This is a genomic window from Actinomadura rugatobispora (genome assembly GCF_055379765.1).
The window spans coordinates 10,399,388-10,455,747 of record NZ_AP029191.1 but is presented as its reverse complement, the minus strand read 5'-3'; the positions used below and the strand labels follow the sequence as shown (position 1 = coordinate 10,455,747).

Genomic DNA, 56,360 nt, shown 5'->3' with positions numbered 1-56,360 from the left:
GCAGGCCGTGTGCGCCCTCCCCGGACTCGCGGAGTTCGACCTCTCCCGGCTGCGGCGGCTCTCCTGGGGCGCCGCGCCGGCCTCCACGAGCCTGCTCCGGAAGATGATCGACACCTTCCCCGCGGCGGACGTGTGCAGTGCGTTCGGCCAGACTGAGTGCAGCCCGGTCACGACGCTGCTGCGCGGGGAGGACTCCGTCCGCAAGATCGGCTCGGTCGGCACCCCCATCCTCAACGTGGAGGCCCGGGTGGTGGACGACGACATGAACGACGTGCCGCGCGGCGAGGTCGGCGAGATCGTCTACCGCGGCCCCATGATCATGAAGGAGTACTGGAACCGGCCCGCCGAGACGGCCGAGGCCTTCCGGGGCGGCTGGTTCCACTCCGGCGACCTGGTCCGCCAGGACGAGGACGGCTACTTCTACGTCGTGGACCGCAAGAAGGACATGATCATCTCAGGGGGCGAGAACATCTACTGCGCCGAGGTCGAGAACGCCCTCTCCGCCCATCCCAAGATCGCCGAGGTGGCCGTCGTCGGCGTCCCCGACCCCACGTGGGGCGAGACCCCCCTCGCGGTGATCGTCGCCGCCGACCCCTCCGACCCGCCCACCGAGGCCGAGGTCGAGGACTTCAGCAGGACCCACCTGGCGGCCTACAAACGGCCGCGCCGCATGAGGATCGTGGAGTCCCTCCCCCGCAATCCCAGCGGAAAGGTCCTCAAGACCAGGCTCCGCGATGAGGCCGCCACCTGAGGGCCCTGGCCGTGCGGTGGAGCTGAGGCTGATCGAGTACTTCGTCGCCGTCGTCGACCACGGCGGGGTGACCCGGGCGGCGCAGGCGCTCTACATCGCGCAGCCGTCCCTGTCCCAGGCGATCCGGACGCTCGAACGGCGACTCGGCGTCGAGCTGTTCGAGCGGACGGGACGCGGCCTGGTGCTCACCCGGGACGGTGAGGCGTTCACCGTCCCGGCCCGGCGCGTGCTGGCCGACCTCGCGCACGCCCGCGCCGAGGTCCGCGACGTCGCCCGTCTCGGCGCGGGACGGCTGGAGATCGCGGCGCTCGCCGCCCTCGCCCTCGACCCCCTGCCCGCGCTGACCGCCGGACTGCGCGGACGGCACCCGGGCCTGCTGGTCACCGTCCTGGACTGCGGTGGCGGACCGGACGTCACCTCGAAGGTCCGGTCCGGGGAGGCCGAGATCGGTCTCCTCGAGCTGCCCGCGGCCACCGGCGCCCTGCGGACCGTCGAACTGTGGGCGCAGGAGACCGTCCTCGTGCTGCCGCCGGAGCTGGCCGCCGGGCTGCCCGATCCCGTCCCGCTGCACGCCGTGGAGGATCTCCCGGTCGTCGTGGAGTCCGGCGCGCCGCCCGCCGGGCGGGTCGTGGTGGAGTGCGTGCACCGGCAGGCCGTCTGGGAACTGGTCCGTCACGGCGCGGGCGCCGCGTTCCTGCCCCGCGGGTTCGCCGAGGCGTGCCTCGACGACGTCGCCGTCCGCGCAACCCTGCCGGCCATCCGGCGCCGGATCGGGCTGGTGCACCGCCCGGGGCCGCTCTCCCCTGCCGCGAGGGCCTTCCTGGACGTCGCCGCTCAGGCGATCGCCGCTCAGGAGCCCGCCAGCGACACGAACGCCCGGCCCGCCGGGGACAGCGCGGCCTCGTCGTAGACGAGACCGTACGCGCGGCTGATCCGGGGTTCCACCGCCCGGACCACCGCACCACGCGCCCTGGCCGCCTCCGCCTGCGACCGCTCCAGGAACGTCCCGCCGACCCCGGCAAGGACGAACGGCAGCCGCGCTTCCCTGCCCCGGACCACGGCCGCCACCCGCGCCGCGCGTCCCGCCGCCGCGATGGCCTGCTCGATCTCCCCGGCCTGCGACCCGCCGCGCGGGACGATCACCAGCGGCACGTCCGGCAGCGCGGCCAGCGGCAGCGGATCGTCCGGCGGCACCGCGGAGCCGGGCGGGAACGCCAGCCACCATTCCTGGACACCCAGCTCCAGTACCCGCAGGGTGGCGCCCTCCGGGTATGGGAGATGGCAGACGACGATCTCGCAGTGCCCGTCCCGGAGCAGCGACGCGACCGCCGTCTCGTCGCTCAGGTCCCCGATCCGGACGGACACCATCGGGTACTCGCGGCGGAACGCGCCGACCAGCCGCGGCAGGGGGCCGGCGGAGAACGCGGGGATCGCGATGATGTCCAGCCGCCCCCGGGGCCGGCCCCCCGTGTCCGCGAGCGCGCCCTCCGCCGTGACGACGTCCCGCAGGACGCGCCGTGCCGGGCCGACCAGCGCGTGCCCGGCGGACGTCGGCACCAGCCCCCGGCCGATCCGGTGGAACAGCTCCGCGCCGAGTTCGCGTTCCAGCTTGCGCAGGGCCTGGGAGATCGTCGGCTGCGCGACGCCGAGCGACGCGGCGGCCGCGTTCACGCCCCGGTGGTCGACCACGGCGAGGAAGTACTCGAGCTGCTGCAGGTCCACGGCTTCACGCTAGCGGGGCGCCATCCGCAGGGCCCCGTCCAGCCGGATCGTCTCGCCGTTGAGGTAGCCGTTCTCCAGCACGTGCAGGGCCAGCCCCGCGAACTCCTCGGGGCGCCCCAGCCGCGAGGGCTGCGGGACGCCGGCGTGCAGCGCGGCCCGCACGTCCTCGCGCATCCGGGCGAGGAGGCGGGTGTCCATGATCCCCGGGGCGATCGTGCAGACGCGGATGGACCGGCTCGCCAGATCCCGCGCGGCGGTGAGCGTCATGCCGACGACGCCCGCCTTCCCGGCCGTGTAGGCGATCTGCCCGATCTGGCCCTCGTGGGCGGCGACCGACGCGGTCAGCACGATCGCGCCGCGTTCGCCGTCGCTCTCGTCCCGCCGGGCGATGCGCTCCGCGCCGAGCCGCAGCGCGTTGAAGGAGCCGAACAGATTGAGCCGGACGGTCCACTCGAAGTCCTCCGGCGAACCGGGCGCGCCGTCGCGATCCAGCAGCCGGATCTTCCGCCCCGCCCCCGCGCAGTGCACCAGGCCGCGCAGGCCGCCGCGCTCCTCAGCCACGTCCAGCGCGGCGGCGAACTCGCCGGCGTCGGTCACGTCCGCGGGCGCGAACCGGGCCGCGTCGCCCATCTCGGCGGCCGCGGCCTCGCCGCCCGAGTCCGGCAGGTCGATGATCGTCACCTTCGCTCCCGCGGCCACCAGCGACCGCGCCGTGGCCAGCCCGAGTCCGCGGGCCCCTCCGGTGACCGCGGTGGAAACGCCTTCCAAGCGCATGGCTCGCCCTTCGTCAGGGATCGTCGTCAGGAACCGCTCAGAGACCGAGCGACTTCGCGATGATCGTTTTCAGGACCTCGGTGGTGCCGCCGTAGATGCGGCTGACGCGCGCGTCCGCGTACAGCCGGGCGATCGGGTACTCGCGCATGTAGCCGTAGCCGCCGTGCAGCTGCAGGCAGCGGTCCACGACCTCGCCCTGCAGCTCGGTGCAGAACACCTTGACCTTGGCGGCGTCGGCCGCCGACAGCTCGCCCGCCTCGTGCGCGGCGAGCGCGCGGTCCGCCAGTGCCCGGCCCGCCTCCAGGCGGGTTGCGCAGGCGGCCAGCTCGAACTTGGTGTTCTGGAACGAGGCGACGCTCGTGCCGAACACGCGGCGGTCCCGCACGTACTCCAGCGTCGCGTCGAGCGCCGCCTCCGCCGCGGCCTGCGCGCCGACCGCGATGGCCAGGCGCTCCTGCGGCAGGTTCCCGGTCAGGTACTCGAAGGCCCTGCCCTCCTCGCCGAGAAGGTTCCCGGCCGGGACGCGGACGTCCTCGAAGAACAGCTCGGCGGTGTCCTGGGTGCGCAGGCCCAGCTTGTCCAGGTTGCGGCCGCGGGTGAAGCCGGGCATTCCCCGCTCGACGACGAGCAGCGACAGGCCCTGCCTGCGGTCGCCGCCGCGCCCGGTGCGGGCGACCACGACGACCAGGTCCGCGTTGACGCCGCCGGTGATGAACGTCTTGGCGCCGTTCAGCACCCAGTGGCCGCCGTCCCGGACGGCCGTGGTCGACATGCCGGCGAGGTCGGAGCCGGTGCCGGGCTCGGTCATCGCGATCGACGCCATCAGCTCGCCGGTGCCGAGCCCCGGCAGCCACCGTTCGCCCTGCTCCTCGGTGCAGTACGCGGCGAAGTAGGGGACGACGACGTTCACATGGACGCCGAGGCCGCCGAGATTGACATGCGCACGCGCCGTCTCCTCCATCCAGATGGCCGGATACAGGAAACCGCCGGAGCCGGCGCCACCGAACCGCTCGGGGATCTGGACACCGAGCACGCCCAGTTCACCGACACGGGTGAATATCTCCTTGGGGACGAGCCCGGCCTCCTCCCATTCCGGGAAGTGCGGCACGACGTTCTTGGCGAGGAAGTCCCGTGCGACGGCGCGGAAGTCGTCGTGCTCGGCGGTGAAGATCGTGCGTCTCATCGGGCCGCCTCCGCGGTGTCGAGCAGTTCGAGAACGGTCGCGTTGGCCATGCCGCCGCCTTCGCACATGGTCTGGAGCCCGTACCGGATTCCCTGGTCGCGCATGTGGTGCACCAGCCGGGTCATCAAGGCGGCACCGGTGCCGCCGAGGGGGTGGCCGGTCGCGATGGCGCCGCCCAGGGGGTTGAGCCGGTCGCCGTGCGCGCCTGTCTCGGCCTGCCAGGCCAGCGGGACCGGCGCGAACGCCTCGTTCACCTCGTAGACGCCGATGTCGTCGATGCCCAGGCCCGCCTGCTTGAGCGCCTTGGCGGTCGCGGCGATGGGGGCGGTGAGCATCATGACCGGGTCGTCGCCCGTGACCGCGACGGTGTGCACCCGGGCGATGGGCCTCATGCCGCGCGCCCTGGCGAGGTCGCTCGAGGTGATGAGCAGGGCGGCGGCACCGTCGGAGATCTGCGAGGCGTTGCCGGCGGTGATGACGCCGTCGGGCCGGAACGCGGTCTTCAAGGCCGCCAGGGTCTCGGGGGTGGAGTCGCGGCGGACGCCCTCGTCGGCCTCCAGCCCGCCGATGGGGGCGAGCTGGCCGTCGAGCGCGCCGCGGTCGGCGGCCTCGGCCGCGCGGGCGTGCGACCGTGCCGCGTACTCGTCCAGGACCTGCCGGGACAGGCCCCAGCGCGCGGCCATCAGCTCGGCGCCGGTGCCCTGGCCGAAGCCGTCGACGCCGAAGCGTTCGAGGACGCTGCCGGGGTGCGGGGCGCCGTCCCGTGCCGCCGACCCCATCGGCACGCGGCTCATCGACTCGACGCCTCCGGCGACCACGAGGTCGTAGTGGCCGGCCGCCACGCCCGCGGCGGCGAAGTGCACGGCCTGCTGGCTGGATCCGCAGCGGCGGTCCACCGTGGTCCCCGGGACGGAGACCGGCCAGCCCGCCGCGAGCACGGCGGTCCGCGCGATGTCGCCGCTCTGGTCGCCGACCTGCCCGACACAGCCCCAGATCACGTCGTCGACGTCACCGGGATCGAGCCGCGTGCGTCCGGCGAGCGTCCGCAGCACGTGGGCGGACAGGTCGGCCGGATGGATTCCGGCGAGCGCGCCGTTCCGTTTCCCGATCGGCGTGCGCACCGCGTCCACGATGACGGCGTCCCTCATCGATTCCTCCTCGTTTCCGCACCAGTGAACGTGCGCGCCCGGCACCGGTCAAAGCCCGTATGGCGAACACTCGAATAGGCGGTTCCTATGGGAGCGGCCGCATAGGAACCGCCTATCGGTGACATCGGCCGCGCGTCTTGGCGCGGGCGCGGTCATCGTGATGAATTGGACGGTGTCGGTTTGGCGATGGAGGGTGCTGTGCTGGGACCGGTACTGGTCGGGCGTTCCGTCATCAGGAGGCGCGGCTGATGGATGATCTGCGCTCGTCCGTCCGCGCGTTCCTGCGGTCGCGCGCGTTCGCCCCCGCCGTCGACGCCTGGCATGCGGGCTGGGACGAGGAGTTCACCCGTGCCCTGGCCGGCCGCGGCTGGGTCGGCATGACCATTCCGAAGGAGTACGGCGGCGCGGGGCGCACTTTCCTCGAGCGTTTCACCGTCACCGAGGAACTGCTCGCCGCCGGGGCTCCCGTCGCCGCGCACTGGATCGCGGATCGGCAGATCGCACCGTCCCTGCTGGCCCACGGAACCGAGGAACAGAAACAGGCGTACCTGCCCGCGATCGCGCGCGGCGAGTGCTACTTCGCCATCGGCATGAGCGAGCCGGAGTCCGGTTCGGACCTGGCCGGCGTCCGTACCCGCGCGCAGCGCACGGACGGCGGCTGGCTCCTGACCGGCACCAAGGTGTGGACGACCGGGGCGCACCGGGCCCACGCGATCCTCGTCCTGGCCCGTACGGCGCCGCCGGACTCCGCCGCGCGGCACGACGGCCTCGCCCAGTTCATCGTCGACCTGCGCTCGCCCGGCGTCACGATCTCACCGATCGTCACGATGGGCGGCGAGCAGCACTTCAACGAGGTGGCCCTCGTGGAGGTGTTCGTCGCCGACGACCGGGTGCTCGGCCGTGTCGGGGACGGGTGGCGCCAGGTGACCTCCGAACTCGGCTACGAACGCAGCGGCCCGGAACGGTTCATGTCGACACTGCCGCTGCTCACCGAGACCGTCGCGCGAACGCGACGCGGCGCGCTCCCCCGCCATCCCGACCTCGGACGCCACATCGCACGCCTGGCCGCCCTCCGGCACCTGTCCCGGGGCGTGGCGGCCTCGCTCCAGGCGGGCGAGCGCGCCGACGTCGAGGCCGCGCTGGTCAAGGTGCTCGGAACGAGCCTGGAGGGCGACATCGTCGACTACACCGAAAGCCTGGGCGCGGCGTCGCCGCTGCTGACCACGGCCCTGCTGCGACGCGCCGGATTCACGCTGCGCGGCGGCACCAGCGAGATCCTGCGCGGCGTGATCGCCCGGGACCTGGGGCTGCGCCGATGACCGTCGATCCGGCGCTCGCGGACATGATGGCGTCGGTCTTCTCCGACCACGATCCGGCGTCTCCCACCCGTCCGCTGTGGGACACGCTCGAATCGCTGGGCCTCACCAGGCTCACCACGCCGGCGGAACGCGGGGGCAGCGGCGCCGGATGGCCCGAGGCCGCCGCGCTGCTGCGCGCGGCGGCGTCCCACGGGGTGTCCCTCCCGCTCGCCGAGAACGACCTGCTGGCGAACTGGCTGCTGACGAAGGCGGGCCTGCCGTCGGACGGAAGCCTCCGCACGGCCTGCGTCCTGGACGGCGACGGCATCGCGCGTGCGGTGCCCTGGGCCCGCGACGCCGACCGGATCGCGGTGCTCTGGGACGCCGGGGGCGGCTGGCGGGCGGCCGACGTGCCCGCGAGCTCGGTGCGGGTCGACCAGGCGACCAACCTGGCGGGCGAAGCACGCGATGACGTCCACGTTTCCCTGGAGGACCGCCCGGGTGTCCCGGTCGGCGGGCACCTGGCGGAGGAGTTCACGCTGCGCGGCGCCCTGGCCCGCTCTCTGCAGATGACCGGCGCGATGGACGGCGTTCTCCGGCTCACCATCGAACACGCCACCACACGCACGCAGTTCGGACGTCCGCTGGCCCGCTTCCAGGCCGTCCAGCACCTGATCGCCGATATGGCCGCCGAGACGTCCCTGGCGAGGGCCGCCACGGACGCGGCCGTCCACGGCGGCCCCGCACCGTTCACCATCGCCGTGGCGACCTCCTGCGCCCGCCACGCCGCGGCAACGGTCGTCCGGAACGCCCACCAGGTCCACGGGGCCATCGGAACGACGATCGAGCACCCCCTGCACGCCTACACCCTCCGGGCCCTGGCATGGCGCTCGGAGTTCGGCTCCGTCCATGACTGGGACGAGCGCGTCGCGGCGGCGGCCCTGACGACGGACAAGGACCTCTGGGACCTCGTCAGCAGCCCGTCCTGAGGCCCGTCCTGAGGCCCGTCCCGTCACGGCTTGCGCGCCACCGCCGCGGCCGTGGCGGGGCATGGTCGTGAGATCGTGTCCGGGCGCCAGCGGCTGACCTGGACCACACCGGGAGAGAGCACCTGCAGCCCGTCCAGGAAGCGGACGATCTGCTCCCGGGGGCGTGTCACGAACGCCACCGTCGCGCTCGCGTAGGCATGCTGCGCCTGGTGGATGACGTCCCGGTACCGCGCGTCGTCGACGCTGTGCGTGATCACCAGGTAGGACCCCGACGGCAGGGCGGCCAGGAGGGTCGCCACCGCGCGGCGGGCCTGCTCGCAGTCCGCGATGAACTCCAGCAGGCCCACCATGAGCAGGGCGACCGGTTCGCGCGGTTCGAGCAGCAGCCGCACCGCCGGGGCGTTCAGGATCCGGTCGGGGGCGCGGACGTCGCCTTCGGCGACCTCCACCCCGGTGTCGCAGGCCAGCAGAGCGCGTGCGTGCACCAGCACCATCGGGTCGTTGTCGACGTACACGATCCGGGAGTCGGGCGCGTGCTCCTGCGCGACCTGGTGCACGTTGTTCTGGGTGGGAAGGCCCGCGCCGATGTCGAGGAACCGTCGTATTCCCGCCTCGCACGCCAGGTACCGAACGGCGCGGATGAGAAAGCCCCGGGACTGCGCGACCGTTTCCCGCGATCGCGGATACAGCGTCAGCAGCCGTGCGGCGACATCCCGGTCGGCCTGGAAGTTGTCCTTGCCGCCGAGCAGGTAGTCGTGCACACGCGCCGAGCTGGCCGCGGCGGCGTCGTTCACGGGAGGCAGGCCGACCCGGTCGTCTTCCTTGCTCCTCATTGGTCCACGCCCGCCCGGCGCGTCCGCTCGAACCGCATGCGCCAAGCCAAGCAGCGGGCGACCGGCCTGGCAACAGAAACGATCAGATACTTCGCCCGGATCCGCCGAATCACGGCCCGCCGAGCAAGCCGTCAAGATCACGATGAGGCCGGACAAAGGAAAAAGTGAATACCCTTCATCTGAAAAAGGTTCATTTCCCGATATTCCCGGCGACGCGGAGTAGATCGAGCCTGCTCGCGTCCTCGCTGTGCGGGCGAGCGGTGTAGACGACGATGCGGAGATCGCCGTCCAGGGTCGCCAGGACGTCGCAGTCCAGGGTGAGGAGACCGACGGCCGGGCTGTCGATCGTCTTGCGTTCCGCCACCCGCGGCTGGACCGCGAAATCGTCCCATCGCTCGGCGAACGCGGGGCTGGTCTCGCGCAGCTCGGCCACCAGGACGGCGAGCCCGCGGTCGTCGGGATAGGTCGCGACCGCGTGCCGCAGGTCGCCGACGAGATGCCGGCCGAACCGGTCGTGCTCCTCCGCGGTGTGCACGATGGGACTCGGGACGCCGGTGAAGTGACGCCACACGAGATTGCCGGCCCGGGGCGGAACGGCTTCGCCGACTCCTAGAAGGGCGTTCCAGAGCGGGTTGGCGGTGATGAGGTCCCAGCTCGCGGTGAACACCGCGACGGGGGTGTCGACGAGCCGGTCGAGGACGCGGGCGGTCCCCGGGCCGATGTGCCGCGGCACGACGCCCGCGGCGGGCGGCCGGGCGCCGGCGGCGCGGTAGAGCAGGTCGCGTTCGGTGGACGAGAGGCGCAGCGCGCGGGCGAGCGCGGCCAGCACCTGCGTCGACGGGTTCCGTGCGCGGCCTTGTTCGAGCCGGACGAGGTAGTCGACCGAAATGCCCGCCAGGGCGGCCAGTTCCTCGCGGCGCAGTCCGGCGGTGCGCCGCAGCCCGACATCGGGAAGCCCGGCGTCGGCCGGGCTCACACGGTCGCGCCACGAGCGCAGCGCCCGGGCGAGCTCACCGGAGTTCATGCCGCCAGGATCCCACCCCGTGCCCCGGACCGGGTGGTACTGCGGGTACCTGGGACCCTCGGCCGACGTGCACGATCGTGAAGGCATGCCGATGCCGAACCTCGTGATCGCACCCGTCGATCTCCGTCTCGCCCTCCGGCCGAGCAGCCCGCCCTCCACCGCGCGAGTCAGCGGCGAGGTGGTCCGATGAGCAGGGAACTCGCCGTCGTCACGGGCGCCAGCGGCGGGATCGGTGAGCAGATCGCCGCCGGGCTCGCCCGCACCGGGGCGACCGTCGTCCTCGTCGCCCGCGACCGCGGCCGCCTGAACGCGGCACGAGAGCGCATCGCCGGCGCCGTGCCGGGAGCCGACCTCGAGACCGAACCGGTCGATCTCGCGGACCTCGCGGCCGTGGGCGCGCTCGCGGATCGGCTCGGCGAGCGCGTGCCGTCCATCGTCGTGAGCAACGCCGCGGTCATCGCCCCGCTCGACGACCGCACTCCCGACGGGCTTCACCGGACGCTCGTGACCAACCACCTCGCCCCCTACCTGCTGCTGCGACGCCTTGCCGAACGTCCGACGACGGCGCCCCGCCGGTTCGTGGTCGTCGGCGGCTCGCCCCGGGGGCTCGCGCGCGTCCCGATCGATCCCGGCGACCTCGATCCGGGCAACGGCCGCGGACTCGGCTGGCCGCCGAGCTTCCGGCCGTTCACCGCCTACGCGCACACCAAGAACATGAACGCGATGTTCGTGTACGGGCTGGCGTCCAAGCTCGCGGGCACGCGCACGACCGTGAACGGCGCGCATCCGGGCATCATCAAGGGCGGCCGCCTCAACCGGCACGATCGCGGCGCGCTGAAGGTGTTCGGCTCGCTCTGCGGCCTGTTCGCGGCCGGGACCGCCACCGGCGCCGACACCCCGCTGTGGCTGGCGACGGCCGACGAGGTCGAGGACGTGACGGGCAGGTTCTTCGTCAAGCGCCGGGCCGTCGAGACCGCGCCGCACACCACCGCCCCGGAGCGCGTGGAACGTCTGTGGCGCGAGAGTGCGCGCCTCGTCGGCCTCCCCGCCTGACACTTGAGGGCGGAAACAGTTCGCGGAAACGGTTGTCGCGTCGGGCGCGGCCGCTTGGACGCCCCGTCCGTTATCCCACCGTGATAAACATCGGGGTCGAGGTGAATGTCGGAGGCCGGTGTTAGCCTCCTCCGAATGAAAGTCGCGGCCCTTGAACGAACACTGCGGGATCAACCCGAGAATCACGCCTCGTGGCTCGCCTACGGTGAGCTGCTTCTGGAGCGGGGCGACGCCCGGGGCACGCTGATCCGGCTCGAACAGCGACGCACGCGCGTCGGCCCCGCCGATCGCGATGCCGTGGAGCGTGAGATCGCCGCGCTGGTGCGGGAGCACGAGCGGAGCTGGGACGCGGAGCTGCCGCCGGGAGTCACCGTCCTGGCGCGCCGGTACGGATTCCCCGTGAAGGTCGCCGTCGAATGGTCCGACGGCGCGCCCGTGGTGATCGAGCAGGCCCTGCGGGCCCCCTTCGTGACGGCGCTGGGGATCCGACCGGTCGCCGACGACGGGGAGTACGGCTGGGACGAGGACCTCCGCGACGCCGCCGAGCCGAAGCCGGCCGCGTCGGTCGAGACCGGCGCGCTCGCGACGCTCGGCCTCGGCCGCCTCGTCGAGCTCGATCTCTCCTACCTGCGCATCGGCGCCCTCGGTGCGCAGGCCCTCGCCGTCTCGGCGTACCTGCGCGGCGAGGCGTCCGACGCCGGCGCCCTGGCCGCCTCGAACGCGACGGGGCGGATCGAGACGCTCGACCTGCGGTACTGCCGCATCGGCGACACTGGTCTGGCGGCCCTCACGGCGTCCCCGTGCTTCCGCGGCGTCCGCCGCCTGCGCCTCCAGAGAAACGCGCTCACCGCCGAGGGTGTGCGCTCGCTCCATCAGCTCGAAGGGCTCACCGAGCTCGACCTTCGCTACAACCAGATCGGCGAGGAGGGGGCGCAGGCCCTGCTCGACGCGCCGTTCATCGGCTCGCTCCGGCGGCTGCTGCTGTACGGCGCCGACGTCGGAGACGTCGGCGCGAAGATCCTCGCGTCCGCACCCCGGCTCACGCCCGCCCTGCGCAGCTATTGGAGGACTGTGTGAGCGTCGAGCTCCGCGACCGCTTCTTCGCCCTGTCGGAGGGGGGCGCCCCCGCCGCCGAGGTCGCCCGCTACCGCGCCGAGGTCGACGCGACCGACGCCGAGCCCGCCGCGACGCTCGACGGACTGGCGATCAGCTGGCATCCGACCGCGCGCTTCAAGGAGGTGCGGTTCGTCGACGCCGAGCGCATCGACGCCGGCGTGCGCGAGGTGTTCGCCCGGCCCAGCGAGGCCGCGCCGTACCTGGCGGCCGTCTTCGTCGATCCGCGCGAGCTGTCGTTCCGCACGTTCGAGAACATCCTTCCGCTGGACGACCTGTTCGCGGGCGCCGGGCTGGAGTTCGAGCTCACGGAGCGGCAGGAGTTCACGAAGGACGCGCACTCGTTCTCGCTGCGGCTCCCGGCCTCCGCCCGCGCGTGCCTGGAGGGCCTTGACGCGCTGGACCTCTACGTTCCGCCGCTCAACGCCGCCTCGCGCGGCGGCGACCGCTTCATCTTCCACTCCGCCCTGCTCGCCGAGGCGCTCGGCGCAGCGGTCGCCAAGGCGATGCCCGAGCCGCTGCTCGACGGCTTCTCGCACGTGAACCCCGTGTTCCGGTGCAACCGCTTCGAGCCCGGCGACGCCAACTTCCACCGCCACCGCGACACGCCCTACTACGACGCCGCGCGGCGGCACGTCTCGCGCTACACGATGCTGCTCTATCTCACCGGCGGCTCGGGCTCACCCGTCCTCGACCTCACCGGCGGCGCGGCGCTGGCGGAGATCGGGCCCTTCACCTGCGTGATCTTCGATCAGCGGTACGAGCACGAGGGCGCACCCTACCGCGACGGCCGCAAGGTCTTCCTGCGCACCGAACTCGTCTTCACCGACCCCGAGGTCACGCACGATCCCGAGATCGGCGCGCTGTTCAGCAAGGCGTGCTACCTCACCGGCGAGAGCGTCTTCGCCCCTGAACTCGCCCGCCACGCCGACGCCTATTACAACCAGGTCGCAGCGGCGCACTGGAACGGCGGCCTCTCCCCCGGAACCGCCGCCGAGCCGTTCGTCCACAAGCGGTTCCGCGGCGTCGATTTCGTCGCGAACGGCTACGACTTCTGGTTCCCGAAGGGCGGCGGGCTCTCGCTCGCCGAATGCGCCGCGATCACGCTTCTGGACTACTTCAACTGCAAGGTCGGCGACACCGCGTTCCGCGCCCAGTGCGACTCGACGGTGATCGAGGCCGACGGCGTCGACTGGATCCCCGAATTCCTCAGGGACAAACGCGCGGAGTCACCGCTCGCACCGTTCGACAAGTCCATGCTGTTCCCCGAGCCGGAGAAGCCCTCCACCGACGCGCTGCCCGACTGTGCCTGCGGTATCTGCGACGGGGGCTTGCTCGGACCCAATTTCGACACCACGCGCAACGCCGACGTCATCGAGCACTACACGCGCGCGCAGGACTCCGCGAAGGCGGACATCTTGCCGGCGCCCGTCCTGATGCTCGGCGAGGACCTGCACCTCGACCCGGACATGTTCGTCGTCGAGGGCGACCGCATCCACGTTCTCGGCAAGGAGTCGCCGACACCGGTGAACTTCGCCTCCTGCCAGGGCGGTCCCCCCGTTCCCCCGGCCGAGACCTTCGTCACCACCGCGGCCACCGTCGACGTGGCGCACTTCCTCGTCCCGCCGATCCTGTTCGCCGAGACCGCCGGCTGCTTCCACCTGAGGTTCGACTTCTTCCGCAACACCTGGATGGTGGATCACGAGCAGTCCACCGTGTCCGTCCCGATGATCCGCCCCTTCGAGAACGACGACATCGACTACGACTGGGAGTACTACGACGAAGACGATGAAGACGACGAATATGACGACGAGGACGATGACGAAGACAACGAGGACGATGACTAGAAGGACGCCGGTCGCACCGGTGTCCTTCTAGTCATCGGAGACGCTTCAGGATCTGGCCGACTGCCGTGGCCGCGGCGCACGCCGCGCCGGCAGCTCGGCCATCCGGGTCAGGGCGGCCATCCAGAAGCGTTGCCGTTCCGCGCTCTGCCCGACCATGTAGGTGGCCCGCAGCTTCGGCGGCAGGTACGGCAGCAGCCGCGCCACCACGTCGAGATGCCTCTCCAGCTGGGACACCTCGGCGTTGGAGAACACCTGGTGGACCAGGTCGGTGTCGTTGGTGCCCTCCTCGCTGATCTCGGCGGCGGCCGCCAGCCGGGCCTCCCATCGCCGGCAGTCGCCGGCGAGCTCGGTCAGCCCGATCTGGGACCGGCCCGCCAGGCGGGCCTCCAGCCCGGACAGCGGCACCGGGGCGTACTCGCCGTCGCCGAGGTAGATCAGGCCCGGCTCGAGCGGCATGTCCGCCCGGTGCAGCTTGATCAGCCGCTCCAGGGTGCGCTTGGTGACCCAGTCGCGGCCCTCGTCGTCGATGTCGTTCTTCCACCACTCCAGGACCGTCTCGGCCGTCTCCCCGTACGTCGAGATCAGCCACTCGTTGGCCGGGATGTCGTCCGGGAGCACCTCGTAGCTGATCGTGAACCGGCTGGCCTGGGCCACGTTGTTGGCGCTGACCAGCATCTTGCGGCCCAGGTGGTAGGGCGGGTTCTGCAGTGCCACCTGCGCCCGCAGGCCGGGGAGCGGGCGTCCGGCGAGCGTCCACTCCTGGGTGATCTCCATCAGCTTGGCGAAGGTCGCCTTGTCCTTCGGCCGGTTGTACTCGTCCCAGACCAGCACCTTCGGCTCCGGGTCGAGCAGCGACCGGGCGAGCATCGCCTCCAGCGACCCGTCGGGGGTGGGCACCGGCACGCACAGGTCTTCGACGTTGGTCACCGGCAGCGAGAAGTACACCGGGTCGCGCCCGGTCTCCTCCCGCGCGATCTGCTTGGTGATCTGCGTCTTGCCGCACCCGGGCGGCCCCTGCAGGAGCACCGCCCAGCGGTGGGTCATCGCGGCCCGCAGGATGCGGCGGACCGGGTCGGCCAGGGTGTCCGGGTTGCCCGCCCCGACCGCCGCGGCGATGCCGTCGAGCACTTCCGCGGTGCGGTCCCGGCCCGGCCCGCCGTCCTTGCCCTCCTCGGCCAGCGCCAGCCGGCGGCCGTTCAGCAACGGCAGCCCCCAGGTCAGCGGGAACCCCCCGCGTGCGCAGTCGAGCACGTGCTGCAGGGTGCGCGGCGACAGCAGCCGGCGCAGGTGCGGGCCGAGGGAGGCCCACTGCCGGAACACCTCGCGCAGATCCCAGTCCGGATACCGTTCGGCCAGCGCCTGCCGCCACGCGGTGTCGTTCGCGGTCAGCCTGATGGTGACCATCCGGTCCAGGATCGCCAGGTCGGACCGGCGCGCGCTGGTCTCGGCCAGCGCCTCGTTGTCGGTGAGGAACACCCCGACGCAGCCCAGCTCGCGCAGGTCGTACTCGCCCAGGGTCCAGTCGCAGGCGATCTGCATGAGCTGGGACTGCACCGTGCTGCCGGCCTGCAGCGAGTCGTCGATGAGCAGGACGAACTGCTTGCCGGGGACGAGCTGCCGCATGATGAGCTGGCGGAGTGCGAGCTCTCCGCTGCGCTCGTCGCGCACCGGGGCGTTGACGAGCAGGTCGTCCGGGGCGAGGTTGGCCGCGGGCAGGACCACCAGCGTGGTGCCGGGGAACCGCTTCGGGATGTACGACACGAACGTGGAGGTCTTGCCGATGCCGTGCTCGCCGAAGATCTGCCCGGTCTGGCCGGTGGTGATCATCGCGTCGATGAACTTCTCGAGCCTCGGTGCGGTCGTTCGGTCCGCTCGGGGCGGTTCGGCGGCGGCCACTACTGGCTTCTCCTCGGTTGTCGTCGTCCGGACGTGACCCGATGGCAGGCCATCGGGGGGTGGTGCCGCTCCGGCCAGTCGTCGCCGTCGTCGGTGATCAGCCAGATCCAGCGGCCGGGGTCGGCGGGGGTGACGTGGGACGCGTACCCGTCGGTCACCATGATGATCGCGTCGGGTTCCGCCTCGAGCCGTGCGCCGTTCACCTCGAGCCGGCCCTCGGCGTAGTCGACGACGTTCTGGAAGTCGGTGCCGCCCCCGCCCACCACCCGCTCCCCCGGGACGAACGGCACCACGACGCCGTCGAAGCTGAGCCAGTGGCTCTCCACCCCGTCGGTCTGCCCGACCAGGGTGGTCAGCCACTCGACCACGGCGTCCGGCATCGAGCCCGACGTGTCGAACGCGACGAGGACCACCTTCGTCCGCTCCGGTCCGCGCCGGGTCAGCATCGGGTCGTGGCCCAGCGCCAGGAGGATCGCGCCGTGCTTCTTCGGGTAGACCAGCCGGTCGCTCTCGGCCAGCTTCGAGGTGAGCACGTCGACCAGCCACCGCTGCCACCAGTCGACGCGGCGGGTCTTCGGGGTCGTGCCGCGCAACTTGTCCAGGCCCAGGCCGCCCCACAGCCGGCTCAGGCGTTCCCCGCCGTCGGCCGTGCGGTCCGCCAGGTCGAGCAGCTCGCCGCGCGCCGGACCGCCTCGCAGCGCGGCCTGCATCACCTCGCGCAGGACCTCGGTGCCCAGCCCTTCCACGGTCTCGGCGTCCATCGGAACGTCATTCGGCTCGCCCCGCATGTGGACGCAGTACGCCGGCACGGGCTCGTCGAGCGCCTTCATCCGGCGCAGCTCGCCGTACACCGTGAGGTCGGTGTGGATGAACTCGTCGTACGGCAGCGCGGACAGGCCCTGGCGCCTCAGGTCGTCCTGGTACGCCCGGTAGACCGCCTCCGGGTCGACGCCCACCGGTTCCGGTGGCCCGTCGCGCGGCATCGTGGGAAGGCTGGACCGGCCCAGCCGGCGCAGGGCGACATGGTTGATGGCCACCTCGGCGGCCAGCGTGAACGTCGGGTCGGAGCGCAGTTCCTCGTCCACGTGGAGGTGCCGGTGCATCAGGTGCCGGGCCTCGTGGAACAGCACGAACTTGACCCCGTCGAAGTCCAGTTCCGCGAAGAAGTACGGGTTGTAGAGGAGGGCGCAGCCGCCGTCGCCGGTGGCGACCACCGCGGCGGTGGGGATCGCGGTGGTCGGGATGTGGTGGTGGCACTTGGCGTACAGCCAGGACGCCACCGCGCTCTGCCCGACCCCGAAGTCCAGCAGTGCGGACTCCTTGCGCCGCCGGGCCTGCTCCACCACCTCCGGGTCGGCCGGCTCTTCCGCCATCAGGCGGCGCAGGTCCGACAGGCGGGTGCCACGGCTCATCGGAGCGCCCTTTCGACGGTGAAAACCTGCTCGGCGAGCGACCAGGGAAGGCCGGCGGCATGCGGAGCGGAAACGCCCCTGCCCCGGATTTCGCCGTCCCGTACCGCCCGCAGGCACATTAGCGGGCCGCTGCGACAAAACCGCCGGCGTGGCCGTGAGCCCCCGCCCGGCGCTAGCCGGCGAGGTAGGGGCGCCAGCCTCCGTACGAGGTGATGTCGGCGGCGCCGGGCAGCGCGGCGGGTTCGCAGAGGAACCCCGGCACCCGGCTGCCGTCCGCCAGTTCGACGCTGCCCAGGGCCATGGGGCGGGGAAGGGACGCGACCAGGCCGCCCAAACCCTCCGGCGGGATCTCCCACACCTCGGCCTCGATGGCGGCGCCGTCCTCGGGAACCCGTACCAGGCCCGGCTTGGGCGGATCGGTGGGCAGCGCGTACAGGCGGTAGCAGGGCGCCGTGGTGGTCGTACGGTCGAACCGCGCGCCCAGCGCGAGGAGTTGGGGGTTGAGGGGCTGGCCGGTCAGGTGCGCGCCGACGACGGCGACGCGGGCGGGCGGGGTGAGGAGCGCGGCGATCCGGGCGAGCCGATCGTCGGTGTGCGCCGGGCCGATCAGCATCACGCCGAAGGGGAGGCCGCGCACGGTCCCGGCGGGCACTGCGACCGCCGCCAGGTCGAGGAGGTTCGTGGAGTTGGTGAACCGGCCGAGGCGGGCGTTGGCGCCCAGCGGGTCGGCGGCGACCTCGGCGAGGGTGGGGTGGCCGGGCGCGGTCGGCAGCAGCAGGGCGTCGGCGTCGCCGAGCGCGGCGAGGGCGCGGGAGCGGAGCGCGGCCAGCCTCTCCCGGTCGGCGAAGAGCCGGTGGGCCGGGACGTCGCGGGCGCCCTGGATGATCCGGGCGACGGTCGGGTCCAGGTCCGGGGCGCCCTGCGCGGCCCGTTCGTCGATGAAGCGCCCGACCGCGGTGTAGCGCTCGGCGACGAAGGCGCCTTCGTAGAGCATCGCGGCCGCCTCGGTGAACGGGGCGAGGTCCACGGGCCGCGGGCTGGCCCCGGCCGTCTCGAGGCGCGCGGCGGCGGCGCCGAACGCCTCGGCCCAGCCCTCGTCCAGCTCGCCGAGCCGCGCGGGGTCCGGAACGGCGATCCGCCACGGCCCCGGCGCGCGGGCCAGCGGGTCGCCCGCGCCGGTGACCATGTGCGCGAGCGCCCGCTCGGCCTCGGCGAGCGTCCGGGCGAAGACCGTCACGCAGTCGAGGCTCGCGCAGGCCGGCACGACGCCCTCGGCCGGGACCAGGCCGCGTGTCGGCTTCAGCCCGACGATCCCGTTGAACGCCGCCGGGACCCGCCCGGAGCCCGCGGTGTCGGTGCCCAGGGCCAGGTCGGCGATCCCGAGCGCCACGGCGACGGCCGAGCCCGAGCTCGAACCGCCGGCGACCCTGGACGGGTCGGCGGCGCCGCGCACCGCCCCGTACGGCGAGCGCGTGCCGACCAGGCCGGTGGCGAACTGGTCCAGGTTGGTGGTGCCGATCACGACGGCACCGGCCGCGCGCAGGCGCGCGACCACCGGCGCGTCCCGGGCCGGTTCGTAGGCGTACGAGGGGCACCCGGCGGTGGTCGGGAGGCCGGCGACATCGATGTTGCCCTTGACGGCGAGCAGCCGCCCGGCGAGGGGAAGCGCCGGGTCGGTCCGGGCCGCCTCGGCCGCGACCTCGGCGCGGGGCCGCAGCCCGATCCAGATCTCGGGGCGGTCGACCTCCGCGATGCGGTCGTAGGCCGCGTGGACGCGGGCGGTGAAGCGGTCGATCATCGGTGCGCGTGCCTTTCGCTCGGTACGGACGCGGCCGGCGCGGGTTCGGGCGGGGCCAGGACGATCAGCGGCGTGCCCGGGTCGACCTGGACGCCGGGCACCGCGAGGACCTCGGCGACCACGCCGTCGGCCGGCGCGCAGACCGGCGCCTCCATCTTCATCGCCTCCAGCACCAGCAGCGCCTGGCCCGCCGTGACCGTGTCGCCGGGAGCGACGGCGACCTGCCAGACGGAGGCCGCGAACTCGGCCTCCACGAGGTGCCCGCCGGGCGGGACGGCGATCTCGGCGGGCGGGGGGGCGGGCGCGGCGGCCTCCTCGGCGCGGGCGAACTCGCCCGCGGCCTCCCAGGCGTCCCGTTCCGCCGTGAACGCCGCCGCCTGCCGGGCGCGGAACGCGCCGATCGACGCGGCGTTCGCGGCGAGGAAGCGGCGGTGGTCGGCGAGCGCGAACTCGCCCTCCTCGATCCGGGGCGTGAACCGGCCGGCGGCCATGTCGGCGCGGAGTTCGAGGAGTTCGCCGGCCCCGACCTCGTACCACTTGATGCGGTCGAAGAAGCGCAGCAGCCAGGGCGCCTCCCCTCGCCCCCAGCTCGACCAGACCTGCGTGGTGCGGCCCACGAACTGGTAGCCGCCCGGCCCCTCCATGCCGTACACGCACAGGTAGGCGCCGCCGATGCCGACGGAGTTCTCCGCCGTCCAGGTGCGCGCCGGGTTGTACTTGGTGGTGACGAGGCGGTGGCGGGGGTCGAGCGGCGTGGCGACGGGTGCGCCCAGGTAGACGTCCCCGAGCCCCAGGACGAGGTACTCGGCGTCGAAAACGGTGCGGTGGACGTCCTCGACGGACGGAAGCCCGTTGACGCGGCGGATGAACTCGATGTTCCAGGGGCACCAGGGGGCGTCGTCTCTCACCCCCGCCATGTACCGGGCGATGGCCTCGCGCGTCGCCGGGTCGTCCCAGGACAGCGGCAGGTGGACGGTGCGCGACGGCACGACCAGCTCGTCGGTCGGGGGCAGGGCGGCCTCGATGCGGCGCACGTGGCCCAGCAGCTCTCCTTGGGGCAGGACGTCCGGGTCGGCCTGGATCTGGAGGGAGCGGATGCCGGGGGTCAGGTCGGTGACGCCCGGGAGCGCGGCCGCCCCGACCGCCTCCATCAGCGCGTGCACCCGCATCCGCAGCGCCAGGTCCAGCTCCATCGGGCCGAACTCGACCAGCAGGTTGTCGTCCCCGCCGCGCCGGTACGTCACGTCCCCGCGCCGGGCCAGGACGCCGCCGTCCACGATCTCCGGCCGGTCCGCGACCGGGCGTGCCGCGGGCGTGCGGCGCAGGGCGGTGGCCGCGTCCACGGTGAGCGGGACGAACCGGACCGTGTCCCCCGGGCGCAGCTGCCCGAGCTTCCAGCGCTGGCCCTTGGCGACCGTCGCCGGGCAGACGAAGCCGCCCAGCGAAGGACCGTCGGGGCCGAGCAGCACCGGCATGTCGCCGGTGTAGTCGACCGCGCCCACCGAGTACGGCGTGTCATGGATGTTGGACGGGTGCAGGCCCGCCTCGCCGCCGTCCGGGCGGGCCCAGCGCGGCTTGGGGCCGACCAGGCGCACCCCCGTGCGGGCCGAGTTGAAGTGGACTTTCCAGTACGCGGCGTAGAAGTCGCGGACGTCGTCCTCGGTGAAGAACTCCGGTGCTGCGTGCGGGCCCTCCACCGCCCCGATCTCCCAGGCGCCGCCGAACAGCGGACGGTCGGCCTGCGGCACGGGTCGTCCGGCGCGGGACGCCGTACCGCCGTGCAGGACGTCGCCAGTGCGCAGCGCCCGGCCGCCGTGCCCGCCGAAGCGGCCCAGCGTGAACGTGGAGGCGCTCCCCAGAAAGTCCGGCACGTCCAGGCCGCCTCCCGCGAACAGCACATACGTGCGGAGGCCGTACTCCTCCGGGGCGCCGATCCGGAGGGTCGCCCCGGCGGGGACGTTCACCGGCTCCCACTGCGGGACCGGGCCGCCGTCCACGCTCACCGGCGCCGGGGCACCGGTGACGCACACCGTCGTCGGGTGGGTGAACCGCAGGGCCGGGCCCTGCAGCGTGCACTCCAGGCCCGGTGCGCCCTCCTCGTTGCCCAGCCCCCGGTTGCCGAGCCGGAACGACAGGTCGTCCATGGGGCCGCAGGGCGGGACGCCCACCTGCCAGTACCCGGTGCGGCCCGGCCAGTCCTGGATGGTGGTGAGCGTGCCGCCCGAGACGACCTCGATGCGCGGTGTCGGGTCGGTGACCGCGGCCAGGGTGGCGGTGGAGTGCCGGGCCGCCCGCACTCCGGGGTGGGCGAGCGCTGCCCGCACCAGGCCCAGGTTGGTCTCGATGCCGTCGACCCGGGTCGCGGCGAGCGCGGCGTCCAGCCGGTCCAGGGCTTCGGCGCGGTCGCGGCCGTGCGCGACGACCTTGGCCAGCATGGGGTCGTACGCCGTGGTCACCTCCGTACCGGCCGCCACCCAGGAGTCGACGCGGACGTCCTCGGGGAAGGAGACGCGCGTGAGCAGACCGGCGCTGGGCCGGTGGTCGCGTGCGGGATCCTCGGCGTAGACGCGGGCCTCCACGGCGTGGCCGCGCGGGGGGCCGGGCTCACGGACCACCGCCGTGTCCCCCTGGGCGAGCCGCAGCATCCACTCCACCAGGTCGACGCCGTAGATCTCCTCGGTGACCGGATGCTCCACCTGGAGGCGGGTGTTGACCTCAAGGAAGTACGCCTCCTCGCGGGCGGCGTCGTACACGAACTCGACCGTCCCGGCGGAGCGGTAGTCAACCGACGCGCACAGTGCGCGGGCGGCGTCGGCCAGCTCCCTGCGGACCCGGTCCGGCAGGCCCGGCGCGGGCGCCTCCTCGACCACCTTCTGGTTGCGGCGCTGGAGCGAGCAGTCGCGGTCGCCCAGCGTGACGACCTTCCCCACGCCGTCGCCGAACACCTGCACCTCGACATGGCGGGCGTCCTCGACGAGCCGTTCCAGGAACACGCCCGCGGACGAGAAGGAGGCGGCGGCGACCCGCTGCACGCCCTCCCACGCGTCCTCCAGCTCCGCCGGGCCGTGGCAGGCCCGCATGCCGATGCCTCCCCCGCCCCCGGTGGCCTTCAGCATCACCGGGTAGCCGATGCGGCCGGCCTCGCCGAGCGCGGCGCCGAGGCCGGACAGCAGCCCCGTGCCCGGGGCCAGCGGCACCCCCGCCGCCTCCGCGGCGGCGCGCGCGGTGTGCTTGGCGCCGAACAGCTCCAGCTGCTCGGGCGTGGGCCCGACGAAGGCGATCCCGGCCGCCTCGCAGGCGCGCGCGAACTCCGCGTCCTCGGACAGGAACCCGTAGCCCGGGTGGATCGCCCCGGCGCCGGTCTCCACCGCCGCCTTCAGCACCAGCTCCGCGTCCAGGTACGACTCCTTGGCGGGGGCCGGGCCGAGCCGTACCGCCGCGTCGGCCAGCCGTACGTGCTCGGCGGCCCGGTCCGGGTCGGAGAAGACCGCGACCGTGCGCAGCCCGAGCCGACGCGCGGTGCGGACGATCCGGGCGGCGATCTCGCCCCGGTTGGCGACCAGCAGCGTTTCGAAGGCGGGCGTCATGCGGCCGCCGACCCGCCGGGGCCGACCGTCATCCGGACGGCGGTCGGCTCGAAGCCGTTGCACGGGTTGTTGATCTGCGGGCAGTTGGAGACCAGCACCAGGACGTCGGCCTCCGCCCTGAGGACGACCTCCAGGCCGGGAGCGGAGATGCCGTCCACGATGCCGAGCGTCCCGTCCTTCTCGACGGGGACGTTCATGTACCAGTTGATGTTCGGGACCAGGTCGCGCTTGCCGAGGCCGTGCCGGGCCCCCTCGGCGAGGAAGTTCTCCACGCAGGCGTGCTGCGACCATGTGTGGTGGCCGTAGCGCAGGGTGTTGGACTCCTTGGAACAGGCGCCGCCCAGCGTGTCGTGGCGGCCGCAGGTGTCCTCGACGACGGTCATCAGCGGGGTGTGCTCGTTGGAGAGCAGGACGGTGCCCGTGGTCAGGAAGATGCTCCCCTGGGCGTGGACGGTGTCGGGCGCGCTGTAGCGGATCGCGGTGTCGTGGGCGTCGTACACCAGGAAGTCGACCGCCTGGTTGCCGTGCAGGTCGGTGATGGTGAGCAGGTGACCCGCGGGGACCACCGCGGACCAGGCCGCCCTCGCGGGCACGACCGTGCCGGTCCCCGTGGTGGAGGTGTCCGTGGTCATGCGAGCCCCCTCGCGGCGAGGAATTCCGTGGTGTTGAGAAAGGCGCGGCGGCCTTCCGGGGAGGCGTCCCACAGCGCGTCTCCGGGCCCGGTCGCGCGCGCCCGCCAGGCAAGCACCTCCAGCGGGGTGCTGCGGTAGTCCGGCCGGGGGTCGACGGGGTGCGGGACGTTGGCGAGCAGGACGGTGAGGTCCTGCTCGGCGCGGAGAGTGACCGAGGCGCCGGGGCCGGCCGAGCCGGTGAACGCGAGGGCGCCGTCCTTCCCCACCTCCACGCCCTGGAAGAAGGACAGCGAGGGCGGCAGGTCGCGGGGCCCGAGCCCGTTCTTGAGGGCGGCCAGCTTGAACAGCTCACGCCCGGCCGGGGTCGCGGACTGCGGCGTCCCGTCGCCGTACCGCTCGGTGTTGCGGACGAGGGTCGAGGTGCCGCACAGCGCGTCGTGCCGTCCCGACGAGTCGGCGACCACGGAGGCCAGGACGCGGCCCTGGTCGGACAGGAGCAGCCGCCCCTCGCCCAGGTAGGCGTTCCACTGCACCTTGACCGTGTCGGCCGTGTTGAGCCGTTCCCACGGGCGGTCCGCGACGAACAGCAGCAGGTGGGCGCAGGCGTCCCCGCGCAGATCCGTCAGCCTCAGTTCGGTGCCGCGGGCGAGCACCCTGTGGGCGTAGCCGCCGCCCCCCACCGTCTCCGCCCACACCAGGCGGCCGGCGTCGCGGGGCGGATCGGGCCAGTCGGTGGCGGGCACCACGGGCATGGCCTCGGCCCGGGCCCCCTCCTGCGCGCGGGCGTGGGCCCGTGCGCCGTACGTCGTCGCGGTCTCCATGATCCGACCTCCCGGACGTGTTTCTGTCGCTCGACAGAAATTAGGCAGAGGTGGATTCGGGGCCGTTTCCCTGACGTTGCGGCGGCGTTACCGACTCCTCACCGGAACGGCCGCGCCGGAGTGCCCCGGACGGCCGTGTGCGACGATCGCCCCATGGGCACCAGCGGACGACGGGTCGGCCGGCCGCGCGCGGCGCAGCGCCCCGACAGCGGGCTTCCCGCACGGGAGGAACTGCTGGCGGCGGCCGCCGAGATGTTCACCGAGCGCGGCTACGCGGCCACCTCGACCAGGGCGATCGCCGAGCGCGCCGGGATGCGGCAGGCCACGATGTACCACTACTTCGACGGCAAGGAGGACCTCCTCGCCGCGCTGCTCGAAGGCACGGTCACCCCGTCCCTGCGGCTCGCCCGCGGTCTCCTCGCCGACGACGGCCCCGCCCCGGCCGAGGCCCGCCTGTGGCAGCTGTGCCGCTCCGACGTCGAACTGCTCTGCGGCGGCCCGCACAACCTCGGCGCCCTCTACCTGCTGCCCGAGGTCCGCGCCGAACAATTCGCCGGATTCCACCGGGTCCGGGCCGAGCTCAAGGAGACCTACGGGCAACTGCTCGCGGCCACGGAGAGCTGCGGCGCCCTCGACAAGCGCGAACTCGTGCTCCGCACCGACCTGGTGTTCGGGCTCATCGAGAGCGTCATCCTGATCCACCGCTCCGGCCCGGAGCGTCCCGTCCCGGTCTTCGCGGCGGCGACGGCGGACGCGGCGCTGCGGGTGGCCGGCGTCCGCGAGGAGGACCTGGCGGCGGCGCGCGAGGCGGGCCGGAACCTGGCCTGACGCCCCGCGCTACGGCACCGGAGCGGGCTGGGCCACGGGCGCCTCCGCCGGACGGCGCCGCGCCCGGTACACGGCGCCGAGCAGCACCGTCGCGCCGAGGAAGAGCGCGGTGAACCACTGGAAGTACCAGTGCCCGCCCTCCGGGTCGTAGACCGCGGCGCGCGGCCAGGCCAGGTTGACGGTCATGGCCAGGCCGTAGACCAGGGCGAGCGCGTTGATCGGCAGCCCCCACCGGCCCAGCGAGAACAGCGGCCGGCCGGTCTCGTCCACGCCGGGGTCGGCGGACCAGCCGCCGCGCAGCCTGCGCACCAGCATCGGCCCGGTGACCATCGCGTACGCCAGGTACAGCATGGCGATGCAGGTGGTCCCGATCGCGAGGAACGCCTCCGGCGAGGCCAGGTTCAGCAGGCAGAGCCCGGCCGCGGCGACGCCCACCGTCACCGCGGGCGCGGCCGGCATGCCGGTGCGCGGGGAGACCCTGGACAGGACGCGCGAGGCGGGCACCACCCCGTCGCGGGCCATGGAGAACAGCATCCGGGTCGCCGACGTCTGGATCGCGAGGGTGGCGACGGCGATGGCGACCGCCACGTCCACCAGCAGCGCCTTGCCGACCCCGGACCCCAGGCTGCTGGTCAGGACGTACGCCAGCCCCTCGGTGGCCAGCCGCCCGTCGGTCAGGCTGGGCGCCGCGAGCAGCCCGCCGAGCACCATCAGGGTGGCCAGGACCCCGGCCGCGAAAAGAGCGGTGAGGATCGTGCGGGGCGCGGTGCGGCGCGGGTGCCGGGTCTCCTCGCTCATCTCGCCCGCGCTGTCGAACCCGATCAGGACGTACGCGGCGGCGAACGCGCCCACCAGCAGCGCGCCGATCGTCCCGCCCTCGCCCCCGGTGCGCAGGGTGACGCCCCCGCCGCGTTCGGAGTGGGTGAGCAGCAGCACGATGATGAGCGCGGCCCCGATGATCTCGGCGGTGACGCCGATCCGGTTGATCGCCGAGAGCACCCGGTTGTCCAGCACGTTGACCAGCGTGGTGAGGGCGAGGAGCATCCCGGCGAGCACGGCGGCGTTGGCCGCCCCGGTCGCCGTCGTGGGCGCCGGGTCGCCCCCGACGAGCTGGAAACCGCTCCAGATCGCGGGCAGCACCACCTGCAGCGCGAGCGCCGCGGCGGCGACCACCACGATCTGCCCGGTGACCATGATCCAGCCGGCGAACCAGCCGAAGGTGGGACGGCTGAGCCGGGTGGACCACTGGTAGATGGCGCCCGAGATCGGGTAGCGGGCGGCGAGTTCGGCGAAGCAGGCCGCGACCAGCAGCTGGCCCAGCAGGACGGCGGGCCAGGTCCAGAAGAAGGCCCCGCCGCCGAACGAGTACCCGAAGGCGAAGAACTGGAAGACGGTCGTGAGGACGGAGATGAAGGAGAAGCCGGCGGCGAACGAGGCGTAGCGCCCCATGCTCCGGTGCAGTTCCTGGCTGTAGCCGAAGCCGGCGAGCGCCGCGGAGTCGCCTGCCGGGCCGGTGGCGTCCGCGCTCGGCGGTGGAGCGGTGGCGGTCATGGCAGCAGCCCCAATCCCTAATTCCTGTCAGGCGACAGAAATTAGGAAGGGGATGTTTCCGCAGCATGTCACCCCCGTATCCAGGCAGGGTCCAAGTGCTCACCACCCCCCTCGCACTCAGGGCACGCCGAACCCGACCCCGCCGCCGGCCATCAGGACGGTCGCCGGAACCCCGCACCGTCGCCCAGATCCAGCCGCACAACCTTCACCGCAACCGGCCGACCACCCCGAAAACGGCCCAGGAAGCCCCGCCCTTGGGCGGTCGGTTCCTGGGATCGGGACGTGAGGACATCGCCGTCCAGTTGACCGGCGAGCATGTACGGCATGTCGTTGCCTGCCTCCATAATCACCTCACCGTGCTCGCAGCAATGACCGGAGGTCGGCGTTGTCCTCGATCTATGACTTCGTGACCTGGAAGCCGCTGCTGAGGCTTTTGCGGGCGGCCCATGCGGAGAAGGCCGGCGCTTCGGGCGGGCACGTCGGAGGGTGGGTCGACCGTGCCGGCAATCGGCGCCTTCTCGATGCGCGGCGGATCTCGTCGTCCGGGCAGGGGACGCGGGCCGAGGAGGAGGCGGTGGAGCAGGTGCGGACCGCGCTGGAGGACGCGGGTCTGGTGGCCGTCTCGTTCGTCGCGGAGATCTGGCCGGACGGGCGGCGGACCGTGATCCACCTGCTCCCTCCCGACCTGGCCGCCTACACCGACATCGGGGAACTGCCCGGCACGCTGGTCCTGGTCGAGAACTCCGCCCCGGAGCCCTGGCGCCGTCTTCCCGACCCGATGCCGGACGCGGCGCCCGCACCGTCGGCGGATCCGGAACTGCTGGAGCGGACGCTGCGCGAGCGCCTTCCCGATGCCATCGGCGCCACCCAGGAGGAACTCGACGCCGCGCAGGAACGCCTGGGTGTTCCGTTGCCCGACGAGCTCACGGTGCTCTACCGCGCGACAAGGGCGAACTGGGAGGACTACGGCGACGTTCAGGCCGCGGACCGCGAGTGCGAGGCGGTGGGCTGCGAGCTGTTCCCGCTGGAGGAGGTGTACGTCGCCGATGCGGCCTCCCGCCCATTCGAGTGGAAGTCCGCGGCGACGAAAGCGGTCGTCACGCCGCCCGGCTCGGCTGTGCAGGGTCTGGCCGGTTCGCCCGGCTGGATCGTCTTCGGGGACAGCGGTGGCGGCGACCTGATCGCGGTCGATCTGACGCCGGGCCCGGGCGGGCACCTGGGCCAGATCATCTGGCTCGACCACGAGAAGGCGATCGGCGCCGACCTGCGCGCCGAGTCCTTGACCGACATGGTGGTGAACCGCCGCGACCAATGGCTCACCGGCCCTCACGGCAACGGCCCTGGGGTCGTGGCCCACGTCAACGGCGGGCACCTGCCGGACGTGGAAGCCGCCGCACACCCCCGACTGGAGGTCCTGAGCATCGGGCCGCGGGACCGGCCGCTCAGTCTCGCCCCGGTCATCGGCCTGCCCCGGCTGCGGACGTTGTGCGCCGCAGCCGGCTCACTGACCGACCCACTGGAGATCACCCGGCTGGACGCGCTGGAGTTCCTGGAACTCGCGCCGGACCAGTGGCGCGTCCTCCTCGACGCCGACGCCGTCCCGCGCAGCCTGCTGGCGGCCAGGATCGAAGTGAACACGCGGTCCAAGCCGGACCTGTTCCCGCTCACGGCGCTCGCCGCCGAAATCTTCGCCCTCTGGGACCGCTCCCCCTACTCCCAGACCACCATCGAGGGTCATCTCGATCCGATGCCCTGACGATCAAGCCCCTCAGGGGCACGGGCCGAGGGCATGCGCGTGCCGGCCGGCCGATCCGATGGCAGATGTGCCCGGCGAAACACGGAACCCGGCAACTGGCCACCAGCGGACGAATGGGCGACACGACGAATTCCCTCAGCAGAATAGAAAATCGACACAGTCGATACTCGGGGAGACCCATGTCCGTTTCTCGATCATTCCGGGCGGCTGCTCGGTGGCTGGCGCCCATCGCGGCGGCACCGCTGATCGCGATCATGACCGGCGGGCCCGCGCACGCCCAGCCGTTCCAGCCCAACGCGAAGTTCATCGCCAGGACGCAGCATCCAGCGGCGCGCTGCCTGGACGCCGACCTGGGCACCGTGGGCCATCTGGTGACCAAGGTCCAATTGTGGGACTGCAATTACCAAATACAGCAGAACTGGAATACCGGGGCATGGAGTAACAACACGCTCGGGATATGGAGCAGCGTCTCGCCCTTCTGGTGTCTGGACGCCCTCCCCTACGGCGGCAACGGCACCATCGTGGAACTGCGGGGCTGCAACGGCGGTCTCGGTCAGCAGTGGCTGGTGCGCGGCTCGTCCCAGCCTTTCCGGATCGTCCACGTCCCCACCGACCGCTGCCTGGAGGCCGCCGCCGCCACGGTCAACGCCAACGGCTCGCGCATGCAGTTGTGGGACTGCAACGGCCAGCCGCACCAGGGCTGGTGGGTCACCTACGTCGCGACCCCGGTCGGCTGAGAGCCCGTCTCCAACCCCGGGCTCGGAACCGTGGCCGCCTCACTGGCGGCTTCGTTGCAGGCCTCGAAGTCGGGTGCGGAACCGGCCGCGCCGCTCGCCCACGGGGAACATGGCCGGCCGCCGACGGCCGGCGCGCGTCCCGGCATCGCGCAGCGCCCGATGCACTCCCCATGGTAGGAGCAGCGCTTTCAACCGGGCGGTTGACGGGTGGCGGGCTTGCGATCTACGGTTGTTTCAACCATCGAGTTGAAAGGGAGAGGGATGAGCACGGACACGCTGTCCCGGGTCTTCGCCGCCCTCGCCGATCCCACCCGGCGCGACATGGTGGCCCGGCTCTCAGAGGGCGACGCGACCGTGAGCCGGCTGGCCGAGCCGTACCGGATGACGCTGCAGGCCGTCTACAAGCATCTGCGGGTGCTGGAGGACGCCGGGCTCGTCAGCCGGCCGCCAGGGCCTCAGCCCCGCCCGGTGCGCCTGGAACTTCAGGCCCTCGACCTGATGGACACCTGGATCGAGCGCCACCGGCGCCGCGTCGAGCAGCGCTACCGCCGCCTCGACATCGTCCTGGAGCAGATGAAGGGGGAAGAACATGAACAGGATCAGGGAGACGGCCATCGAAGCCGACCCGAGACTGCCGGTCATCCGGACGACGCGTGACTTCACGGCGACGCCCGAGCAGCTTTTCCGCGCCCACACCGATCCCGCGTTGTTCGCCCGGTGGGTGGGCCCCAGCGCCATGACCACCCGGATCGAGCACTGGGACGCGCGGACCGGCGGCAGCTGGCGGTACGTCTCGGAGCGCGACGGCACCGAGTACTGGTTCCACGGCTGCTTCCACGAGGTGCGGCCGGACCGCATGGTGCAGACCTTCACCTTCGAGGGCGATCCTGAGGGGGTCGCGCTGGAGACGCTGTGGTTCCAGGACTTGGGCGGCGGCCGTACGCGGCTGCGAGCGCAGTCGCTGGTCGACAGCTTCGAGGGTCGCGACGCGATGCTGCGCAGCGGTATGGAGGTCGGCATCGACGAGGGTTACGCCAAACTGGAGAGGATGCTCATCGATGACGCTGCCTGACCGTCCGGCCGAGCGGCACCGGCAGGTCGCCGGGCTGTTCACCGACCGGGTCCGCGGTACCCGGTCGTGGGACGCGCCGTCCCCGGTCGCCGACTGGACCGCCCGCGACGTCGTGCGCCACCTGACCGAATGGTTCCCCGCGTTCCTGGCCTCCGGTGCCGGCATCGACCTGCCCCGCGGACCGTCGGTGGACGAGAACCCGGTCGCCGCATGGCAGGTTCACTGCGACGGCGTGCAGGCCGTGCTGGACGATCCGGAGACGAAGCGCCGGGAACTCACCAACCCGCACATCGGCAGCCTGCCCCTGGACACCGCGATCGACCAGTTCTACATCGCTGACGTGTTCATGCACACCTGGGATCTGTCCAGGGCCACCGGCCAGGACGACCGGCTGGACCCCGACTTCTGCGCTCAACTCCTCGGCGGGATGGAACCCATGGACCAGGTTCTCCGCTCCTCCGGCCAGTACGGCGCGCGCGTCGAGGTCCCCGGCGACGCGGATGTCCAGACCAAACTGCTGGGCTTCATCGGCCGGGTTCCCTTCTGGTCGGGGTCGTGAGCCGGACACCCTGACCTGCGTGGACACTGGAGCCGGTGTGGTCCGCGGAGGTCGCCGGCGGTGGTCGGCCCCAGGCCGGCGCCGCCGTCGTGCGTGCCCGGTGCCATGCCCTCACAAGATCAACCGGTCCTTGGTACGTACGGCGGGGCGGCGGGGACCAAGGTCCCTGGGGAGGCGGCCTTCGAAGGTGGACGCTGACAGTGACGGCCTTTCAGCCACGTTCAAGGAGGCTCACGGTGCCTGCCAGCGCTCCGGAGGAACTCGACATCCAGATCACGACCACAGCGGAGGTGTCGCAGGAGGATGCGCGCTTCGCTCGCGAAGTCGTCGCCTGGGCCATGGCCCACGCCCAGGGCCCCGTTCTGTACTCCAGGGTCACGCTCAGCGTGCTCAAGGATCCCGCCGTGCCGCGTCCCGCTCTCGTTTCCATGCGAGTGGATCTCAACGGCCGCCCGGTCAACGCCAACGCCGCCGCGCGCACCATGCCCGAGGCCGTCAACCTGGCCGGCCGGCGCCTGCGCACCCGTGTGGAGCACCTGGCGGAGTACCGGGAGGCACGCCGCAGGGCACCGGCCCGCTCCATGACGAGCGGCGGCCCGCGCCCCTGGGGGCCTGCGCCGGAGAACCTGTAAAGAGTGAATCCGCCGGCGCACCGAACCGCCCAGCGCACTCACCAAGAACCTGAACAACGAGGACGTTCGTCTCTGCGCTGGGCCACCCGGCACGTCAAGGCTTGAAGTATGAACGACGAAAACGGCTTTCGAGCTCTCGGCCGTGAGAAATGCCTGGCGTTGCTGGCAACGGCCTCGCTGGGGCGGGTGGTTTACACCGATCGGGCGCTTCCGGCCATCCAGCCGGTCGACTTCGTCCTCGACGAGCACGGCGACGTGATCATCCGGGCCGCGCCCGGCTCCGAGCTCGACGACTCCCTGCGCGGCGCGATCGTCGCCTTCGAGACCGACGACATCGATCTCGCCACGGCCACCGGCTGGTCGGTCACCGTCGTCGGACGCGCGGACCATGTGGCCGGTGGCGATCTGGAGCGTCTTCCCCTCGGCCCTTGGCCCTCCGAGCCGCGCGGTCACTTCATCCGCATCGCGACGCGTTTCATCACCGGGCGCCGCCTGCTCGCGCCGGTGCACGCCGATGCCTGATGGGCGTGGCAGACGCCACGCCCCTGGCGGGTTCACATGATGAAGTGGGCGAGCTCGCCCGGTGGGAAGCGCGCGAGCCCGCCTCCCTCGCTGCCCGGCGTTTCCCCAGGGTCGTCAGCGGAGCCTGCGCAGGTAGGGGTCCCAGGTGCGGTGCGGGACGAGGCGGACGCGGGCGTCGACGGCCACCACGCCGTCGGGACGGACGATCACGGGGTTGAGGTCCAGTTCGGCGATCTGGGAGTGGTCGACGGCCAGCCGTGCGATCCGCAGCAGGACGTCCTGGAGGCCCGGCAGGTCGCCCGCGGCGCGGGCCGGGTGGCCGAGCAGGACGGGTGCGATCCGGGCATCCCGGACCAGGCTCTCGGCCTCCAGGTCGGTGAGCGGGGCGAGCCGTGCGGCGCGGTCGGCCAGCGCCTCGGTGTCGACGCCGCCCGCGCCGAACACCACCAGCGGGCCGAAGATCTCTTCCTGGACCAGGCCGCAGAGCACCTCCACGCCTTCGGCCGCCATCGCCTGGACGAGCACGCCGTGGAGCTCGTTCCCGAATCGGTCGGCCATCTCCCGGTAGGCGGTCCGGACCTCGGTCTCGCCGCGCAGGTCGAGGTGGAGCGCTCCGGCGGCGGTCTTGTGCAGGACGCCCGGGACATGGGCCTTCAGGGCGACCGCACCGCCGAGTTCGGCCGCGGCGCGCACCGCGGCGTCCTCGGTGGGGGCCCAGCGCCACGGCGCGAGAGGGAGACCGTAGGCCTCGAGCAGCCGGAAGGTCTCCAGCGGCGGCAGCCACCCTCCCTCGGGCGCCCGTCCCAGGAACCCGTCGATGATCGACGTGACCCGGCCGCGGTCGAGATCGGAGTAGGTGGGGCCTGCCCCTTTCGGGCGGGCTCGCCAGCCCGCGTACTGCCAGGCCGCGGCGAGGGCCCGGGCCGCGTTCTCGGGGAAGGCGTAGGCGGGCACGCCGTCCTCACCGGCCGTGACGGTCTCGGCCTGTCCCAGTACGACCGCGGCGACCGGTTTGCCCGTGCCGCGCAGGGCGGTGGTCAGGTCGCCCAGGGCCGTCGGGACGACCACGGCCAGGATCGCGTCCACCGTCTCGTCGTCGGCGGCCGCTTCCAGCACGCGGCGGAACCGTTCGGGGGTGACGGCGGCGGTGGTGTCCACGGGGTTGGCGACGGCGGCGGGCGCGGGCAGCAGGCCGGCCAGCCGCTCCCTGGTGCGGGGCGAGAGCGGCGGCACGATCAGCCCGGCGTCGGCGCAGGCGTCGGCGGCCAGCACCCCTCCCCCGCCCGCGTTGGACACGATCGCCACCCGCGGCCCCGCCGGAAGCGGCTGCAGGGCCAGCAGCGCCGCCGTGCCGACCAGGTCGCCGAGGTCGTCGGCGGCGATGATGCCGGCCTGGCGGAACAGCGCGTGGCGGGTCACGGCGGGCGTGGCGGCGGCCGCGGTGTGGGAGGCCGCCGCGCGGGTCCCGGCCGCGGAACGGCCCGCCACGACCGTCAGCAGCGGCATCCGCTCGGCCACCCGGCGCGCCGTGCGGGCGAACTTGCGCGGACTGCCGAAGGACTCAACGTGGACCAGGCCCAGGCGGGTGCCGGGGTCGGCCTCCCACCACATGAGCATGTCGTTGCCGCTGACGTCGTATTTGTCGCCCACCGAGGCGAACGAGGACACCCCGATTCCCAGCCGGGAGAGGTGGTCGAGCAGCGCGACGCCGACCCCGCCGGACTGCACCACCACCCCCGCCGACCCGGCAGCCGGGCGTCCGGCCGCGAACGTGGCGTTCAGGCGGGAGGCGGCGTCGGCGACGCCCAGGCAGTTGGGCCCGACCAGGCGCATGCCGTAGGTGTGGCAGGCGGCCTGCAGGTCGCGGCTGTGCTCGGCGGTCAGCCCGGAGCTCACCACCACGACCGCCCTGGCGCCGCGGCGCCCGCAGGCCGCGGCGGCCGGTGCGACGGCCGGGGCCGGGACCGCGAGCACGGCCAGGTCGGGCGGCTCGGGCAGGTCGCCCGGCGCCGCCACGCAGGGCACCCCGTCCAGGACGGTGCCCGCGGCGTGCGGATTCACCGCGTACACCGCGCCCTCGAAGCCGCCGGTACGGATGTTGTGCAGGATCGCGCCCCCGACGGATCCGGGCTTGCGGCCGGCCCCGACCACGGCGACCACCCGCGGGTGCAGGAGGGGTTCCAGGCTGGCGACGGTGGCGCGGCTCTCCCTGCCGGCCACGGCGTCCAGGTAGCGGTCGTCGGTGTCCAGGTAGCGGTCCCCGCCGTCCAGCGGCAGGGTCGCCTCGACCACGCCGGCCGCGTATCCGCGGCGGGCGGGCAGCCCGGCGTCGGCGAACACCCGCAGCATCGCCGAGTTCTCCGCCAGCACGTCGGCCCGGAACGCTCGGACGCCGCGGGCCCGCGCCCGCGACGCCAGATGTTCCAGCAGCAGCGTCCCCACGCCGCGATGGTGCATGTGCTCGGCCACCGCCAGCGCGATCTCGGCCTCGCCGCCGCCGATGGCCTCGTACTGGGCGACGCCGATCAACCGCCCCTTCAGCCAGGCGCCCAGCGTGAGGTGGCCGGGGCCCGGCTCGCGGCACACGTTCGCCGCCACCTGATCGGCCATCGAGGGGCTCAGCCCGAAGAAGCGGAAGTACAGGCTCTCGGCGGACAGCCCGGCGTGCAGGCCGCGGACCTCGTCGCGGTCCTCGGGCACCACCTGCCTGATCTGGACTTGGACGCCATCGGTGAGCAGGGCGAAGACCTCGGCGGACGAGGTGTCGTGTGTCATGGCCACCAGCCTCCGGCCCGCGCCGCCGCACCCGCAGCGGCCAAGAGTCATCCAGTCCCGGGACCTTCGCCCCTACTTTCCCGTGGGGCGTCCGAACCCCGTGCGGGCGAGCGTGCTCGATCGCTCAGTCCGGCCCCTGCCGCGCAGGGGCCGAACCGTCGATTGCGACGACGATCGGATACCGCATGATCGGCTCCCTTCCCGAGGATGCGCGTCTGGCCGCCGCGGCCGAAGTTCGACGATCCCGGAGGCGGCAGCCGCTTCGCATGGTCATGCGGGGCCGGTTTCGTCGACGATGACCTCATTGATGGGCCGCCGAACGGTCGCAAGCTCGGGGCCCTCCGGGACGCCCAGTCGCAGCAGCATCTGCGGGTACCGGCCGTTGCAGAACCGTGTGCGGATGAACTCGCGCAGTTCCGGGATCTCCAGGGCCTGCGTGTGGAACGCGGCGGCCAGGTCCTCCTCGGCCGCGGCCCGCAGCAGCATCCGCTGGAGCGCCTGCCCGGCCCGGAGCCAGTCCAGCGGCGTGTCGCCCCGGGTGGTGAGCATCAGGACCAGTCCGGTCGACGGCTCGTCCGGCCCACCGCCGGGGCCTTCCCGCACTCCCCAGCCGTGACCGCGGGCGAAGTCGCGGGCGGGAAAGTACGGTTCGGTATGCGGCGCGTCGCCGGGGTAGGCGGCCTCGTGCACGCCGTCGGCACGCCTGCTGCCCGGTGCCGGAGCCCAGCGCGCCTCCTCACCGGCCAGCCTCGTGTCGAGGTGCAGCAGGTGTTCGGCGGCCTGGGTGAGCCCCGCCAGGGCCTGCCGGGTGTGCTCCTCCACGACTTGGACCAAGCGGACGTCCCCCTGTTCGGCTTCCAACCGCAGGACCGCGAGCATGGAGGGCCTGACCTCGGCGTGCTTGAAAGCACCCCGGTGCGTACGCCTCCGCCGGACCGCCTCGGACAACCGCTGCGCGTGCTCATCGTCCAGAGCACGGGCGCCCAGCTCGACGTCCGCCATCAGATGGGGCCGGTCCGGGTCGGGCAGTTCGCGGACCCCGGCCTCGCGGCCGAGGGCTCCGACCGCGATCCGCAGCGTCGCCAGCGCCGCGCCGCAGCTGATCAGCATTTCCCGGCCCTCGGGGTCGGCCACGCCCAGCCGCCGATCGGCGTCGGCGCGCAGGCTGATCCGCGCACCCCGGACGGCGAACCTCCACGGCTGGGTGTTGTGGACCGACGGCGCCCACACCGCCGCCTCCACCGCCTCCCGGACGTCCCGTGACACGTCTTCCGGCACGCCGGCCGTAGTCGGCCGCCCTCCCATGGACTCCATGACGTCTCCCCCCTCACTTCGCCCGGTTTCCAGTCGACCACCAGGACGTTCGGGCCCAGAGAGGCGAAGGTCCCTCCTCCTGAGGAACTTGGCCGTTCATGGGTTCGGGGCGCCGTGGCCTCTTGACACGCCTCACCGGGACCTTCGGCCCTTCAGGACCGGCAGCACAGGCCGCACGATGGCGGCAGGCCCATCGGACCGAGGGTGAGGGGCGCGTCATGTTGATCGGTGAGGTGATGACCTCCCCGGTGGTGACCCTGCCGAGGCGGGCCACCGTCCGGCAAGCCGTCCGGGTGCTGTACGAGCACGACATCACCGCCGCCCCGTCGTGGACGAGGGCGGCCGGATGGTCGGCATCGTCAGCGAGATGGACCTGCTGCGCGGCGCGTTCGAGGCCGATCCCCGCGCCTTCGCCCGCCCGCCGGCCGCTCCGGGCGCGCCTCCCCCGCGGCGGGTCGAGGAGATCATGACCACCGAGGTCCGCACCGCGCGGCCCGCCTCCGACGCCGCCGCGCTGGCCGAGATGATGATCACGACCGGGATCAAGAGCGTGCCGGTGCTCGACGGCCCCGTCCTGGCCGGCATCGTCAGCCGCCGCGACCTGCTCGCCGTGCTGGCACGCGACGACGCCCGCGTCCGGGACGACGTGATCGCCGTGCTCGACGAGCAGGGGGCGGGGGGCCGGTGGGCCGTCACTGTCCACGACGGAAGCGTCGAGTTGCGCGGTGAGGCCGACGAGGCCGCCCGGGCCGTGGCCGACGTCCTCGCCCGCACCGTGCCAGGCGTCTCCAGGGTCACCGTCCTCGAACCGACCCCCGACCAGGGCGAGGGCCGAAAGGACGCGCCGCACTCGCGTCGCCGCGCCCGGATCTGGCCAACCGGCGTGGGCCATGATCGGAGATGATCGTTGACGGCCTTCGAAGGGGGCGGCGTTGCGATCTCGTGGGGTCTTTGTCCTTGCGGTGCTGCTGATCATCGTCCTGGCGGCCGGCGGTGTTGCCGCCCTGACCTTTCCATGGCGGGATCCAGGTACTCCCGAGCAGGTCTCCCGCGACTACTTCGCCGCCTGGCGCAGGGGCGCCCTGGACCGCATGGCCGAACTGGTCTCCGAGCCGCCTGGCGACTACGCCGAGCAGCATCGGGCCCTGTCCCGGGGACTCAAGGTGTACTCGGTCGCGCTGGCTCCGGGCCCGCTGGTCCGCCAGGCCGCCGACCGGAACCAGGCCCGCCAGGAGTTCGAGATCTCTCGAAACCTCGCGGGGCGAGTGACCTGGACCTACCGGTCGACTCTGGAGTTGAGCCTGGTGAAGGGCCAGTGGAGGGTCCTGTGGAGCCCGGCCACCCTGCATCCCTCACTGACCGGATTCGCCGTCTGGACGCTCACCGAAACCAAGACCGCCCCCGCGACGATCACCGACGGGAAGGGGCGGCCGCTCTCGGAGTACAGTTCGCTCCAGCCCTACACCGCGGCCCTGTCGGAGGATCTCGGCGACTCCGAAGCCGACACCTCGGGATGGGCCGTCGAGATCACCGAAGCGCGACGGGCGCCCCAGCGGCTGGCACTGCTGGGGGCCGACCCGTCCGAACGGATCCGGACGACGCTGGATCCCCGGATCCAGGCCGCGGCCGAGAAGGCGATCTCCGGTCGGACCGCCTCCGCCCTGGTGGCGGTGCGCCCGTCCACCGGGGAGGTGCTGGCCGTCGCCGACAGGCTGGGCGGACGCAGCGCGTTCCTGGGCGCCTACCCGCCCGGCTCCACCTTCAAGGTGGTCACCGCCGCCGCCCTGCTCGCGGACGGCCTGTCCGCCGGCAGCGACGTCCGCTGCCCCGAGTCGGTGGTCACCGCGCAGCGCACCATCCGCAACTCCCAGGGCCTCTCTCTTGGGACGGCCTCGCTGCGCAACGCCTTCGCGGCTTCCTGCAACACCACCTTCGCGCAGCTGGCCGTGGAGAAGCTGGGCGCCGGCAAACTGGCCGACGCCGCGCGCTCGTTCGGCTTCGGCGGCTCGATCACCCCTGGAATCGCGGCCACCCCAGGCTCCTTCCCCACCCCCGGCGGTGGTGCCGAGCTTGCCGAGGCGGCCATCGGCCAGGGACGGGTGCAGGCCAGCCCGCTCACGATGGCGCTGGTCGCGGCGGCCGTCGCGGACGGGCGGTGGCGGCCGCCGCGTTTGGTCGACGCCAAACTGATCCGAGGAGAGCTGCAGCGCACCCGCCCGGTGCCGGGAGCGAGCTCGCTGCGCGAGATGATGCGCGCGGTCGTCACCGACGGCACCGCCGAACGCGCGGACCTCCCGGAAGGCACCGCGGGCAAGACCGGAACGGCCGAGGTCGGCGACGGCGGCAAATCGCACGCCTGGTTCATCGGCTTCCACGGCGAGGTGGCGTTCTCCGTGCTGGTCGAGGGCGGCGGCTCAGGCGGCGAGGTGGCCGCCCCGCTCGCCGCCCGGTTCCTGCACGCCCTGCGATGAGTCACGGCCTCGCCCGGTCTGGTCATCCGAGCCATCGGCGCTCCCGGGGCCGAACTCGCCGGAACGGTATCGGTCGTCCACACGGTGGGGCCGCAGCTCACTTGGCGGATTCCAGGACCAGCCCAAGACGTCGCCCGGCCCCAGCGTCTCGATCACCACCGCCGCCTCCTGCGGGCCGTGCTCGCGCTCCGCGCCAGAAGAACGGCTCATGCGCGAGCGCACCTCATCGATCATGGTCAGCCTCCGGCTGCACGATCGCCACCGCGCACGGAGCGTGCTGCAACAGGGCCCCGCTGGTGGCGCCGAGCAGCAGCGGATCGAACCCGCCCATTCCTCGATTGCCGACCACGATGAGATCGGCGTCATCGGCCGCCTCGAACAGGGCCTCGCGCGGGGGGAGCATCGGCACCGACGTGGCCGCCTGCACCTCCGGGTACCGGATCCGCCACGGCTCGACGGCCCGCTTCAATCGGGTCTCGCACATCCGCAGCAGCTTCTCCTGCTCGGAGAACAGCGCGAGATCGGCTTCGGGCACCGCGCTGGGCTCCCAGCAGCCGTGGACGGCCAGCAGCGACCACCCGCGCAGCGCCGCCTGCCGGAAGGCGAAGGCCAGCGCCGCCTCACCCCCGGGTGATCCATCGACACCCGCGACGACCAGCCCATTCCGTGCCGCCGCGTTCCGCACCACCACGACCGGACAGGTGGAACGGGCGGGCAGCCGCAACGCGGTCGACCCCAAAGAAAGTTCTCCCCGCCCATGTGAACCCACCACGGCCAGTTCGGCGTCACGGCACGCGTGATTCAGCGCAACGTGCGCAGGCCCGTTCATCAAGTGCTTGCTCACCGGGACCGTGGGCTCCGCCCGCAGCGCCAGCTCCACACCGTGGTCCAGAAGATGCTGGCCCACCCGCTTGAGGGTCGCGCTCCCCTCGTAGTCGATGTAGTCGATCGGATAGGGCCAGCGCCAGGCGTGCACGACCTCCAGCGGAAGCTCCCGCAGCCGCGCCTCCTCCACTCCCCACCGCAGAGCGTGCTCGCTCTCCTCGGACCCGTCGTAACCAACGAGCACATACCTCCCCATGGTCATCCCCCTCCTGGTCCGGCGCCATCACCCATCCCACTCCCGGGAACGGCCACGAGCACAGGGCCGAACGGCCCGGATCCGCAGGACCTGCGCCTACGGCGAGCCGCACCCTCCGTGGTCGGCCGCGAGTTCCAGATGATCGAGGCGGCGGCCCAGGAAGCACGTGGCGGCCGACGCCCGCCCAGGAGGCCGACAGAACGCTGGTCGATCCCAGGGTGTTCGACCATCATCCCGAGGCGGGACAGGGCGTTCAGGCAGCGCCGGTGATGCTCGCGCAAAGAACTGGGAACGTCGGCTTCAACGGCCGATCGCCTAGGGGCGAAGGTCCCTGCTGCCGCGGGCCACTCGGCTCTGTGGCCGTGGGCGGGCGCGGGGTGGACTGGAGACCGGTCAAGGAGGTTTCCATGCAGGTGATGCCCGCCCAGCGTTGCGTGATCGTCGGCGTCGACGGATCGCCCAACTCGATCGCCGCCCTGCGCCGCGCCGCCGAGGAGGCCCGGCGGCGGCGCGCCCGGCTCGACGTCGTCCGCGTCCTGGCCCCGGAACCGGGGGCGTCCCCGCACCCGTTGCGGACGGCCCGGGAATGGCTGCGGCTCCGCAGCCTGGTCGCCCGGATCGTCACCCGCTCCCAGCACCTCACCACCCGCCTGCGCATCGCCTACGGCGACCCCGGCCGCGTCCTGGCCGACCAGGCCGGGCACGGCGAACTGCTGGTCATCGGCGCTCGCGGGCATTCCGAGCACGGCAACCCCTTCGGCGGCGCCACCATCCCGGTCGTCCGCGCGAACGCCCGCTGCGAAGTCGTCATCTGCGCCGACCACCACGCGGCCCCCGAGGGCAGCCCTCCATGAGCCGCTGGCTGCTCGTCTACGACGGGTACGACCCGGATTCGGAGGGCGTCCGGGAGGCGCTGTGCACTCTCGGCAACGGCTACTTCGCCACCAGGGGAGCGCAGCCCGAGGCCACGGCCGACGGAGTCCACTACCCGGGGACCTATGTCGCCGGCTGCTACGACCGGCTGACCTCGGACGTCGCCGGCCGCACCGTCGTCAACGAGGACCTGGTCAACGCGCCGAACTGGCTGCCGCTCACCCTCCGGATCGGGGACGGGCCCTGGCTGGGTCCCGCCGATCTCGCCTCCCCCTCCGCACTGCTGTCCTACCGCCAAGAACTCGATCTGCGGCGGGGCGTGCTGACGCGGCTTCTGCGGTTCACCGACGCGGCGGGACGGGTGACCCGGATGGCGCAGCGCCGGATCGTGTCCATGGAGGATCCGCATCTGGCGGCCCTGGAGACGACCATCGTCCCGGAGAACTGGAGCGGGGACCTGGAGATCCGGTCGGCTCTCGACGGGCGCGTGAGCAACTCCGGGGTGGCGCGCTATCGCCTGCTCAACGGCGCGCACCTTGTCCCCGGCGGCGAGGGCGAGAACGGCGCCGAGGCGGTGTGGCTGTCATGTCGTACCGCCACGTCGGGGGTGGAGATCGCCCTGGCCGCCCGCACCCGCGTGGACGCCGCCGCGAAGCGGACCACGCGCGAGGAGCGCGGCTGGATCTCCCAGGATCTCCTCGTGGAGGCCGAGGAGGGCGTGCCCGTCACCGTGGAGAAGGTGGCGGCCCTGTTCACCTCTCGCGACAGGGCCATCGAGGAGCCCGCAAAGGCGGCACGCACCCGCGTCGACCGGGCCGCGGGCTTCGACGGCCTCCTGGAACGGCACACCCTCGCGTGGGGACGCCTGTGGCGCCGCTGCCGGCTCAGCGTCGACGGCGAAGACGTGCAGCGCGTCCTCAACCTGCACATGTTCCACCTGCTGCAGACGGTTTCGGAGCACACGGTCGACCTCGACGTCGGCGTTCCGGCGCGCGGGCTGCACGGCGAGGCTTACCGGGGGCACATCTTCTGGGACGAGCTGTTCGTGCTCCCGTTCCTGACGCTGCGCTTTCCCGAGATCGCGCGATCGCTGCTGCTCTACCGGTCGCGGAGGCTGCCCGAGGCCCGCTGGGCCGCACGCGAGGCGGGGCGGCGCGGCGCCATGTACCCCTGGCAGAGCGGCGGCGACGGGCGGGAGGAGACGCAGTGGCTGCATCTCAACCCGCGTTCCGGCCGGTGGCTGCCCGACCACTCGCACCTGCAGCGGCATGTCGGCCTGGCCGTCGCGCTCAACGTCTGGCGCTTCTACGAGGCCACCGGCGACGCCGAGTTCCTCGCCGAGTACGGCGCCGAGATGCTCCTGGAGATCGCCCGCTTCTTCGCCGGCCTCGCCACCTACAGCCGCGGGCTGGACCGGTACGAGATCCGCGGCGTCATGGGCCCGGACGAGTACCACGACGGATACCCCGGCCGCGAGGAACCAGGCCTGGACAACAACGCCTACACCAATGTCCTGGCCGTGTGGGTGCTGTGCCGGGCCCTGGACGTCCTGGCCGTGCTGCCCGGCGACCGGCGCGACGAACTGGTCGAGCGGCTCGGGCTGGCCCGCGAGGAGATCGCCCGGATGGAGGACGTCAGCCGCACGATGGCGATCCCCTTCCACGACGGCGTCCTCAGCCAGTTCGAAGGCTACGCGGACCTCGACGAGCTGGACTGGGACGGCTACCGGCGGCGGTACGGCGACATCCGCCGCCTGGACCGCATCCTGGAGGCCGAGGGCGATTCGCCCAACCGCTACAAGGCCTCCAAGCAGGCGGACGTGCTGATGCTGTTCCACCTGCTGTCACGCGAGGAGCTGGACGACGTCCTGACCCGCCTCGGCCACGTCCCCGCGCCGGACCTGATGGAGCGGACGATCGCGTACTACCTTCCGCGCACCTGCCACGGGTCGACGCTGAGCTCGCTGGTGCACGCCTGGCTGATGGCGCGCGTGGACGGCGAGGAGGCGTGGCACCTGTTCCTGGAGTCGCTCGACAGCGACATCGGCGACAGCCAGCACGGCACCACCGCCGAAGGCGTCCACCTGGGCGCGATGGCCGGGACCGTCAACCTCGTCCAGCGCTGCCACGCCGGCGTCACCACGCAGGGCACCGTGCTGCACCTCGCCCCTCGGCTGCCGGCCGGCATCGGGCGGCTGCGCCTCGGGCTGCGCTACCGCGGCAACTGGGGCGTCGACCTGTCCCTGAGCCAGGACCGGCTGCGGGTGGCGCTGCATCCCGGCGTCGCCTCCCCCATCGAGGTCGCCTGCGGCGCGGAGACCGTCACGATCGAGCCGGGCGCCGCCTGGGAGACGCCTTTGGCGAACGGCCGCCTGCCGGAACAGCCGGCAGGCGGCCGGTAAAGGAGGGAGCCGCGCGGCCCCGATGTGTTCAAGGGCCGCGCCATGTCCGGTGCACCAGGCCGTGACGGTCGCCCGCCGCCTGGACGTCGGTGGCCTTGGTCACCACAGCAGCCCCTGTGACCGGCCCGCACCGCGCGGTGGGCTGCGAGGGGCCATCACCGTGCATCGCAGGAAAGTCTGTCGACTTGAACTGGCCCGTCGCCACCCCGACGGCACCGTCCCGACCGACGAGGAGCGGCTGCGCGACTTCTACGTCTTCCGCGACTTCCCGCACTTCGCGCAGGTCTACCGGGCCGTCAACGAGCTGGTCCGCGACCCCGAGGACGTGGCGACCCTGGTCCTGGGCACCGCCCGCGACCTGGCCGCGCAGACATTTGCCGTGCTGCGACAGCTGACGGTTCACATAATCACGATCGCGCTCGCCCGGAGGGACTTCCGCCGGGAGGGGCTCCCCGCCATCGTGTCGAGGTCCGGTGGCCGGGGGCGTTCAGGTCTGGTCCGCTGATCGGAGGCGGGGGGCGCCGGCCTCGGCGGCGGCCCAGCTGGCCAGGACGCGGAGTTTCTCCTCCGAATCGCTGCCGGGCTCGGTGCCGTAGGCGACCAGGGTGAGGTTGTCGGCGGCCAGGTCGAGGGATTCGTAGGTCAGGTGGAGGTCGCCGACGACCGGGTGGTGGAAGGGTTTGGCGCCCTGGTGGTGCTGGCGGACGTCGTGGCGGGCCCAGCGGGTGCGGAAGTCGTCGCTGCGGGTGGACAGCTCGCCGACGAGGTCGGTGAGGTTCTTGTCGTAGGGGTCGCGGCCGGCCTGGGCCTGCAGGAGGGCGACGGTGTCGTCGGCGGCGCGTTCCCAGTCGCCCCAGAAGTCATGGGATCGGGGGTCGAGGAAGATGAACCGGGCGTGGTTGGGGGTGGCGCCGCGGGCCGCGTCGACCATGGGCGCGTACAGGGCGCGGCCGAGGGCGTTGGTGGCCAGGACGTCGCCGCGGCCGTTCATGACGAACGCCGGGGCATCGGTCATGGAGTCCAGCAGCCGCTGCACGCCGGGCCGCACGGTGGCCGGGGCGGGGCGGCGCCGGCGGCGCGGACCGGGGCCGGCGGAGCGGGCCAGGTCCTCCAGGTGGGTGCGTTCCTCGTCGTTGAGCCGCAGCGCACGGGCCAGGGCGTCCAGGACGCTGTCGGACGCGCCCGCCAGGTTTCCGCGTTCCAGGCGGGAGTAGTACTCCACGCTGACTCCGGCGAGCTGGGCGACCTCGGCACGGCGCAGCCCGGGCACCCGCCGGGTGCCGTAGGAGGGCAGTCCGGCCTGCTGCGGGCTGATCCTGGCCCGGCGGGAGGTCAGGAACTCACGGATGGCGCTGCGGTTGTCCACCTTTCTCAGGTTAGGCGTCCCTCCGGGCGGGAGGGGTGTCATGCCAGTACACCTTTCGCCAGGGCCTTCCAGCCGGTCTGACCAGCGCTTTGGATGGGCAGTGGCACAAGAATCCGAAGGAGAGACGATCATGCGTGGTGTGGTGTTGCACGCTCCCGGTGATGTCCGGGTGCGGGAGCTGGACGATCCGAAGATCATCGAGCCGACCGACGCGATCATCCGCGTCACGGCGGCCTGTGTGTGCGGTTCGGACCTCTGGCCCTACCGCGGGGTCGAGGAGGTCCACGACCAGCCGATGGGGCACGAGTACGTCGGTGTGGTGGAGGAGATCGGCAGTGACGTCACGACCGTCAAGCCGGGGCAGTTCGTGGTGGGCACGTTCGTCGCCGCCGACGGCACCTGCGAGATCTGCCGCTCGGGCTTCCCCTCCTCCTGCGTCGACCGCGTGTTCATGTCCGAGGTCGGCACCCAGTCCGAGCGCGCCAGGATTCCCCACGCCGACGGCACGCTGGTGGCCACGCCGGGCATGCCCGACGCCGACCTGATCCCCAGCCTGCTGGCGGCCTCGGACGTCCTGGGCACCGGCTGGTTCGGGGCCGTGGCCGCCCAGGCCGGGCCCGGCAAGACCGTCGCGGTCGTGGGCGACGGCGCGGTCGGGTTGCTGGCGGTGCTGGCCGCCAGGCAGCTCGGCGCCGAACAGGTCATCGCCATGAGCCGCCACCGGACGCGCCAGGAGCTCGCCGTCGAGTTCGGCGCCACCGCCATCGTCACCGAGCGCGGTGAGGAGGGCGTCGCCAAGGTCAAGGAGCTGACCGGCGGGCTGGGCGCGCATTCGGTCGTCGAGGCGGTCGGCACCCAGCAGTCGATGCGGCAGGCCATCGGCTCCACCCGTCCAGGCGGCCACGTCGGCTTCGTGGGGGTCAGCCACGACGTCGCCCTCAGCGGGGAGAACCTGTTCTTCTCCCAGGTCCACCTGCTCGGCGGCCCGGCCCCGGTGCGCCGGTTCCTTCCCGAGCTCATCGACCTGATCTGGCAGCGGAAGATCGACCCCGGCAGGGTCTTCGACCTCCGGCTGCCCCTGGAGGAGGCGGCCGAGGGGTACAAGGCGATGGACGAGCGCCGCGCCACCAAGGTGCTCCTGACCATCTGATCGTCGCAGGAGCGGCGGTCGCGCTTCCGCTCCGGCGGCTCCGGCCACCGGGCCCCGGCTGGACGCCGGTGCGGCCGGCCTGCCGTCGTAGGCTGTCTCGCACGTGATGGACAGGAGGCTGAGGTGGCCGAGGCGACGGTGGCCGAGGTGATGGCCGAACTGGCCGCGCTCGAGGACCCGAAGATCCGCGCGGTGAACGAGAGACACGGTGACGATCACGGTGTGAACCTCGGCAGGCTGCGCGCGCTCGCGAAGCGGCTGAAGACGCAGCAGGAACTCGCGCGCCGTCTCTGGGAGACCGACGACACCGCGGCGAGACTGCTGGCGCTCCTGATCTGCCGCCCGAAGGCGTTCGAGCGTGCCGAGTTGGACGTCATGCTGCGCGAGGCGCGCACCCCCAAGGTGCACGACTGGCTCGTGAACTACGTGGTGAAGAGGAACCCGCACTGTGAAGAGCTGCGCCTGGCCTGGTCCGCTGATCCGGACCCGGTGGTCGCGAGTGCCGGCTGGGCACTGACCACCGAGCGGGTGGGGAAGAAACCCGAGGGGCTTGACCTCGCGGGATTGCTCGACGTCATCGAGGCGGAGATGAAAGACGCCCCGGATCGCCTGCAGTGGGCGATGAACCACTGCCTGGCCCAGATCGGGATCGAGCACGCCGGGCACCGCGCCCGTGCGATCGACATCGGTGAGCGCCTGCAGGTGCTCAAGGACTACCCGACTCCGCCGAACTGCACCTCTCCGTTCGCGCCCATCTGGATCAGCGAGATGGTGCGCCGACAGCGCGCCAAGTAGGGCGGGCCGGGCTCAGTCCTGTGAGGTCTCCACGCTCAGTTGTTCTGGATCGTGATCCATTCGGCGTCCTGGACGTAGTAGCGGAAGTCCCGGCGGAGGACGTCGACGACCGCCGTCATGTGCGCGGCGCCCCAGACCACGGCGACCTTGATGGGCTCCTGGTAGCGCTCACGGTGGACGGTTCCGAGCGTCCGCACCAGCCGCTCGTCGCGTTCTTCCCCGACCTTCCTGTCCAGGAAGCGGTCGATACGGCCCTCGGGCCGCTCGCGGTCGTGCATGTCGTTCTGGTCGAGACTGGGCAGGTCGCGCGGGTCCCCGTAGCGCCCCAGCGCGCGCAGGGCGAGGGCGGCGGCCGAGTCCAGCGCGGTGTGCACGATACGGTCGCGGGGCGAACGCTCCGCGCGGCGCCGCGCCCGCTCCTCGGGCGGCTCGGCGGTGCCGCCCTCCCAGATGATGGGGACGCCGAGCGCCTCGAGGTCGAGCGCGACCATCTGGTCGACCAGGCCGTCCCAGCGCAGCCCGGCCATCCGGCGCTGCATGGGGGCGCCGTCGCTCGGCCCTCCCTCCGCCACGATCAGGTCGCAGGACGAGGCGCGCGCGGCCACCTCGTCGTAGAACGACCGTTCCCCCACGTGCACCATGGGGAACAGCACGAAGCGCAGTGGTGTGGTCCGGCGGCCCATCGTGATCACGGCGGCGCGCAGCCCGATGACGCTGCTCTCGATGAACTGCATGAGGCGATCCCCCCGTCCAGCCCACTCCCACTCGTTGGACCGCCGAGAGCCCCGATCGGTTGCCTTGGCGGCCGGCGAAGTTCGCACCCCACCCGCGTCAGCTCGGATTCCGGCGCCGGGGTTGCGCCGCGGGCGTGGCGCGGCTGGGCCACCACGTCCGTTCGGCCAGGAGCGTCACCAGTGCCGGGACCTGGAGGGCGCGGACGAGCAGGGTGTCGATCAGGACGCCGATGGCGACGGCGATGCCGACCTCGGCGACGGTGATGTCGGGGATCTGGGCGAGGGCGGCGAAGGTGCCGGCCAGGACGAGTCCGGCGGCGGTGATGACGCCGCCGGTCGCGGTGAGTCCGCGGCGGACGGCCTGGCCGGTCGGGAGGTGGCGGCTCTCCTCCCGGACGCGTTCCATGAGGAAGATGTTGTAGTCGACGCCGAGGGCGACCAGGAACACGAAGATGTAGACGAACAGGTCGGCCGCGACGCCGCCGAAGCCGAGGACGTGCGTGAACGCCAGTGCCGAGATGCCCAGCGAGGCGGCGAACGACAGCACCACGGTGGTCAGCAGCATCAGCGGCGCGATGATGGAGCGCAGCAGCAGCCCGAGGATGAGGGTGACGGCCAGCAGGACGAGCGGCACGATGCGCACGGTGTCGTCCAGGGCGGCCTGGCGGTAGTCCAGCTGCACGGCGGGGGTGCCGCCGACCAGGATGCCGGCGCGGACGTCGTCCATGCGATGGCGCAGGTCGTTGATGGTGTCGGCGGCGGCCTGGCCGTAGGGCGGGACGGACAGCCCGACGGTGAGCGTGGGACGGTCGCCCAGCGGCCGGCCGGGCTCGGCCTCGGCCACGTTCGGTGTCGCCCGTGCGGCCTGCTGGGCGGCGGTGACGGTCGCCTGGGCGGTTCGGGTGGGCAGTACCACGGTCAGCGGCACCGACGCCGCCTGCGGGAAGTGCCGGGTGAGCACGTGCTGTCCGGCGACCGAGTCGCTGCCGGGTGGGACCTTGTCCAGCGGGTCGGCGCTGGTGTGCAGGCTGGTCAGCCCGAGCGCGGCGATCGCCAGTCCCGCGGTGACCAGGGTGGTGACCAGGCCGGGGCGGCGGCCGACGAGGGCGGCGATGGCGTGCCAGAGACGGTGGTCGGTGGCGCCGCGGGCGTCGGCGGGGGTGGGGATGCGCGGCCACAGCAGCCAGCGGCCCGCGCACGCGAGCATCGCGGGGAGCAGGGTGAGGGTCGCCACGAGCGCGATGACGACTCCGGCGGCGGCGACCGGGCCCAGGCCGCGCAGTCCGGCCAGGTCGGCGACCAGCAGGCAGAGCATGCCCACGGTGACGGTGGCGGCGCTGGCGGCGATCGCGGGTGTGGTGCGGCGCAGTGCCTCGGCCAGGGCCTCGTGCCGGTCGGCGTGCCGGGACAGTTCTTCGCGGTAGCGGTTGAGCAGCAGCAGCGCGTAGTCGGTCGCGGCGCCGAAGACCAGCACGATGAGGATGGCCGAGGCCAGGTCGGTGACGACCAGCCCGGCTCGGGCCAGCCCGTAGGCGGCGCCGCGGGCGACCATCACCGCCATGCCCGCGGCCAGGAGCGGGACCAGCCACAGGACGGGGCTGCGGTAGGTGAGGAGCAGCAGGACGGCGACGATGGCCATGCTGGTGAGCATCAGCGGGCCGTCCACGTCGCCGCCGTCGTTGTCGACGTCCAGCCCGGCCTCGCCGGTGACGTTGGCGCGCAGCCCGGAGTGGGCGGGGCCCGACGCCGTCCGCTGGACGTGCTCGCGCAGCCGCTCGACCGCGGTGGTCACGGTGTCGTCGTCGGCGTGGGCGGGCTGGATCTGGACGGCGAACAGCGCGGCGGTCTCGTCGGCGGAGAACAGCACCGTGCCGGTGGGCCGGGTGGCCGGGATCGCGGCGGCCCCGCGCCGGTCGCCGGCGACGGCCGTACGGTCGGCGTCGGTGAGGCGGGCGCGGTCGGTGCGGTGGTAGACGACCAGGGCGGTCTCTGCTTCGGGACGGTCCGGGTCGGGCTCGGCCAGCGCGGCGACCCGGCTGGAGTCGAATCCGCCGGGCAGGTAGGCCGCGGCGTCGTTGCGCTGGACATCTTCCAGACCCGAGGCGAGCGCGGTCGCCACGACCGCCGCGGCGATCCAGGCGAGCAGCAGCGGCCACTTGGCGATCTTCAGGCACCGCGCCAGCCGGGTCGGACGCGCGGACGGCGCCGCGTCCTCAGGCGCCGAGGGCGGCCCCTGGATCTTGGAGAAACTCTTGGACATGGCTCCATCGCAGCGGCCGGAGGGTGCCGGACGCATCGGCGAAACGAGCCCACCGGCACGCGCGCGGTCCCTCGGAAGAGCCAGGGCGCACCTCGCCGCGGATCACTCCTTCGAGCGATGCCGCGTGTCGGCGGCCGGCCGTAGGGTCGAGCCGATGAGCAGGAAGAACGCGGTGACGGTCGCGGGGCGCCGGGCGCTCGGCGTGGCGGCGGTCGCGCCGGCGCTGGTCGATCAGGCCACCACCGACACGTCCGCGGCCGCGTGGCTGGCCCTGGGCGGCTACACCGTGGTGGCGGTCGCCGCGCTGGCCGGGCGGCGCCGCCGGCCGCTGACGGTGTTCTGCACGGTCCTCACCGTGCTGGCCGGGGTCGAGGTCGGCGCCGCGGCCGCCGAGGTCAAGTTGAGCAGCCTGGCCGTCCTGCCGCCGGCGTTCGCCCTGTACGCGGTGGGCGCCTACAGTCCGCGGAACCGCTCGACGGCGGCCCTGTTCATCGGCGCCCTGCTGGTGGCGGCCGGGCTGGTGGTCAACCACGCGACCGCGCCGCAGGGCTGGCGGGGCGGCTCGGACGTGCTGGCCCTGGTCGCCGTGCTGCCGGTCGCCTGGGCGCTGGGCGTGGCCGCGCGGAGCCACCGCGTGCTGCTGGCCGCCGCCGAGCAGCGCGCCGAGGACGCGCGCCGCGAACAGCGGCTGCGGGCCGAGCAGGCCGCGGCGGCCGAACGCGTCCGCATCGCCCGCGACATGCACGACGTCGTCGCGCACTCGCTGACGCTGCTGGTCGTCCATGCCGAAACCGTGCGGGCCCGCTCCGGGGAGCTGCCGCCCTGGGCCCGTGAACGCGTCGACTCCCTGGCCGCGGCAGGCCGGCAGGCCACCGAGGAGATGCGCGATCTGCTCGGCGTACTGCGCGATGGAACCGCCGCCACCGCTCCGCGCGCCCCCGCCCCGTCCCTGTCCGGCCTGGACGCGCTGGTGAGGACCGCGGGCGACTCGGGCAACCCGGTCACGCTGACCACGACCGGACCGTTGGACGCCCCGCCTCGCCCGGTCCAGCTCGCCGCGTACCGCGTCGTTCAGGAGAGCCTGTCCAATGCCCGCCGCCACGCCCCGGGCGCCCCGGTCACCGTCCGCGTCGATGCCGGGACGACCAAGATCGACGTCGAGGTCGGCTCCGGCCCTCCGCCCGGGCCGGTGAGGCCGGTGCCGGGCTCCGGGATGGGCCTGGCCGGGTTGACCGAACGGGTGGCCGCCGTCGGCGGCGAGCTGAGCGCCGGGCCGATGACCGGCGGCGGCTTCCGGGTGACGGCCACCCTTCCCTACAGCTGGGAGGGCCGCCGGCATGCGCTCCGGTGAGGCCCCGATCAGCGTGGTGATCGCCGACGACGAACGCGTGGTCCGCGACGGCCTGCGGGCGATCCTGGAGACCCAGGACGACATCACCGTGGCCGGTGTCGCCGCCGACGGCGACCACGCCCTGCGGTTGTGCGGCACGCTGCGTCCCGACGTGCTGCTGCTGGACGTGCGCATGCCCGGACACGACGGCCTGTGGGTGCTGGGCGAGCTGGCCCGCACCGGCGAGCTCGGGGGGAACGGCGTCCACGCGGTCATGCTCACCACGTTCGACCTGGACGAGTACGTGGACGAGGCCCTCACCCTGGGCGCCAACGGATTCCTGCTCAAGACCAGCTCCTATGAGGAACTGCTCACCGCGGTCCGCGCCGCCGCGGGCGGCGACGGGGCGCTGAGCCCCGGCGTGGCCCGCCGCGTCATCGGCGGCTACGTCGCCCATCGTCGCGCCCGGCGCGTCGACGCCGCCGACCTGGCCCGCCTGCGCGAGCTGACGCCGCGCGAGCAGGACGTGCTGCGGTTGGTCGGCCAGGGGCTGAGCAACGGTGAGATCGCCGCCGAGCTGGTGGTGTCCGAGCACACCGTCAAGACCCACGTCAGCCGGATCCTGACCAAGCTGGGGCTGCGCAGCCGCGGCCAGGCCGCGGCCTTCTCGCGCCGCGTCGCCCATTGACCCGGCGAGCCCACCGAGGGGGTCAGGTCACGGAGAGGGGTGCGCGGACGTGGTCGACGCGGACGGTGACGCCGCCGCGGGGGAACATCGCGGTGAAGCCCGTCGGCTGGACGTCGCGTGACAGCAGCGTCAGGTCGGTGCGTTGCAGCAGCCGTGCGAGGACGGCGGCGATCTCGGCCCGGGCGAGGTTGGAGCCGAGGCAGCGGCGCGCGCCGACGCCGAAGGGCAGGTACTCGTAGCTGGAGGGGTGCCGGTAGCCGGGGCGTTCGCGGTCCCAGCGCTCGGGCCAGAAGCGGTCCGGGTCGGCCCAGATGCGCGGCAGCCGGTGCGTGACGTACTGGCTGAACACGACCAGGTCGCCGGCGCGGCCCCGGTGGCCGGCGAAGGTGAAGTCCTCGGCCGCCTTGCGGGCGCCGGCCATCGCGGGCGGGTGGAGGCGCAGCGTCTCGGAGGTGACCCAGTCGAGGTACGGGAGCCCGCGCAGCAGGCCCAGTTCCGGGGTCCGCGCGCCGAGCCGCTCCCGGACCTCGGACCTCGCCGCGGCCCAGGCCCGCCGGTCCGACCACAGGGCGTAGACGGCCCAGGACAGGGCGGCGCTCGTGGTGTCGTAGCTCGCGACGATGAGGCTGACCACCATGTCGCGGAGCTCGGTGTCGGTCATGGCGGGCCCGCCGCCGTGGGCGCCCAGCAGCAGGCCGAGGATGTCGTCGCCCGGGTTGCCGGCGTCCCGCCGCCGGGTGATCTCGGCGCGGACCCGCCGGTCGATGCGGGTGAGGGCGGCCTTGGCGCGCCGCCAGAGCGGGTTGGGGACGGCCTGGAGCAGCTGCTGCTTGGGCGGTGAGTAGTTCAGCAGGCGGAGCACCTCCTCCAGGTCGGCGCCCAGCGGCGCCTGCTGGGCCGCCAGCTCCGGTCCGAAGAAGCCCCGGACGGTGGACGAGCGGACCAGCGAGCGGAAGGTCCGGTAGAGGTCGATCCGGTCCCCGGGGCGCCAGGAGTCGAGCGTGGCGTCCAGCTTGTCCAGGAGGACCGCGAGGTAGCCGGCGACCGGCTCGCGGTGGAAGGCGGGCTGGACGAGGGTGCGCCGGCGGTCGTGGCCGGGCCCGTCGCTCACCAGCAGGGCCGTCTCGCCGGCGAGCGGGATCAGGGTCTCGAAGCCGCCGCGCCAGCGGAATTTCGCGGAATTGCGAAAGAGGAACTCGTTGGCTTCCGGCCCGAAGAGGAACGTTGTTTTCAAAGGCCCGAAACCGTAGGTCGCGACCGGTCCCGAGCGTCGACTCAGATCGCGCATCGCATAGGCCATCCGCCGGTCGAATTCCCGGGCCAGACGAAGGTCGTCAAGAAGGGTGAATTGCATTCGGGCACCTCTCTCCGAGAGTGATTCGAGCGCAGACACGGGCAACGTTTCCACTGTCCACACGCCCTTTGCCCGAGTCAACGCCAGACATTTCTCGCTCCTCGGCGAGTTTACAGCCAGATCTTGCCATGTTATTTGTGTGCGCGATTATAGGGCATTTTTGTTAACGTCACGGAAACCTTTTCGCACCGCCTCAGGCAATTGCAATCCGCGAAATATCGGAGGTAATATCGCTGGCGTTGTTGATCAAGGGAGGTGCAACGTGGATTCCTTGTTGCAGGCAATGCCGCCCTCACCTGGGAATGTGGGGGAAGAACCCGGCGCGCACGTTCTCCGGCTGCTGGGGCTCGAACCGCACCGGCTGGTCGCCGGCTTCGCCACCGAGGAACGGCTCGCGGCCGACCTGCGCGCGTGCGTCGACCTGGTGCGCGAGGAGGCCGGGAGCGGGGACGAGCTGATCGCCCGCTCGCTGGCCGGCGTCGTGTCCGGCGGCAAGCGGCTTCGCCCGCTGCTGGCGCTCGCCACCGCCTACGCGACCCGGATCGGCGCGCCGGGCCCGGACCGGCCCGCCGACCGCGAACGGGCCGTTCGCGCCGGGGCGGCGGTGGAGCTGCTGCACCTGGCGAGCCTCGTCCACGACGACGTCATGGACGAGGCCGACGTCCGGCACGGCGTGCCCACCGCCAACGTCCGCGAGGGCAACATCCGCGCCGTGCTGGCCGGGGACTTCCTGCTCGCCCGCGCGGTCGCCGTCGCGTGCGGGCTGGGACGGCGCGAGGGCGCGCTGGTCTCGGAGACCTTCGCCCGGCTCTGCGACGGGCAGGCGCGTGAGTCCGCCCTGCTCTTCGACGCCGCCCGCACCGAGGGCGACTACTACGACGCCATCACCGGCAAGACCGCGGCCCTGCTCGCCACCTCGTGCCGGCTGGGCGCCCTGGCCGCGGGCGCCGAGACCACCGAGGCCCTCACGTCCTACGGGCACCACCTCGGGCTCGCCTACCAGCTGGTGGACGATCTGCTCGACCTCACCGGCTCGGAGGAGCGGCTCCGCAAACCGGCCGGCCACGACGTGGCCATGGGCGTCTTCACGCTTCCCGTGCTGTACGCGCGGGAGGAGGACGCGCGGCTCGCCGGCCTCCTGGACGCGGTCCGGCCGGAGGACGGCGGCACCGTCCGCGAGGTGGTCGACCTGGTCAAGGACTCCTCCGCGCTGCGGCGGACGCGCGCCGCGGTGGAGGAGCAGACCCGGCACGCCGTGGGCGCCCTGTCGGGCGCCGCCGCCGGGCTGACACCCGCCGGGTCGGCGATGCTGTCGGAACTGGTGGCATGCCTCGCCCGCCGCGCGCACTGAGGGGGCGTCGATGACGACCTCGACCCCCTCCGCGCCCCCGGCACCGCTCACCGCCCGCGGCTTCGTGGCCCTGCCACCGGCCGAGCAGGTCGCGGCCATCCGGGCCCAGGGCGGCACGGCGTCGCCGGGCACCGTCCTGCGGCTGCTGGTGGCGCTGGGCCGCCCGCGCACCTGCGTGCCCGGACTCGTCGCCTACGCGCTCGGCCTCGGCTACGCGCCCGCGCCGGTCCCGCCGGGCCATGCCGTGCTGGGCGCGGTGCTGGCCCTGCTCGTCGGCTTCTCCGCCAACCTCCACAACACCTACACCGACGTCGAGGAGGACAGCCGGAACCTGCCGGGCCGGATGTGGATGCTCTACCGGCTCGGGCTGCGGCGGCTGGCCTGGACCCTCGCCGGGCTCAACGCGTTCATGGCGGGCGCGGCCGTGGTGTACGGGCCCGGCTTCGTGGTCTTCATGGTGATCGGGCTGATCGGCCTGCACCAGTACTCGTTCCGGCCGCTGAGGCTGAAGGCGCGGCCGCTGCTCGGTCTGTACGTCTTCGCGCAGGCCGTCGCGGGGCCGTTCCTGATCGGCTGGTTCATCGGCCAGGGCGGCATGCGCGCCCTGCCCGGCCCGGTCTGGGGCATGTTCGGCTTCCTGTGCGCCTGGTTCGTCGCGAAGGGCCTGGTGAAGAACGTCCCCGACTTCGACGGCGACCGCGCGGCCGGGCTGCGCACCTCGGCCACCCTGTTCCCCAGCCGGGCCGCCGCCGCCCGCTGCGCCGCGCTGGTGACCGTGGCGGCGTACCTGTGCCTGCCGGTGCTGCCCGTCGCCGGCGCCTCCCCGGCGGCCGTGCTGTGGGCGCTGCCCTGGACCCTCGTCGCCGCCTACCAGGGCTTCCGCCTGGTGCGGTCCGGGGACGCGGCCGCCGCCAACGCCGTGCTGCGCCGCGACATGGTGCTGTCGAGCGGCTTCCTGGCGACCGTGCTGCTGCTCCAGGAACCGGGCTGGAGCAGCGTCGCCGTCATCGCCTCCGGCGCCCTGATCATCGCCGCGAGCGACCTGCTCGCCGTGGATTCCCGCCGCGACACCGACACCGGCACCGGTCCGACCCCGACCCGTGAGGAGCCGACCGCATGAAACCCCCGACCGGAGCATCCGCCCGTCCCGCCACCCCGCAGGAGCTCTTCGACCGGATCGCGCCCCGGTACGACCTGTTCAACTCGCTGCTCAGCGCCGGTTCCGACCGGCGCTGGCGCCGCGAGGCCGCCCGCCGGCTCGCGCCGCCCCCGGAGGGGGACGTCCTGGACGTGGCCACCGGCACCGCGAGCCTGGCCATCGCCGTCGCCCGGCACCGCCCCGGCGCCCGCGTCGTCGCCTGCGACATCAACGCCTCGATGCTCGCGGTGGCCGCCAGGCGGCTGGAACGGCAGGGCCTCTCCGGCCGGATCACGCTGAGAACGGCGCCCGGTGAGCGGCTCCCGTTCCCGGACGCCTCCTTCGACGCGGTCTGCATCGCCTTCGCCATCGACGACATGGCGGACCGGCGGGCGTGCGCGGCGGAGATGGCGCGGGTGCTCCGCCCCGGCGGGCGCCTGGTCCTGCTGGAGCTCGGCGTCCCCGAACAGCCGCTGCTGCGCTCGCTCTACCTGGGCGGGCTGGGCGTGATGAGCCTGCTCGGGCGGGCCCGCGGCATGAGCGGCTACCGGCACCTGCGCGAGGAGATCACCACCTACCGGGGACCCGAGGCCGTGCGCGCCCTGCTGCTGGACGCGGGCCTCACCGGATACACGCGATTCCCCCTGACCGGGGGCATCGCGGTCGTGCACGCCGCCGTCCGAGAGAAGGGCTGACCGGGATGCAGGCCAACCGACATGTCTACAGCGAACTGGCCGGACGGCGCAGGTTCGCCGACGCGCTGGTCGCGGCACTGGCCGGCGCGGGCGTGAGCGCGGTGTTCGGCATGCCCGCCGAGTCGCTCAACGCCTTCGTCGACGCGCTGCGGCGCGACGGCCGGATCCGGCTCGTCGGCGTGCGCCACGAGGGCGCGGGCGCGCTCATGGCCGCCACGTACGGCAAGCTCACCGGGCTGCCCGGCGTCTGCATGGGCACCGCCGGGCCGGGCGCCACGCATCTGCCGCTGGGCCTGTACGAGGCGCACGCCGACCGGGCCCCGCTGCTCGCCGTCTCCGGGCAGGTCCCGGTCGAGCAGGTGGGGCTGGAGTCCTTCCAGGAGATCGACCCGGTGGCGCTGATGGGCGAGGCCGCCCTGTACAACCGCCACGTCGCGGCGCCCGGGCAGATCGGGATGGTGCACCGCGCCATGGCCGAGGCGGCCCTGCGGCGCGGGCCCGCGCACCTCGCCATCTCCTCGGACGTGTTCGCCGCGCCCCTTCGCGGCGCCCCCGAACCCGTGGTCCGGCGGCCCCCCGCGGCGGGCGGCGCCGCCGACAAGGCCCTCCTGGAACAGGCGGCGGACCTGCTCTCCGGGGCCAGGACGGCCGTGATCGTCGGCGCGGTGCCGTCCGATCTCGCCGGGGACATCGACGCGCTCGCCGAGCGGATCGGCGCGCCCGTGCTCGTCCTGCCCGAGGGTTACCGCTACTTCGCGGCGCCGCACGACGACCGCGCCCTGCCCGTCCTGCAGGGCAGGACCGCCGACTGCGCACGGGTCCTGGAAGGCACCGACCGGCTCCTTCTGGTCGGTGCCTCCAGCTCCGCCGCGCGCGGGCTGGCCGGCGGGCACCCCGTCCTGCAGGTCGCCGACGGCGCCGAGCGCTCCCACCCCGGCCGCCCCGGCTGGACGCGGCTGCTCGGCGACCCGGCCGAGATCCTGCGGCAGCTGCGCGCCCTCTCCCCCGCCTCCCCTGACGGTGACCTGGCCGCGGACGTGGACGGC

Annotated in this window: 50 protein-coding genes (2 of these 50 running past the window's edge); 29 read left to right on the top strand and 21 right to left on the bottom strand. The window is 73.0% G+C overall.

The features are described 5' to 3' along the window. Both ACZ466_RS46675 and ACZ466_RS46670 read left to right on the top strand, forming a co-directional pair. A protein-coding gene (locus tag ACZ466_RS46675; RefSeq protein WP_378279492.1) for a long-chain-fatty-acid--CoA ligase crosses the window boundary here: on the top strand, positions 1 to 751 show its 3' portion. Its footprint begins 779 nt before the window's first position; 751 of the gene's 1,530 nt are visible here — the last part of the coding sequence; its start codon lies off the left edge, out of view; the stop codon is at positions 749 to 751. Between the two features lie 16 nt (positions 752 to 767). Further along, entirely contained in the window at positions 768 to 1,661 is an 894-nt protein-coding gene (locus ACZ466_RS46670; protein ID WP_378279490.1) for a LysR family transcriptional regulator, read from the top strand. Here the strand turns inward: ACZ466_RS46670 and ACZ466_RS46665 are convergent. The 4 genes from ACZ466_RS46665 to ACZ466_RS46650 are packed head-to-tail and all read right to left on the bottom strand — an operon-like array spanning position 1,601 to position 5,578. Beyond that, on the bottom strand, positions 1,601 to 2,473 hold the full coding sequence (locus ACZ466_RS46665) for a LysR family transcriptional regulator (RefSeq protein WP_378279488.1): 873 nt from the start codon (positions 2,471 to 2,473) through the stop codon (positions 1,601 to 1,603). The two genes, ACZ466_RS46670 and ACZ466_RS46665, sit on opposite strands and share 61 nt — an antisense overlap. A gap of 9 nt (positions 2,474 to 2,482) precedes the next feature. Then, on the bottom strand, positions 2,483 to 3,247 hold the full coding sequence (locus ACZ466_RS46660; protein ID WP_378279486.1) for an SDR family NAD(P)-dependent oxidoreductase: 765 nt from the start codon (positions 3,245 to 3,247) through the stop codon (positions 2,483 to 2,485). A 37-nt stretch (positions 3,248 to 3,284) separates the two neighbouring features. Further along, entirely contained in the window at positions 3,285 to 4,430 is a 1,146-nt protein-coding gene (locus ACZ466_RS46655) for an acyl-CoA dehydrogenase family protein (protein ID WP_378279484.1), read from the bottom strand. Beyond that, complete coding sequence (locus tag ACZ466_RS46650; RefSeq protein ID WP_378279482.1) at positions 4,427 to 5,578, bottom strand: thiolase family protein; 1,152 nt, start codon at positions 5,576 to 5,578, stop codon at positions 4,427 to 4,429. Before ACZ466_RS46650 ends, ACZ466_RS46655 begins: the two co-directional genes overlap by 4 nt. A gap of 248 nt (positions 5,579 to 5,826) precedes the next feature. Between ACZ466_RS46650 and ACZ466_RS46645 the strand changes: the two genes are divergently transcribed. Both ACZ466_RS46645 and ACZ466_RS46640 read left to right on the top strand, forming a co-directional pair. Further along, on the top strand, positions 5,827 to 6,897 hold the full coding sequence (locus tag ACZ466_RS46645) for an acyl-CoA dehydrogenase family protein (protein WP_378279481.1): 1,071 nt from the start codon (positions 5,827 to 5,829) through the stop codon (positions 6,895 to 6,897). After that, the gene (locus tag ACZ466_RS46640; protein ID WP_378279479.1) at positions 6,894 to 7,865 is read left to right on the top strand and encodes an acyl-CoA dehydrogenase family protein; all 972 of its coding nucleotides are present in this window, start codon (positions 6,894 to 6,896) and stop codon (positions 7,863 to 7,865) included. The genes ACZ466_RS46645 and ACZ466_RS46640 overlap by 4 nt, the downstream gene beginning before the upstream one ends. A 23-nt stretch (positions 7,866 to 7,888) precedes the next feature. On the opposite strand, the gene ACZ466_RS46635 is transcribed toward ACZ466_RS46640, so the two are convergent. Both ACZ466_RS46635 and ACZ466_RS46630 read right to left on the bottom strand, forming a co-directional pair. Further along, complete coding sequence (locus ACZ466_RS46635; RefSeq protein ID WP_378279477.1) at positions 7,889 to 8,698, bottom strand: SAM-dependent methyltransferase; 810 nt, start codon at positions 8,696 to 8,698, stop codon at positions 7,889 to 7,891. Positions 8,699 to 8,888: 190 nt separating this feature from the next. Further along, a complete protein-coding gene (locus ACZ466_RS46630; RefSeq protein WP_378279475.1) occupies positions 8,889 to 9,722 on the bottom strand; it encodes a helix-turn-helix domain-containing protein in 834 nt (277 codons plus the stop codon). A gap of 186 nt (positions 9,723 to 9,908) precedes the next feature. On the opposite strand from ACZ466_RS46630, the gene ACZ466_RS46625 reads away from it, so the two are divergent. The 3 genes from ACZ466_RS46625 (at position 9,909) to ACZ466_RS46615 (ending at position 13,735) form a co-directional block, all read left to right on the top strand. Beyond that, complete coding sequence (locus ACZ466_RS46625; protein ID WP_378279473.1) at positions 9,909 to 10,775, top strand: SDR family NAD(P)-dependent oxidoreductase; 867 nt, start codon at positions 9,909 to 9,911, stop codon at positions 10,773 to 10,775. 135 nt (positions 10,776 to 10,910) lie between these two features. Next, entirely contained in the window at positions 10,911 to 11,852 is a 942-nt protein-coding gene (locus ACZ466_RS46620) for a leucine-rich repeat domain-containing protein (protein ID WP_378279471.1), read from the top strand. Next, the gene (locus tag ACZ466_RS46615; protein ID WP_378279469.1) at positions 11,849 to 13,735 is read left to right on the top strand and encodes a hypothetical protein; all 1,887 of its coding nucleotides are present in this window, start codon (positions 11,849 to 11,851) and stop codon (positions 13,733 to 13,735) included. The genes ACZ466_RS46620 and ACZ466_RS46615 overlap by 4 nt, the downstream gene beginning before the upstream one ends. A gap of 45 nt (positions 13,736 to 13,780) precedes the next feature. Here the strand turns inward: ACZ466_RS46615 and ACZ466_RS46610 are convergent, their stop codons facing one another. The 6 genes from ACZ466_RS46610 to ACZ466_RS46585 all read right to left on the bottom strand — a co-directional run bounded on the left by ACZ466_RS46610 (position 13,781) and on the right by ACZ466_RS46585 (position 23,881). Then, the gene (locus tag ACZ466_RS46610; protein ID WP_464041974.1) at positions 13,781 to 15,562 is read right to left on the bottom strand and encodes an ATP-binding protein; all 1,782 of its coding nucleotides are present in this window, start codon (positions 15,560 to 15,562) and stop codon (positions 13,781 to 13,783) included. Positions 15,563 to 15,630: 68 nt separating this feature from the next. After that, entirely contained in the window at positions 15,631 to 17,043 is a 1,413-nt protein-coding gene (locus ACZ466_RS46605; protein ID WP_378279465.1) for a DUF2201 family putative metallopeptidase, read from the bottom strand. Positions 17,044 to 17,215: 172 nt separating this feature from the next. Then, entirely contained in the window at positions 17,216 to 18,841 is a 1,626-nt protein-coding gene (locus tag ACZ466_RS46600; protein WP_378279463.1) for an allophanate hydrolase, read from the bottom strand. After that, entirely contained in the window at positions 18,838 to 22,428 is a 3,591-nt protein-coding gene (gene uca / locus ACZ466_RS46595; RefSeq protein ID WP_464041973.1) for an urea carboxylase, read from the bottom strand. Before uca ends, ACZ466_RS46600 begins: the two co-directional genes overlap by 4 nt. Further along, positions 22,425 to 23,060 carry an urea amidolyase associated protein UAAP2 gene (locus ACZ466_RS46590; RefSeq protein ID WP_378279459.1) on the bottom strand — a complete coding sequence of 212 codons (636 nt, stop codon included), beginning with the start codon at positions 23,058 to 23,060 and terminating at the stop codon, positions 22,425 to 22,427. Before ACZ466_RS46590 ends, uca begins: the two co-directional genes overlap by 4 nt. Further along, a complete protein-coding gene (locus tag ACZ466_RS46585; RefSeq protein WP_378279457.1) occupies positions 23,057 to 23,881 on the bottom strand; it encodes an urea amidolyase associated protein UAAP1 in 825 nt (274 codons plus the stop codon). Before ACZ466_RS46585 ends, ACZ466_RS46590 begins: the two co-directional genes overlap by 4 nt. Positions 23,882 to 24,034: 153 nt before the next feature. Between ACZ466_RS46585 and ACZ466_RS46580 the strand changes: the two genes are divergently transcribed. Continuing rightward, positions 24,035 to 24,709 (top strand): TetR/AcrR family transcriptional regulator, encoded by a 675-nt coding sequence (locus tag ACZ466_RS46580; protein WP_378279454.1) that lies wholly within the window; start codon positions 24,035 to 24,037, stop codon positions 24,707 to 24,709. A gap of 9 nt (positions 24,710 to 24,718) precedes the next feature. On the opposite strand, the gene ACZ466_RS46575 is transcribed toward ACZ466_RS46580, so the two are convergent. After that, positions 24,719 to 26,260: an amino acid permease gene (locus ACZ466_RS46575; protein WP_378279452.1), complete on the bottom strand. Its 1,542-nt coding sequence runs from the start codon at positions 26,258 to 26,260 to the stop codon at positions 24,719 to 24,721. A gap of 385 nt (positions 26,261 to 26,645) precedes the next feature. Between ACZ466_RS46575 and ACZ466_RS46570 the strand changes: the two genes are divergently transcribed. The 7 genes from ACZ466_RS46570 to ACZ466_RS46540 all read left to right on the top strand — a co-directional run bounded on the left by ACZ466_RS46570 (position 26,646) and on the right by ACZ466_RS46540 (position 31,538). Beyond that, the gene (locus ACZ466_RS46570) at positions 26,646 to 28,016 is read left to right on the top strand and encodes an SMI1/KNR4 family protein (RefSeq protein WP_378279450.1); all 1,371 of its coding nucleotides are present in this window, start codon (positions 26,646 to 26,648) and stop codon (positions 28,014 to 28,016) included. A 179-nt stretch (positions 28,017 to 28,195) separates the two neighbouring features. Continuing rightward, entirely contained in the window at positions 28,196 to 28,753 is a 558-nt protein-coding gene (locus ACZ466_RS46565; protein ID WP_378279448.1) for a ricin-type beta-trefoil lectin domain protein, read from the top strand. Positions 28,754 to 29,014: 261 nt separating this feature from the next. Continuing rightward, entirely contained in the window at positions 29,015 to 29,410 is a 396-nt protein-coding gene (locus ACZ466_RS46560) for an ArsR/SmtB family transcription factor (protein ID WP_378279446.1), read from the top strand. Then, a complete protein-coding gene (locus ACZ466_RS46555) occupies positions 29,343 to 29,825 on the top strand; it encodes an SRPBCC family protein (RefSeq protein ID WP_378279445.1) in 483 nt (160 codons plus the stop codon). Before ACZ466_RS46560 ends, ACZ466_RS46555 begins: the two co-directional genes overlap by 68 nt. Then, positions 29,812 to 30,384, top strand: a complete 573-nt coding sequence (locus ACZ466_RS46550) for a TIGR03086 family metal-binding protein (RefSeq protein WP_378279444.1) — start codon at positions 29,812 to 29,814, stop codon at positions 30,382 to 30,384. Before ACZ466_RS46555 ends, ACZ466_RS46550 begins: the two co-directional genes overlap by 14 nt. A 236-nt stretch (positions 30,385 to 30,620) precedes the next feature. Then, complete coding sequence (locus ACZ466_RS46545; protein ID WP_378279442.1) at positions 30,621 to 31,016, top strand: hypothetical protein; 396 nt, start codon at positions 30,621 to 30,623, stop codon at positions 31,014 to 31,016. A 108-nt stretch (positions 31,017 to 31,124) separates the two neighbouring features. Then, positions 31,125 to 31,538, top strand: coding sequence for a pyridoxamine 5'-phosphate oxidase family protein (locus ACZ466_RS46540; protein WP_378279440.1), 414 nt, complete (start codon positions 31,125 to 31,127; stop codon positions 31,536 to 31,538). Between the two features lie 114 nt (positions 31,539 to 31,652). Here the strand turns inward: ACZ466_RS46540 and ACZ466_RS46535 are convergent, their stop codons facing one another. Both ACZ466_RS46535 and ACZ466_RS46530 read right to left on the bottom strand, forming a co-directional pair. Further along, on the bottom strand, positions 31,653 to 34,313 hold the full coding sequence (locus ACZ466_RS46535; protein WP_378279438.1) for a bifunctional acetate--CoA ligase family protein/GNAT family N-acetyltransferase: 2,661 nt from the start codon (positions 34,311 to 34,313) through the stop codon (positions 31,653 to 31,655). A 270-nt stretch (positions 34,314 to 34,583) separates the two neighbouring features. Further along, positions 34,584 to 35,591 (bottom strand): Acg family FMN-binding oxidoreductase, encoded by a 1,008-nt coding sequence (locus ACZ466_RS46530; protein WP_464041972.1) that lies wholly within the window; start codon positions 35,589 to 35,591, stop codon positions 34,584 to 34,586. A 134-nt stretch (positions 35,592 to 35,725) separates the two neighbouring features. On the opposite strand from ACZ466_RS46530, the gene ACZ466_RS46525 reads away from it, so the two are divergent. From ACZ466_RS46525 to ACZ466_RS46515, 3 genes are read left to right on the top strand one after another with little or no spacing between them, the layout of a single operon-like run. After that, on the top strand, positions 35,726 to 36,097 hold the full coding sequence (locus ACZ466_RS46525) for a CBS domain-containing protein (protein WP_464041971.1): 372 nt from the start codon (positions 35,726 to 35,728) through the stop codon (positions 36,095 to 36,097). Continuing rightward, the gene (locus ACZ466_RS46520) at positions 35,983 to 36,531 is read left to right on the top strand and encodes a CBS domain-containing protein (RefSeq protein WP_464044053.1); all 549 of its coding nucleotides are present in this window, start codon (positions 35,983 to 35,985) and stop codon (positions 36,529 to 36,531) included. Before ACZ466_RS46525 ends, ACZ466_RS46520 begins: the two co-directional genes overlap by 115 nt. 58 nt (positions 36,532 to 36,589) lie before the next feature. Then, entirely contained in the window at positions 36,590 to 38,098 is a 1,509-nt protein-coding gene (locus ACZ466_RS46515; protein ID WP_378279433.1) for a penicillin-binding transpeptidase domain-containing protein, read from the top strand. Here ACZ466_RS46515 and ACZ466_RS46510 read toward each other — a convergent pair. Together ACZ466_RS46510 and ACZ466_RS46505 are read right to left on the bottom strand one after the other, a co-directional pair. After that, positions 38,042 to 38,332, bottom strand: a complete 291-nt coding sequence (locus ACZ466_RS46510) for a hypothetical protein (RefSeq protein WP_378279431.1) — start codon at positions 38,330 to 38,332, stop codon at positions 38,042 to 38,044. The genes ACZ466_RS46515 and ACZ466_RS46510 overlap by 57 nt on opposite strands. Further along, positions 38,322 to 39,185 (bottom strand): universal stress protein, encoded by an 864-nt coding sequence (locus ACZ466_RS46505; RefSeq protein ID WP_378279429.1) that lies wholly within the window; start codon positions 39,183 to 39,185, stop codon positions 38,322 to 38,324. The genes ACZ466_RS46510 and ACZ466_RS46505 overlap by 11 nt, the downstream gene beginning before the upstream one ends. A gap of 401 nt (positions 39,186 to 39,586) precedes the next feature. Between ACZ466_RS46505 and ACZ466_RS46500 the strand changes: the two genes are divergently transcribed. From ACZ466_RS46500 to ACZ466_RS46490, 3 genes are all read left to right on the top strand, one after another. Next, entirely contained in the window at positions 39,587 to 40,033 is a 447-nt protein-coding gene (locus tag ACZ466_RS46500; RefSeq protein WP_378279427.1) for a universal stress protein, read from the top strand. Further along, complete coding sequence (locus ACZ466_RS46495) at positions 40,030 to 42,453, top strand: glycoside hydrolase family 65 protein (protein WP_378279425.1); 2,424 nt, start codon at positions 40,030 to 40,032, stop codon at positions 42,451 to 42,453. Before ACZ466_RS46500 ends, ACZ466_RS46495 begins: the two co-directional genes overlap by 4 nt. A 160-nt stretch (positions 42,454 to 42,613) precedes the next feature. Beyond that, entirely contained in the window at positions 42,614 to 42,958 is a 345-nt protein-coding gene (locus tag ACZ466_RS46490) for a hypothetical protein (RefSeq protein ID WP_378279423.1), read from the top strand. Here the strand turns inward: ACZ466_RS46490 and ACZ466_RS46485 are convergent. Further along, the gene (locus tag ACZ466_RS46485) at positions 42,941 to 43,819 is read right to left on the bottom strand and encodes a helix-turn-helix domain-containing protein (RefSeq protein WP_378279421.1); all 879 of its coding nucleotides are present in this window, start codon (positions 43,817 to 43,819) and stop codon (positions 42,941 to 42,943) included. The two genes, ACZ466_RS46490 and ACZ466_RS46485, sit on opposite strands and share 18 nt — an antisense overlap. A 130-nt stretch (positions 43,820 to 43,949) precedes the next feature. Here ACZ466_RS46485 and ACZ466_RS46480 point away from each other — a divergent pair, with 130 nt between their 5' ends. Both ACZ466_RS46480 and ACZ466_RS46475 read left to right on the top strand, forming a co-directional pair. After that, positions 43,950 to 44,969 (top strand): zinc-dependent alcohol dehydrogenase family protein, encoded by a 1,020-nt coding sequence (locus ACZ466_RS46480; protein WP_378279419.1) that lies wholly within the window; start codon positions 43,950 to 43,952, stop codon positions 44,967 to 44,969. Between the two features lie 150 nt (positions 44,970 to 45,119). Next, on the top strand, positions 45,120 to 45,764 hold the full coding sequence (locus ACZ466_RS46475; RefSeq protein ID WP_378279596.1) for a DNA alkylation repair protein: 645 nt from the start codon (positions 45,120 to 45,122) through the stop codon (positions 45,762 to 45,764). Between the two features lie 35 nt (positions 45,765 to 45,799). On the opposite strand, the gene ACZ466_RS46470 is transcribed toward ACZ466_RS46475, so the two are convergent. Both ACZ466_RS46470 and ACZ466_RS46465 read right to left on the bottom strand, forming a co-directional pair. Then, positions 45,800 to 46,498, bottom strand: a complete 699-nt coding sequence (locus ACZ466_RS46470) for a hypothetical protein (protein WP_378279417.1) — start codon at positions 46,496 to 46,498, stop codon at positions 45,800 to 45,802. Between the two features lie 97 nt (positions 46,499 to 46,595). After that, positions 46,596 to 48,758 (bottom strand): MMPL family transporter, encoded by a 2,163-nt coding sequence (locus ACZ466_RS46465; protein WP_378279415.1) that lies wholly within the window; start codon positions 48,756 to 48,758, stop codon positions 46,596 to 46,598. A 154-nt stretch (positions 48,759 to 48,912) separates the two neighbouring features. Between ACZ466_RS46465 and ACZ466_RS46460 the strand changes: the two genes are divergently transcribed. Together ACZ466_RS46460 and ACZ466_RS46455 are read left to right on the top strand one after the other, a co-directional pair. Then, positions 48,913 to 50,109, top strand: a complete 1,197-nt coding sequence (locus ACZ466_RS46460) for a sensor histidine kinase (RefSeq protein ID WP_378279414.1) — start codon at positions 48,913 to 48,915, stop codon at positions 50,107 to 50,109. Beyond that, entirely contained in the window at positions 50,096 to 50,776 is a 681-nt protein-coding gene (locus ACZ466_RS46455) for a response regulator (protein WP_378279412.1), read from the top strand. The genes ACZ466_RS46460 and ACZ466_RS46455 overlap by 14 nt, the downstream gene beginning before the upstream one ends. Before the next feature lie 22 nt (positions 50,777 to 50,798). Here ACZ466_RS46455 and ACZ466_RS46450 read toward each other — a convergent pair whose 3' ends face one another. Then, positions 50,799 to 52,076, bottom strand: a complete 1,278-nt coding sequence (locus ACZ466_RS46450) for a cytochrome P450 (RefSeq protein WP_464044052.1) — start codon at positions 52,074 to 52,076, stop codon at positions 50,799 to 50,801. Positions 52,077 to 52,434: 358 nt separating this feature from the next. On the opposite strand from ACZ466_RS46450, the gene ACZ466_RS46445 reads away from it, so the two are divergent. The 4 genes in view from ACZ466_RS46445 to ACZ466_RS46430 are tightly spaced (at most 10 nt apart) and all read left to right on the top strand, a layout consistent with a single transcriptional unit that may run on beyond the window. Continuing rightward, a complete protein-coding gene (locus ACZ466_RS46445) occupies positions 52,435 to 53,481 on the top strand; it encodes a polyprenyl synthetase family protein (RefSeq protein ID WP_464041970.1) in 1,047 nt (348 codons plus the stop codon). Between the two features lie 10 nt (positions 53,482 to 53,491). Further along, on the top strand, positions 53,492 to 54,601 hold the full coding sequence (locus ACZ466_RS46440) for a UbiA family prenyltransferase (protein ID WP_378279407.1): 1,110 nt from the start codon (positions 53,492 to 53,494) through the stop codon (positions 54,599 to 54,601). Further along, on the top strand, positions 54,598 to 55,314 hold the full coding sequence (locus tag ACZ466_RS46435; protein ID WP_378279406.1) for a ubiquinone/menaquinone biosynthesis methyltransferase: 717 nt from the start codon (positions 54,598 to 54,600) through the stop codon (positions 55,312 to 55,314). Before ACZ466_RS46440 ends, ACZ466_RS46435 begins: the two co-directional genes overlap by 4 nt. Before the next feature lie 5 nt (positions 55,315 to 55,319). Next, positions 55,320 to 56,360 carry the start of a thiamine pyrophosphate-binding protein gene (locus tag ACZ466_RS46430; RefSeq protein ID WP_464041969.1) on the top strand. Its footprint extends 2,190 nt past the window's final position, so 1,041 of the gene's 3,231 nt are visible here — the first part of the coding sequence; its start codon is at positions 55,320 to 55,322; its stop codon lies beyond the right edge, outside the window.

Coding starts and splice junctions, on each gene's coding strand:
- ACZ466_RS46660 (WP_378279486.1), bottom strand. CDS start 3,247: ATGCGCTTGGAAGGCGTTTCCACCGCGGTCACCGGAGGGGCCCGCGGA.
- ACZ466_RS46655 (WP_378279484.1), bottom strand. CDS start 4,430: ATGAGACGCACGATCTTCACCGCCGAGCACGACGACTTCCGCGCCGTC.
- ACZ466_RS46650 (WP_378279482.1), bottom strand. CDS start 5,578: ATGAGGGACGCCGTCATCGTGGACGCGGTGCGCACGCCGATCGGGAAA.
- ACZ466_RS46645 (WP_378279481.1), top strand. CDS start 5,827: ATGGATGATCTGCGCTCGTCCGTCCGCGCGTTCCTGCGGTCGCGCGCG.
- ACZ466_RS46640 (WP_378279479.1), top strand. CDS start 6,894: ATGACCGTCGATCCGGCGCTCGCGGACATGATGGCGTCGGTCTTCTCC.
- ACZ466_RS46635 (WP_378279477.1), bottom strand. CDS start 8,698: ATGAGGAGCAAGGAAGACGACCGGGTCGGCCTGCCTCCCGTGAACGAC.
- ACZ466_RS46630 (WP_378279475.1), bottom strand. CDS start 9,722: ATGAACTCCGGTGAGCTCGCCCGGGCGCTGCGCTCGTGGCGCGACCGT.
- ACZ466_RS46625 (WP_378279473.1), top strand. CDS start 9,909: ATGAGCAGGGAACTCGCCGTCGTCACGGGCGCCAGCGGCGGGATCGGT.
- ACZ466_RS46620 (WP_378279471.1), top strand. CDS start 10,911: ATGAAAGTCGCGGCCCTTGAACGAACACTGCGGGATCAACCCGAGAAT.
- ACZ466_RS46610 (WP_464041974.1), bottom strand. CDS start 15,562: ATGATCACCACCGGCCAGACCGGGCAGATCTTCGGCGAGCACGGCATC.
- ACZ466_RS46605 (WP_378279465.1), bottom strand. CDS start 17,043: ATGAGCCGTGGCACCCGCCTGTCGGACCTGCGCCGCCTGATGGCGGAA.
- ACZ466_RS46600 (WP_378279463.1), bottom strand. CDS start 18,841: ATGATCGACCGCTTCACCGCCCGCGTCCACGCGGCCTACGACCGCATC.
- uca (WP_464041973.1), bottom strand. CDS start 22,428: ATGACGCCCGCCTTCGAAACGCTGCTGGTCGCCAACCGGGGCGAGATC.
- ACZ466_RS46590 (WP_378279459.1), bottom strand. CDS start 23,060: ATGACCACGGACACCTCCACCACGGGGACCGGCACGGTCGTGCCCGCG.
- ACZ466_RS46585 (WP_378279457.1), bottom strand. CDS start 23,881: ATGGAGACCGCGACGACGTACGGCGCACGGGCCCACGCCCGCGCGCAG.
- ACZ466_RS46580 (WP_378279454.1), top strand. CDS start 24,035: ATGGGCACCAGCGGACGACGGGTCGGCCGGCCGCGCGCGGCGCAGCGC.
- ACZ466_RS46575 (WP_378279452.1), bottom strand. CDS start 26,260: ATGACCGCCACCGCTCCACCGCCGAGCGCGGACGCCACCGGCCCGGCA.
- ACZ466_RS46565 (WP_378279448.1), top strand. CDS start 28,196: ATGTCCGTTTCTCGATCATTCCGGGCGGCTGCTCGGTGGCTGGCGCCC.
- ACZ466_RS46560 (WP_378279446.1), top strand. CDS start 29,015: ATGAGCACGGACACGCTGTCCCGGGTCTTCGCCGCCCTCGCCGATCCC.
- ACZ466_RS46555 (WP_378279445.1), top strand. CDS start 29,343: ATGAACAGGATCAGGGAGACGGCCATCGAAGCCGACCCGAGACTGCCG.
- ACZ466_RS46550 (WP_378279444.1), top strand. CDS start 29,812: ATGACGCTGCCTGACCGTCCGGCCGAGCGGCACCGGCAGGTCGCCGGG.
- ACZ466_RS46540 (WP_378279440.1), top strand. CDS start 31,125: ATGAACGACGAAAACGGCTTTCGAGCTCTCGGCCGTGAGAAATGCCTG.
- ACZ466_RS46535 (WP_378279438.1), bottom strand. CDS start 34,313: ATGACACACGACACCTCGTCCGCCGAGGTCTTCGCCCTGCTCACCGAT.
- ACZ466_RS46525 (WP_464041971.1), top strand. CDS start 35,726: ATGGGTTCGGGGCGCCGTGGCCTCTTGACACGCCTCACCGGGACCTTC.
- ACZ466_RS46510 (WP_378279431.1), bottom strand. CDS start 38,332: ATGATCGATGAGGTGCGCTCGCGCATGAGCCGTTCTTCTGGCGCGGAG.
- ACZ466_RS46505 (WP_378279429.1), bottom strand. CDS start 39,185: ATGACCATGGGGAGGTATGTGCTCGTTGGTTACGACGGGTCCGAGGAG.
- ACZ466_RS46500 (WP_378279427.1), top strand. CDS start 39,587: ATGCAGGTGATGCCCGCCCAGCGTTGCGTGATCGTCGGCGTCGACGGA.
- ACZ466_RS46495 (WP_378279425.1), top strand. CDS start 40,030: ATGAGCCGCTGGCTGCTCGTCTACGACGGGTACGACCCGGATTCGGAG.
- ACZ466_RS46480 (WP_378279419.1), top strand. CDS start 43,950: ATGCGTGGTGTGGTGTTGCACGCTCCCGGTGATGTCCGGGTGCGGGAG.
- ACZ466_RS46475 (WP_378279596.1), top strand. CDS start 45,120: ATGGCCGAACTGGCCGCGCTCGAGGACCCGAAGATCCGCGCGGTGAAC.
- ACZ466_RS46470 (WP_378279417.1), bottom strand. CDS start 46,498: ATGCAGTTCATCGAGAGCAGCGTCATCGGGCTGCGCGCCGCCGTGATC.
- ACZ466_RS46465 (WP_378279415.1), bottom strand. CDS start 48,758: ATGTCCAAGAGTTTCTCCAAGATCCAGGGGCCGCCCTCGGCGCCTGAG.
- ACZ466_RS46460 (WP_378279414.1), top strand. CDS start 48,913: ATGAGCAGGAAGAACGCGGTGACGGTCGCGGGGCGCCGGGCGCTCGGC.
- ACZ466_RS46455 (WP_378279412.1), top strand. CDS start 50,096: ATGCGCTCCGGTGAGGCCCCGATCAGCGTGGTGATCGCCGACGACGAA.
- ACZ466_RS46450 (WP_464044052.1), bottom strand. CDS start 52,076: ATGGCCTATGCGATGCGCGATCTGAGTCGACGCTCGGGACCGGTCGCG.
- ACZ466_RS46440 (WP_378279407.1), top strand. CDS start 53,492: ATGACGACCTCGACCCCCTCCGCGCCCCCGGCACCGCTCACCGCCCGC.
- ACZ466_RS46435 (WP_378279406.1), top strand. CDS start 54,598: ATGAAACCCCCGACCGGAGCATCCGCCCGTCCCGCCACCCCGCAGGAG.